A 57,671-nucleotide genomic window follows, 5' to 3' on the forward strand; every position below is an offset into this window, starting at 1 on the left:
ACTGGGGCGTGCGCAGGTGAACATCCTGGCGATTGCGCAGGGCTCGTCCGAGCGCAACATCTCGGTCGCCGTGGATAGTGCCGATGCCACCCGTGCGTTGCGCGCGGCGCATGCAGGCTTCTGGCTGTCGCCGCAGACCTTCGCGGTCGGTGTGATCGGGCCCGGCAACGTTGGCGCCGCACTGCTGGACCAGTTGCTGGCCGCGCGCCCGCAGCTGCTGGCCAAGGCCAATGTGGATCTTCGCCTGCGTGCGCTGGCCTCGCGTTCGCGCATGCGCCTGGAAGTGGACGGCCTGCATGCGGACTGGCGTGAGGCCCTGCGGGACGCGGGTGAATCCAGCGACCTTGATCGTTTCACCGAGCACCTGCTGGCTGCGCACCTGCCGCATGCGGTGGTGATTGACTGCAGTGGCAGTGCCGAGGTGGCCGAGCGCTACGAGGGCTGGCTGGCGGCGGGCATCCATGTGGTCACCCCGAACAAACAGGCGGGTGCCGGGCCGTTGCCGCGCTACCAGCGCATCCGCGCCGCCGCAGCGGCCAGTGGTGCGCGCTTCCGCTACGAGGCCACGGTGGGCGCGGGCCTGCCGGTGATCACCACGCTGCGCGATCTGGTCGATACCGGTGACGAGGTGCTGGCCATTGAGGGCATCTTCTCCGGCACGCTGGCCTGGCTGTTCAACCGCTTCGATGGCAGCCAGCCGTTCTCGCAGCTGGTCGCGCAGGCGCGGTCGATGGGATATACCGAGCCGGATCCGCGCGATGATCTGTCCGGTGTGGACGTGGCACGCAAGCTGGTAATCCTTGCACGCGAGGCCGGCCACGCGCTCAGCCTGGAACAGGTACAGGTGGAAAGCCTGGTGCCGGCACTGCTGCGCGACGGCAGCGTGGATGACTTCATGGCACGGCTGGGCGAGTCCGACGCCAGCCTGCTGCAGCGCCTGCAGGATGCACGGGCGCGTGGCGCGGTGCTGCGCTACGTGGCACGGCTGGGCACCGACGGCGCCTCGGTGGGCCTGCAGGAACTGCCGGCCGACCATGCCTTCGCCAACCTGCGACTGACCGACAACGTGGTGCAGTTCCGTACCCGCCGCTACTGCGACAACCCGCTGGTGGTGCAGGGACCGGGCGCTGGACCGGAAGTGACGGCGGCGGGCGTGTTCGCCGACCTGCTGCGGGTAGCCGCTGGCGAGGGAGCACGCCTGTGATCGCACGTGCATTTGCGCCCGCTTCGGTGGCCAATGTGGCGGTGGGCTTCGACATTCTGGGGCATGCCATTGCAGGCGTTGGCGATACGGTGAGCGTGCGGCGTATCGATGAGCCGGTGGTGCGCATCGAGGCGATCCGTGGCAGTGCGGTCGAACTGCCGCTGGAGGCGGCCGGAAACACGGCAGGTGCGGCGTTGATGTCGCTGCGCGCAGGGCTGGGCCTGCACTTCGGCTTCGCGGTGGAGATCGACAAGGGCATTCCATTCGGCTCCGGCATGGGGGGCTCGGCAGCCTCGTGCGTCGCTGCGCTGGTTGCTGCCAATGCATTGCTGGATGCGCCGCTCTCGCGCGATGCGCTGTACCCGTTTGCCCTGGATGGCGAGGCCGTGGCCAGTGGGGGCCGCCATGGTGACAACGTGGGGCCGCTGCTGCTCGGCGGGCTGGCGTTGTGCACGGCCGACCGCCTGCTGCCGATCCCTGTGCCAGCCAGTTGGCACAGCCTGCTGGTGCACCCGCACGCGGTGCTGGAAACCCGTCTGGCACGCCAGGCGCTGCAAGGCAGCTATGCGCTGGGTGAATTCGTGGCGCAGAGTGCGAATCTTGCGCTGGTGCTCAGCGGCTGCCATCGCAGCGACGCGGCGCTGGTCCGCGCTGGCCTGCGCGATGTGCTGGTGGAGCCGCGACGGGCGGGACTGATCGGCGGCTTCGAGGCGGCTCGTGATGCGGCGTTGTCAGCCCGAGCAATGGGCGCGGGCATCTCCGGTGCCGGCCCAAGCGTGTTCGCCTGGTTCGAAGATGCCGACCAGGCCCACGCTGCCGCGGCGCCGGTGCAGGGGGCATTCGCTGCTGCCGGCTTCGACAGCGATGCCTGGGTATCGCCGCTGGATGCGCCCGGAGCCCGGCTGTGCTGAATCCTTCTCCCTCTTTGGATACTGAACCCATGCAATTCGTTTCGACCCGCGGCCGGTCCCCGGCCGTTGGCCTCAGTGCGGCCATCGCTGCAGGCTTGGCGCCCGATGGTGGCCTGTACGTGCCCCAGGTACTGCCGGCGCCACGTGAGCTGGAAGCCGGTGCGACCCTGGCCGATACCGCTGCAGACCTGCTGGCACCGTTCTTCGCCGGAGATGCGCTGGAGGCCGGATTACCGTCGATCTGCCGCGAGGCGTTCGACTTCCCGGTGCCGCTGCGTGCGCTCGGCGACGGTGACCACGTGCTGGAACTGTTCCATGGGCCGACGGCGGCGTTCAAGGACATTGGTGCGCGTTTCCTGGCCGGTACGCTGTCGCGGCTGCAGGCCGGCAAGGACCGTGACCTGACCATCGTCGTCGCCACCTCCGGCGATACCGGCGCGGCCGTTGCCGCGGCCTTCCATCGCCAGCCAGGCGTACGCGTGGTGGTGCTGTATCCGGATGGTCGCGTGTCACCGCGCCAGGCGCACCAGCTCGGCTGCTTTGGTGACAACATCCTGGCGCTGCGCGTGGCCGGTGCCTTCGATGACTGCCAGGCCATGGTCAAGCAGGCGCTGGCCGACCGCGAACTGCAGGCACAGGTGCCGCTGAGCTCGGCCAACAGCATCAGCCTCGGTCGCCTGCTGCCGCAGATGAGTTACTACGCACATGCGGCACTGAGCCACTACGCGTTGCATCGTCGCCGGCTCAACCTGGTGGTGCCGACCGGCAACCTTGGCAACGCGATGGCCGCGGTGCTGGCGCGCGCACTGGGAGTGCCGATCGGGCAGATCGTGCTGGCCACCAATGCCAATGCCGTGCTGCCCGCGTACTTCAGTGGCGGCGACTACCAGCCGCAGGCCAGTGTGGCCACCGTGGCCAATGCAATGGACGTGGGTGCGCCAAGCAACTTCGAACGCCTGCGCTGGCTTTACCGCGGAGATGATGCGGAGCTGCGCGCTGCACTGCGTGCGTTCGCGGTGGATGATGTGACCATCCGCGCGACGATTGCGGCGGCCCATGCCAGCAGTGGCGAGCTGTTCTGCCCGCATACGGCTACGGCGGTGAAGGTGCTGCAGGACCTGCGCGCACGTGGTGCCAAGGGCGACTGGGCGGTGGTGGCCACCGCACATCCGGCCAAGTTCGAGGCCGTTGTCGAGCCGTTGATCGGCGAACCTTTGGCCGTGCCGCCGGCATTGGATGCGTTGTTGCAACGGGCGGCGCACGCCGAACCGTTGGCCGCCGATTACTCGGCGTTGCGCGAGGTGTTGTTGCGTTGATCGGAGATGGATGTGGTTGCCGGCCGCTGGCCGGCAATCCCATCAACCGCAGTGCGGTCAGATCAACCCTTCACCGGCCAGTGTGCGCAGCCCGTCCTCGTCGAGGATCTCCACTACGTTCAGGTGGGGCAGGGCAATCAGCCCTTGCTGGCGCAGCTTGGTGAAGGTGCGGCTGACCGTTTCCATGGTCAGACCCAGATGGTCGGCGATGTCGCCTCGGCCCATCGGCAGCGACACGCGCAGGCCGTCGCCGCCCAGCTTGGCCTCGCGCGCGGCCAGGCGCAGCAGGAAATCGGCCAGCTTCTCGGCCGGCTGCAGGCGTGCCAGCGCCAGTGCAGCGTCCTGCGCGGCATCCAGTTCCTGGCAGGCACGCTGCAGCAGCTTGCGCTCCAGGTGCGGGAAGCGGCTGCGGAGCGCCTTCATCTGTGGCAGCGCGACGCGGCAGACACGGCTGTCGGCGATGGCTTCGATGTCGTAGCGGTGATGGTCGCTGCCGCTCAGGCCCAGGTAGTCGCCGGGCAGCACGAAGCCGTTGATCTGGCGGCGGCCGTCGGCCAGGGTGCGTACCAGGCGCAGTGCGCCGGCAGTCAATGTATAGACATGGTCGCGTTCTTCACCCGTGCGGGCCAGCGTGCTGCCCATGCTGACCTGCTGCGAAACGGTGACCTGTTCCAGCGCCTGCACTTCATCGGGCGACAGCGCCGAGCACACCGCAAGGTGGCGAACCGAGCAGTGCAGGCAGTCCAGCGTGGTGCAGGACGGCGAGGCGGGATCGTTGGTGGCGGGCGGAGCGCCGGAAGGCCGTGACATGTTGCGGGGGCGTATCGCGGGCGGGGGAGGGCCTTATGATACTTCAAGCGGCCGTTCGACCCTGCCCGAGGCGGGGGCGCTAGAATGTCGCCCCCTCCCACGTCCCGTTCCAGCAGGAGTTCCGCCCGTGATCAAGCCCCGTACCCCGCCCGGCACCCTTGAACTGCTGCCGCGCGAGCAGATTGCGTTCCAGCGCATGCTGGACGTGATCCGCCGCAACTACGAGCGCTTCGGGTTCCTGCCGGTGGAGACGCCGGTGTTCGAGCTGTCCGACGTGCTGCTGACCAAGTCCGGCGGCGAGACCGAGCGCCAGGTGTACTTCGTGCAATCCACCGGTGCGCTGGCCAATGCGGCCGAATCGGGCGACCGTTCGCTGCCGGAGATGGCGCTGCGCTTCGACCTGACCGTGCCGCTGGCACGCTACGTGGCCGAGCACGAACACGAACTCACCTTCCCGTTCCGTCGCTACCAGATGCAGCGCGTGTACCGCGGCGAGCGTGCCCAGCGCGGCCGTTTCCGCGAGTTCTACCAGTGCGACATCGACGTGATCGGCAAGGACAGCCTGAGCGTTCGCTATGATGCCGAAGTTCTGGCGGTCATCCACGCCGTGTTCTCGGAACTGCGCATCGGTGACTTCAGCATCCAGCTGAACAACCGCAAGCTCATGCGCGGCTTCTTCGAGAGCCTGGGCGTGGCCGAAGGCGAGCGCCAGCTGGCGGTGCTGCGCGAAGTGGACAAGCTGGACAAGCGCGGCGCCGATTACGTGCGCGAGACGCTGGTGGGCGAGGGCTTCAACATCCCGGGCGAGCAGGTCGAGAAGATCCTGGCATTCGTGGCCGTGCGTTCGCAGGGCCATGCCGATGCGCTGGCGCAGCTGGCAACGCTTGAAGCCGACGCCGGTTCTTCGGAGATCCTGCGTACCGGCGTGGCCGAACTGCGCGAAGTACTGCAGCTGGTGCAGGCGCTGGGCGTGCCGGAAACCGCGTACTGCCTGAACTTCTCCATTGCGCGCGGCCTGGACTACTACACCGGCACCGTCTACGAAACCACGCTGACCGACCACCCGCAGATCGGCTCGATCTGCTCGGGCGGCCGCTACGAAGACCTGGCCAGCCACTACAGCAAGTCCAAGTTGCCGGGCGTGGGCATCTCCATCGGCCTGTCGCGCCTGTTCTGGCAGCTGCGCGAGGCCGGCCTGATCGATGGCATCGAGGCCAGCAGCGTGCAGGCGCTGGTGGCGCTGATGGACGAGCAGGGCATGCCGCAGTCGCTGGACATCGCGCGCCGCCTGCGCGCCGGTGGCATCAATACCGAAGTGCAGATGGAGCCGAAGAAGATCGGCAAGCAGTTCCAGTACGCGGCCAAGGCGGGCATCCGCTTCGTGGTGCTGGCCGGTGAAGACGAGCTGGCGCGCGGCGTGGTGGCGGTGAAGGACCTGCTGCGCGAGCAGCAGTTCGAAGTGTCGCGCGATGAGCTGGCCAGCACCCTGCAGGTCGAGCTGGAGCAGTCGAAGGTGATGTAACGGCCGGTTGGCCGCACGCCGACACGCCACGAAACGCCCACCACCCGGTGGGCGTTTTCGTTTCCGGGCCGCGTTCCGGGGTCAGAGCCGTTTTCCTTCAGAAAACGGATCCGACCCCTTGCTGTTCCAACAGCTCGCAGGAAACTGTCGACGGCGGGGTGGGTCCGGAGGCAGGGGTGTCCGCGGCATGGATGCCGCGGCCAAGCCCCCATGGACGGGTTTACGGCGTCCCCTGCCACCGGACCCACCCCGCCAACCCTCAGCCATCCAGCATTTGACGTCGCTTCGGCATCTAGCGGGTGCAGGGCGCAGCCCTGCCCACAAATCCCCCCAGATTTGACGCACTGCGCAAGAGTGCGCTAATGTACTAACGCGCTATTACATTGATGCATGGAAACGACCCCGTGAAAGCCCGCCCCGAAATTGCCGCCAAAGACCCTAAGGCCGACCTTGAAGCCTTGGCCCGGGCCTTTGCCGCCCTGCGCGAGCCGGAACAGGTCGAGGCCTTCCTGCGCGATCTGTGCACACCGGCCGAGCTGGAAGCCATGGCCGACCGCTGGAAGGTGGTGCCGCTGCTGCAGCAGGGCGTGCCGTATCGCGAGATCCACGAGCGCACCGGGGTCAGCGTGACCACCACCGGACGGGTGGCGCGAACGCTCGAGCATGGCCATCGAGGCTATGCCGCCGCCATCGACCGCCTTGCTTCGCGCTGATCCGCGCCCCGTTCCGAACTTCGAGACCTCCCCCATGAGTGCAACCCAGGCAGCGCCGGCACGAGACCGGCTGCGTATCGCCATCCAGAAGAGTGGCCGGCTGGCCGAGCCCGCCCGCAACCTGCTCAGTGCCTGTGGCCTGAGCTGGCGCGAGAGCCGCGACAAGCTGTTCTGCTACGGCGAATCGCTGCCGGTGGACCTGCTGCTGGTGCGTGACGACGACATCCCGGGCCTGATCGCCGACGGCGTCTGCGACCTCGGCATCGTCGGCCGCAACGAGCTGGACGAACAGGCCGCGGCACGCCGCCAGGTCGGCCTGCCGGACGCCTATCAGGCGCTGCGCGGGCTGGGCTTCGGCCAGTGCCGGCTGATGCTGGCGGTGCCGGAGGAATGGCAGTGGCAGGGTCCGGCGCAACTGGCCGGCACCCGCATCGCCACCAGCTACCCGGCCATCCTCACGCAGTGGCTGGCCGAGCAGGGGGTGGACGCACAGGTGGTCGAGCTGTCCGGTTCGGTGGAAATCGCCCCGCGCCTGGGCACCGCCGACCTGATCTGCGATCTGGTGTCCAGCGGCGCCACCCTGCGCGCCAATCAGCTGACCCCGGTGCACAACCTGCTCGACAGCGAGGCGGTGCTGGCCGGTGCAGTACGGGTGCCCGATGATGCACGTGCATCGCTGCGCGCGATGCTGCTGCGCCGCCTCGATGGCGTGGTGCAGCGCCAGGACCGCAAGCTGCTGATGTTCCGCGCCAGCGAGGATCGCGTCGACGCGCTGGCGCAGTTGCTGGCCGATGCCGAGCCGCTGGTGCGGTTGCCGGCCGATGGCGGTTCGCTGCGCCTGCAGACCATGTGCCCCGGCCCGCTGAGCTGGCAGCGCATGGAAGAACTCGAGCGCGCGGGTGCGCAGGGCCTCATGGTACTGAGCGTGGAGCGGTCGCTGGCATGAACCGTCTGATCTGGTCCCAACTTGATGAGGCCGCGCGCAGCGCGGCATTGACCCGCCCGGTGCAGACCGTGGCGCAGCAGACCCGCGACGCGGTGGCGACGCTGATCGCACAGGTGCGCGCGCAGGGCGACGACGCGCTGCGTGCGATCACCGCACGCTTCGATGGTGTCGAACTGTCGTCCTTTGAAGTGAGCGAAGCCGAGTTCGCGGCGGCCGAAGCCGCTGTCCCCGCCGAACTGCGCCAGGCGATGGTGGACGCCGCCGAGCGCATCGCGCGCTTCCACGCCGCCGGCATGGGTAAAGGCTATGCAGTTGAAACCGCGCCGGGCGTGGTCTGCGAACGCATGCTGCGCCCGATCGGCCGGGTGGGCCTGTACGTACCTGCTGGCAGCGCGCCATTGCCGTCCACCGCGTTGATGCTGGGCGTTCCGGCGCAGTTGGCCGGTTGCCCGCAGGTGGTGCTGTGCACGCCGCCGCGCGCCGACGGCAGCGCCGATCCGGCAGTGCTGGTAGCCGCGCGCCTGACCGGCGTGCAGCGCGTGTTCAAGTTGGGCGGCGCGCAGGCGATCGCCGCGATGGCCTATGGCACCGCCAGCGTTCCGGCCTGCGACAAGCTGTTCGGGCCCGGCAACAGCTTCGTCACCGAAGCCAAGCAGCAGGTCGCGCAGGATGGCGCCGCCGCCATCGATATGCCGGCCGGTCCCTCCGAAGTGCTGGTGATTGCCGATGCTGGCGCCAATCCGGCGTTCGTCGCCGCCGACCTGCTGTCGCAGGCCGAGCACGGCCCGGATTCGCAGGTGCTGCTGTTGACCGACGATGCCGCGATGCTGGCCGCGGTCGAGGCGGAGGTCGAGCGCCAGGTGGCCCTGCTGCCGCGCCAGCAGATTGCGCGGCAGGCGCTGTCAGCGTCGCGCCTGATCCAGGTTGATTCGTTGGACGAGGCCTTCGCGATCAGCAACCGCTATGCGCCCGAACACCTGATCCTGGCGCTGCGTGAACCGCGCGATTGGCTGGACAAGGTGCAGGCGGCCGGCTCGGTGTTCCTCGGCGACTACACCCCCGAAGCACTGGGTGACTACTGCAGCGGCACCAACCACGTACTGCCCACCGCCGGTGCCGCACGTGCTTACAGCGGCGTGAGCGTTGCCAGCTTCCAGAACCTGATCAGCGTGCAGAGCGCCAGTGCCGCCGGCCTGGCCGCGATCGGCGGCTGCGCGCGCATCATCGCCAGCGCCGAAGGCCTGGATGCCCACGAGCGTGCGGTTGCATTGCGCATGGAGGCCGCCGCATGAGCGCCGCCATTGATGACGTGCTGGCACTGGTGCGCCCGGATCTGCAGGCCTTCGCCGGCTACAGCTCGGCGCGCAGTGCGGTGGTGCAGGGCGAGGTCTGGTTGAATGCCAACGAGTCGGCCTGGGCCAATCCGGCCGATGCGGCTGGCAGCAGCCGGCGCTATCCGGAGCCGCAACCGTTGGCGTTGCGCGAAGGCTTGGCGGCGCTGTACGGCGTGACGCCGCAGCAGCTGCTGGTCGGCCGCGGCAGCGACGAGGCCATTGATCTGCTGGTACGCGCGCTGTGCGTGCCGGGTCGCGATGGCGTGCTGGTCACGCCGCCGGTGTTCGGCATGTACGCCGTCTGCGCACGCCTGCAGGGCGCCGCATTGATTGAAGTGCCGCTGGTGGACAGCGAAGATGGCCTGCGTGCCGATCTGGATGCGGTGATCGACGCGGCCAAGGCGCAAGGTGCCAAGCTGGTGTTCCTGTGCGCCCCGTCGAACCCGGCCGGCAGTGACATCGCCCTGGACGAAGTCGAGCGGGTGGTGGTGGCGCTGCGCGGGCAAGCACTGGTGGTGGTGGATGAGGCCTATGTCGAGTACGCGCAGCGTCCGTCGGCGACCACGCTGCTGGCCGCGAACCCGAATCTGGCGGTGCTGCGCACGCTGTCGAAGGCGCACGCTCTTGCCGCCGCCCGCGTTGGCACCCTGATCGCCGCCCCGGAGCTGATTGCCGTGCTGCGCCGCTGCCAGGCGCCGTACCCGGTGCCGACGCCATGCGCGGAACTGGCGGTGCAGGCGCTGCAACCCGCCGCGCTGACCATCACCGCCGAGCGGGTAGCCACGGTGATTGCCGAGCGCGAACGCCTGCGCGAAGCGCTGCCGGGCCTGCCCGGCGTGCGTCGCGTCTACCGCTCATCCGGCAATTACCTGCTGGTCCGCTTCGCCGATGCCCAGGCCGCGTTCGATACGCTGCTGGCTGCGGGCGTGGTGGTGCGTGACCAGCGCGCCGCGCCGCAGTTGGGTGATGCACTGCGCATCAGTATCGGCAGTCCCGAAGAGAACGACCGCGTGCTTGCGGCCCTGTCGGCGCGGAGGGCCGCAGCATGACCCCGATCCTGTTCATCGACCGCGACGGTACCCTCATCGAGGAGCCGTCCGACTTCCAGATCGACGCCTACGAGAAGCTGCGCTTCGTGCCGCAGGTGATCCCGGCGCTGCTGAAGCTGCGTGATGCCGGCTACCAGTTCGTGATCGTCACCAACCAGGATGGCCTGGGCAGCGACAGCTACCCTCGCGCCAGCTTCGATGGCCCTAACGACCTGATGCTGCAGATCTTCGAGAGCCAGGGCATCACCTTCCGTGACGTGCTGATCGACTGCAGTTGGCCGCAGGACAACGCGCCCACGCGCAAGCCGGGCATCGGCCTGATGACCGCCTACCTGCAGGACCGCAGCATCGACTGGGCGCGTTCGGGCATGGTGGGGGACCGTATCACCGACCTGCAGTTCGCCGACAACCTCAACATCCGTGGCTTCCAGCTGCGCACCGAACAGTTCGGTGGCGAGTGGAACTGGCCGGGCATCGCCCATGCGCTGGCCGACGCGCCGCGTACTGCCGTGGTCCAGCGCATCACCAAGGAGACGAAGATCCGCGTTGAACTCGATCTGGACCGTGCCGGTGATGCGCGCATCGCCACCGGACTGCCCTTCTTCGACCACATGCTGGAACAGATCGGCAAGCACGGCGGGTTCGCGCTGGACATCCAGGCCGAGGGCGACCTGCACATCGACGAGCACCACACCATCGAGGACACCGGGCTGGCGCTGGGTCAGGCCCTGCGCGAGGCACTGGGCGACAAGCGCGGCATCGGCCGCTACGGCTTCACCCTGCCGATGGACGAGACCCTGGCCAGCGCTGCGCTGGACTTCAGCGGCCGCCCGTACTTCGTGTTCGAGGGCGAGTTCAAGCGCGAGCGGGTGGGCGACATGCCGACCGAGCTGGTGCCGCACTTCTTCCGTTCGCTGTGCGATGCCAGTGGCCTGAACCTCAACCTGCAGGTACGCGGCGACAACGATCACCACAAGGTGGAGGCCTGCTTCAAGGCGCTGGCGCGCGCACTGCGCCCGGCGCTGGCCCGGCAGGGCACGGCACTGCCGAGCACCAAGGGGGCATTGTGAGCGACGTCGCGCTGATCGATGCCGGAGGTGCCAACCTGGGCTCGGTGCGCTACGCACTGGAGCGCCTGGGCGCGACGGTGCGGCTGGTGCGCGATGCGGACGAACTGGTGGGTGCGCAGCGGGTGATCCTGCCCGGTGTCGGCGCCGCCGGTCCCGGCATGCAGCGTCTGCGCGCGCAGGGCCTGGTGGAACCGCTGCAGCGATTGCAGGTGCCGCTGATGGGCATCTGCCTTGGCATGCAGTTGCTGTTCGAACGCTCCGAGGAAGCGGGCGTAGAAACACTGGGACTGATTCCGGGCGTGGTGCGCAAGCTGGTGCCGGCCTGTGGCATCCGGGTGCCGCACATGGGCTGGAACCGGCTGCTGCCGCTACGGGAGTCGCTGCTGTTGCAGGGTGTGCCGGAGCGCGCCAGCGCCTATTTCGTGCACAGCTATGCGGCGCCGCTGAATGCCCACACCGTCGCGGCGTGCGACCACGGTGGGCTGTTCACCGCCGTGGTGGAGCAGGGGCGCTACTACGGCGCTCAGTTCCATCCCGAGCGCTCCGGCGAGACCGGCTCGCTGATGCTGCGCAACTTCCTTGAGGGCACTGCTGCATGAGTTTCATCGTCTACCCCGCGCTGGATATCCGCGATGACCGCGTGGTGCGGCTGCGCCAGGGCGACTACGCGCAGGAAACCTCCTACGGCGACGATCCGCTGCCGCGCGCGCAGGCCTTCGCCGCACAGGGCGCGCAGTGGATGCATCTGGTCGACCTGGATGCTGCACGCGCAGGTGGCTATACGCTGGCACCGCTTCTGGCGGCGATCCGCGCGCAGACGCCGCTGCAGGTGCAGACCGGTGGTGGCGTGCGTGGCCGCGACGATGTGGCGCGCATGCTTGATGCTGGCGCCGGCCGCGTGGTGGTCGGTTCGCTGGCGGTGCGTCGTCCCGATGAAGTGGTCGGCTGGCTGGAGGAATTTGGCGCCGAGCGCATCACGATTGCGCTGGACGCGCGCCAGGACGCACAGGGGCAGTGGCAGCTGCCGGTGCACGGCTGGACCGAGAACGCCGGGGTGACCCTGGATGACCTGGCCCAGCGCTATGCGCGCGCCGGCATGCGCCACCTCTTGTGCACCGACATCGCCCGCGACGGCATGCTGGCCGGGCCCAATATCGGCCTCTACCAGCACCTGTCGGCCTTGCTGCCGGGGGTGGCGGTGCAGGCGTCCGGCGGCATCCGTGACGTGGCCGATGTGGCCGAGGCGCGTGCCGCTGGCTGCGGTGGTGCGATTCTCGGCAAGGCACTGCTGGAGCAGCGCATGGACCTGGCGGAGGCGTTGGTATGTTGAGCCGCCGCATCATTCCCTGCCTTGACGTGCGCGATGGCCGCGTGGTGAAGGGCGTGCGCTTCCGCGATCACGTCGACATGGGCGACATCGCTGAGTTGGCGCAGCGCTATCGCGACCAAGGGGCGGACGAGCTGGTGTTCTATGACATCGGCGCCAGCCCCGAGGCGCGTTCGGTGGACGTGGCGTGGATCGAGCGCATCGCGCGCCTGATCGACATTCCGTTCTGCGTGGCCGGTGGCATCGACAGCGTGGAAACCGCGCGTCGCGTGTTGTTCGCCGGTGCCGACAAGGTGTCGATCAACTCCCCCGCGCTGGGCCGCCCGGAACTGATCACTGAACTGGCCGACGAGTTCGGCGTGCAATGCGTGGTGGTCGGTGTCGATTCGGTGCGCGAAGCGGATGGCCAATGGCGGGTGCGCCGCTTCAGCGGAGACCCGGACAAGACCCAGGCGGTGCCGCTGCGTACCCTGGACTGGATCGTCGAAGCTCAACGGCGTGGCGCTGGCGAGATCGTGCTGAACTGCATGGACAGCGACGGTGTGCGCCGTGGCTACGATGTCGTGCAGCTGCAGCAGGCGCGGGCCCTGTGCCAGGTGCCGCTGATCGCCTCCGGTGGCGCCGGTGCGATGGAACACTTCGCCGAAGCCTTTGACCAGGCCGACGTCGATGGTGCGCTGGCGGCGAGCGTGTTCCACAGCGGCGCCATCGCCATTCCGGAATTGAAGCGCTACCTGCGCGGACAGCAGATCGAGGTGCGGGATGTCTATTGAAGTCAGGCCTTCGTTGGACGCATTGCAGGCACTGGACTGGGGCAAGGGTGACGGCCTGCTGCCGGCCGTGGTGCAGGATGCCGATACCCTGCAGGTGCTGATGCTGGGCTATGTCAGCGCCGAATCGCTGGCCGCCACGCTGGCCATCGGCCACATGACCTTCTTCAGCCGCAGCAAGCAGCGGTTGTGGACCAAGGGCGAGCAGTCCGGCAACGTCCTGGCGGTGCAGTCGATCAGCGTCGACTGCGATGCCGACACGCTGCTGGTGATGGCACGCCCGGCGGGGCCAACCTGCCACACGGGTGCGGAGAGCTGTTTCGACCAGGCGCCGAAGGACTTCCTGGGCGGGCTGGACCAGTTGGTCGCGATGCGTGAGGCGCAGCGCCCGCCGGGCAGCTATACGACCAGCCTGTTCGAGGGCGGCATCCGCCGCATCGCACAGAAGGTGGGTGAGGAGGGGGTGGAGACCGCTCTGGCTGCGGTTGCGCAGGATGACGAGGCGCTGCTCGGTGAGGCTTCGGACCTGCTGTACCACCTGCTGGTACTGCTGCGCGCGCGCGGTCTGTCGCTGGACGATGCGCGGGCGGTGCTGGAAAAACGCCATCGTTGAAGCGTGGTAGTGCCGGCCGCTGGCCGGCAACCTCCTGATCGTCGGACATCCAAGGGTTGCCGGCCAGCGGCCGGCACTACCCGCCGGCAATGCAGCCGAGCGTGGCTCGGCTCTACAATACCGCGTCTCTTTCTGCCGGATGCCTCCCATGAAACTGCCTGCCGCCTGGCTGTGCTGCCTGTTGCTGACCTCGCCGGCCTGGGCTGCGGACACCGTGGTCACCGGCAAGGTCTATCTGGAGCGTGACGGCAAGCCGGGCCGCGGTGCGACCGATCCGGGCCTGGCCGGGGTGCAGGTCTCCAACGGCGAGACGATCGTCAAGACCGCCGCCGATGGCAGCTACAGCCTTCCGGTGCGTGACGGCCAGACCGTGTTCGTGATCAAGCCCGATGCGTATTCGTTCCCGAAGGCGACAGACGGCCTGCCTTCGTTCTGGCGCCACTTCCGCCCGAACGGCTCGCCGGCGCTGAAGTACGGCGGCATCGCCGCCACCAGCGATGTCACCCGCAACTGGGATTTCGCGCTGCAGTCGGATCGCCATGACAGCCGTCGCGGCTTCCAGATGCTGGTCTTCACCGACTCCCAGACCGCCAGCCTGAAGGACATCGGCTACTACCAGCAGTCGATCGTGTCGCCGCTGGTCGGCCAGACCAAGGCGCGCATGGGCACCACCCTGGGTGACATCGTCAACGACGATCTGACCCTGTATCCGGCAATCAACAAGGTCACCACGTCGCTGGGCGTGCCGTGGTTCCATGTGCCGGGCAATCACGACCTCGATTTCGATGCAGCCAGCGACGAGCATTCGCTGGACAGCTGGCGCAACATCTACGGCCCGGACACCTACGCGGTGGAAGAGGGCGGTGCCAGTTTCGTGTTCCTCGACGACGTGGTGTATGACCCCAACGCAAGGCCGAAGTATGTCGGTGGCCTGCGCGAAGGCCAGTTCGCTTTCCTTGCCAGCTACCTGAAAGGCCTGCACAAGGACCGCCTGCTGGTGCTGGGCATGCACATCCCGCTGTTCGACGCCGCGCCGGGGCGCGAGACCTTCCGTCGTGCTGACCGCCAGCGCCTGTTCGATCTGCTGAAGGACTTCCGCAACGTGCTGGTGCTCAGCGGGCACAGCCACACCCAGCAGCACGTCTACCACGGCAAGACCGACGGCTGGAACGGTGACAAGCCGCTGCACGAATACAACGTCGGTGCCAACTGCGGCGCATTCTGGTCCGGGGTGAAGGATGCCGCCGGCGTGCCGGACAGCGCCATGAGTGATGGCACGCCGAAGGGCTACGCGTTGCTGGACGTCGCCGGCAATGGCAGCTACAAACTGCAGTACCGCGTGGCCGGCAAGCCGGCCAGCGAGCAGATCGGCCTGCATGCACCGAAGGTGCTGCGCCAGGGGGCCTATCCGGCGTGGGGTGTCTACGCCAACGTCTACATGGGCGAGGACGCCAGCGTGGTCGAGTACCGCGTCGATGGCGGTGCCTGGCAGCCGATGAAGCAGGTCAGTCAGCCCGATCCGCGCCTGATGGTGGAGAACGTGGCTGACGATCTGGCTGACAGCCTGCGCGGCTACGACCGTTCGCCGGAGGCCACCGCGTCGCCGCACCTGTGGCGTGGCGCGCTGCCGACCGACCTGGCAGTGGGCAGTCACAAGGTCGAAGTACGCTCTACCCAGCCTGATGGTGCAGTATTCACCGCCACCACCCGCTACAGCCTGCAGACGGCACAGCCCTGATCCCCCGCATCTCCGCTCCAGCGAAAGGACCCCGCATGGATATCCGCTTCATGGCCGGCACCACGCCAGTCACCCTCAGCCGCCACTGGTTCACCGGCGCGATGCTGCTGCAGAGCGCCACCGAGAAGGTCTGGGTGCAGCATCCGCTGCATCCAGGCACCCACTTCTCGTTCTCGCTGGTACAGTCGTGGCTGCGCCACATCGCCGGCCATGAGGTGCTGGTCGAGCGCACCCGGCCGCTGTTGTTCGCCGGCTTCCGCCCGCAGCGCCTGCGCGTGCTGGTGGATGGTGTGCAGGTGGCCGAACAGGAAGGCATGTAGTCCAACCTGAACCGCCGGCGCGCTAGGCAAAGCCGCCCCGATGCCTGAGAATCGGGGCGATTCAATCGATCCAAGCAGGCCAGCGTGACCATCGCAGCAGCGTCCCCGGTTTCCACCGACTCCGCCCGCGGCGGTCTTCCGCGCAGTCTCGTTGTCGCCGATGTCGGCGGCACCTTCGCCCGTTTGGCGCTGGCTGAAACGCAACCCGGCCAGGCACCACTGCTGGGCAGCCATCGCACCTATGCCTGCGCCGAGCATCCGAGCCTGTCAGCGATCCTTGCTGATTTCACCGCAGGCCTCGGCCAGCCGGTAGAGGCCGCCGTGGTCGCCATCGCCGGCCTGCTCGATGGCGATGTGCTGATCAATTCCAACCTGCCATGGACGGTCTCGCTGTCGGCCACGCGGGTGCAGTCCGGGCTGCATGAGCTGCAGCTGATCAATGATTTTGAAGCGGTGGCGTTGGCCATTCCTTACCTGCAGCCTGACACCCTGGTGCCGCTCAATGGCGATGCTGACCCGGCGCAGGCGTTCCCGGCGCTGGTGCTGGGCGCCGGTACCGGCCTGGGTGCAGCATTGCGCTTTGCCGACGGCGAGCGTCCGGTGCTGGCCAGCGAGATAGGCCATGCCGCGCTCGGCGCCGGCAACGCGCTGGAACTGCAGGTGCTGGGCAAGCTGCTGCAGCGCTGGACGCACGTGGACAACGAGCGCGTGCTGTCCGGCAGTGGCCTGATGAACCTGTATCCGTGCCTGTGCGAACTGCGCGGTGTCACCCCGGTGTGGGGCAGCACCGAGGCACTGATCGGCGCCGCGCGCAGCGGCGAGGATGCGCTGGCCGTGGAAACGCTGCAGGTGTTCTGTGCCTGGCTGGGCAGCCTGGCCGGCGACGCAGCGATCGCGGTGGGTGCGCGTTCGGTGTACCTGGCCGGGGGCATTTCCGCGCATGTGCAGGATTTCCTGGCCGATGGCCGCTTCCGTGAGCGCTTCCTCAACAAGGGCGTGCTGACCGAGGTACTGCGCCAGGTGCCGGTATGGCGCGTGGAGCATGGCCAGCTGGGCGTTCTCGGCGCAGCGGTCTGGTACGCCGCACGGCAGCCCACGCAAGACTGATCGGCGTGGCCGGCATCGGGCCGGCCGTGCATTGCAGACTGGGAGGGGAAGATGGTGGATCGCAGGCAGTTCCTGCAGGCCGGCGCACTGGCTGCAGGCATGGTGGCCTTGCCGGGCGTGCAGGCGCGCACGCAGGGTGGGGCCAAGGTGGTTTCGACCTGGGACTTCGGCGTGCCGGCCAACCAGGCCGCATGGGAGGTGCTGGCGCAGGGTGGCAGCGCACTGGATGCAGTTGAAGCCGGTGCACGCTGGGCCGAGAGCGAGCTGTGCAACCCCACCGTCGGCCATTGCGGTAACCCGGATCGCGACGGCGTGCTGAGCCTGGACGCGAGCATCATGGATGGTGATGGCCGTTGTGGCGCAGTGGCCGCGCTGGTGGACATCCTGCATCCGGTGTCGGTGGCCCGCAAAGTGATGGAAAACAGCCCGCACGTGCTGCTGGTGGGCGAGGGCGCGCAGCAGTTCGCGGTGCAGCAGGGTTTTGAACGCAGGCACCTGCTGACGCCGCAGGCCGAAGCGGCCTGGCGCGAGTGGCTGAAGACCGAGAAGTACCAGCCGCAGATCAATGCCGAGCGTCGTAGTATTCCTGGCAACAGCGACAACCACGACACCATCGGCATGCTGGCGCTGGATGCCCGCGGTAACCTGGCCGGCGCCTGCACCACCAGCGGCATGGCCTGGAAGCTGCACGGCCGGGTCGGCGACAGCCCGATCATCGGTGCCGGCCTGTATGTCGACAACGAAGTGGGCGCGGCCACTGCCTCGGGCGTGGGCGAGGAGATGATCCGCAATGCGGCCTCGTTCCTGGTGGTCGAGCTGATGCGCCAGGGCCGCTCGCCGGTGCAGGCCTGCCGTGAAGCGATCGATCGCGTGGTGCGCAAGCGCCCCGAAGCGAGCAAGACGCTGCAGGTGTGCTTCCTGGCCATGAACAAGCAGGGCGAGGTGGGCGCTTACGCGCTGCATCGCGGCTTCGTCTACGCGGTGTGCGATGCACAGCGCCAGGATGACCTGCGTGATTCGCCGTCGATCTACACGAGCACCCAGGCGTGAGCACACGGCTGACCCTGGAGATCGCCAGCAACTCGCTGGCCTCGGCGCTGGCCGCCCAGGCCGGCGGCGCCGATCGCATCGAACTGTTCGACAACCTGGCCGAGGGCGGCACCACGCCGTCGTTCGCCAGCATCGCGATCGCCCGCGAACGCCTGTCCATTCCGCTGTTCGTACTGGTGCGCCCGCGCCCGGGCGACTTCCACTACGACGCACTGGAAACCGAACTGATGCTGCGTGACATCGCGCAGTGCCGCGCGCTCGGCTGCGATGGCGTGGTGATCGGTGCGCTGGATGTGCAGGGCGGGATCGATCTGGCGCTGTGCCGTGAACTGGTGCAAGCCGCCGGGCCGCTGCAGGTGACCTTCCATCGCGCCTTCGATGCTGCCCGCGATCTGCCTGCGGCACTTGAGCAGGTGGTTGAGCTGGGTTGCCAGCGCGTGCTGACCTCGGGCGGCCAGGTCAGCGCCGAGGCCGGCGCGGATGTGCTGGCGGGTCTGGTCACCCAGGCGGCCGGACGTATCACGGTGATGGCCGGCGCCGGGCTGGGACCGGCCAACATCGCGGCCGTTGCGCGACGGAGCGGCTGCACCGAACTGCACGCCTCGGCCAAGGGCCTGCGGCGCTCGGCCATGCAGTTCCAGAACCCGGCGCTGCGCGGCCTGGACCCGGACTGGAGCCAGACCGCCACCGCCACCGTGGCCGCACTGCGGCAGGCGCTGGACGGCGCAAGGTAACCCGCTTCTCCTGTAGAGCCGAGCCAACGCTCGGCTGCGCTTTGCGGCAAACGACGTCAGCCGAGCACGGGCTCGGCTCTACAGTCGCACGCGACGACGCGGACAAAACCGTTCCGCGCGCGGTTGTCGCGATCGTGTCATTGAAGTGTGCGCTGTTCTCTCAGCGATGTTGCGCAACCCTTTGATTGTTCTGGATACCGGCAGCCGATAGCGGCATTCCGCCAGCGGTTGCTGCATCGCCGCATGCCCGGCGCGGTTCAGCTGTGCTTTAGTTTGGATCGATCCACAGGGGAGGGGCTGGGACGGTCGTGAACCGATCCCGGTACCCGGATCAGCCGTCGTGCTACGCCACCACCGTCCGTGCGTCCACACTTTCCAAGAGCAACCACCCATGGCTCAGTCCGTTCGCAAGCGTCGTCACCTGCTGTCCCAGGCCCTGGTCCTGGTCCTGTTTCCCCTGGCCGCTGGTGCACAGGAAGCGGCCAGTTCGTCCACCAAGGACTTGGACGCGGTCACCGTTACCGGTTCGCGCATCAAGCGCGCCGCGGTCGAAGGTCCGGCCCCGGTCAACGTGATCACCGCGCAGCAGATCCAGAAAGAGGGCTTCGTCAGCGTGTACGACGCGCTGAAGACGCTCACCGAAGCGACCGGTACCGTCGAAGCCGCCTCGCAGTGGGGTTCGCACACGCCAAATGCCAGCGGGCTGAACTTGCGCGGGATGGGCCCGAACCGCTCGCTGCTGTTGGTCAACGGCCGTCGCGTGGCCGATTACCCGCTGCCGTATGGCGGTGAAACCAATTTCTCCAACTACGGCAACATTCCGGCCGCAGCGGTGGAACGCATCGAAGTACTGACCGGCGGCGCCTCGGCCATCTATGGTTCGGACGCGATCGCCGGCGTGGTCAACGTCATCCTCAAAACCAACTACGACGGCGACGAAGTGCGCGTGCGCGGCGGCACCTCCACCGAAGGCGGGCGCGACACCTGGGACCTGTCATGGGCCGGCGGCAAAACGGGTGACAACTGGAGCGTGACCTATGCGTTGCAGTACACCAAGCGCGATCCGTTGTTCGGCCGCGACCGCCCGCAGATGGACGATGCCGATGATGCGCCGTATGCGTCCTGGAACATGGAGCAGCGCAAGGTCGGCTTCCGTCCCACGGCCGGGCTGGCGCTGATCGATCCGACGACGGGCCAGCGCCTGGCGCCGCCCACCGGTACCTGCGAGAAGTTCGACGGTGAGTACTACACGGCCGATCGACTGGTCTACAACTACGCTGCCAACCGCATCACCAACACCGGCCGCCTGTGCGGCATGAGCGCCGACTACGCCAACTGGCTGCTGACCGGTGGTGCCGAGAACGTGTCCGGCAACCTGAATGCCACCTTCGATTTCAGCAGCGACCTGCAGGCCTGGACCAACCTGGCGGTGTACCACTCCGAAGCGATCTGGGGCACCAACCCGCCCAGCGTCTCGCTGATCGACGACGACAACGGCTATTACTGGGATGCCAATCGCAACCGTCCGATCCTGGGCGTGCGCCAGTTCACTCCGAACGAAGTCGGTGGCCTGGATACCCTGCGCAACACCAACCGCGAGCTGTCCTGGGACTGGAGCGCAGGCCTGCGTGGACGTCTTGCCGAACGCTTTGACTGGAGCGCCACGGTGGGGCGTTCCTATTACCGCGTGGAAGAGCGGCAGAACGTTGTCGACGAGCAGAAATCGTACGACTACTTCCTCGGCCCGCGCCTGGGTACCACCGCCGATGGCGAGGCGATCTACGCGCTGAACGAGTCGCGCTGGTGGAACCCGCTGACGCCGGACCAGTACTGGCAGATGGGTACGGTGGCGAGGAACCGCGCGTCATCGTGGGTCAACCAGGCCTCGGCGGACATCACCGGTGAGCTGTTCCAGGGCTGGGCGGGCCCGATCTCGTTCGCCGCCGTGGCCGAAGTGGCGCAGCAGGGCTATCACCTCAGCCCGGACCCGCGCGCCGGCATCGACTTCGATCTGCAGAACGTCGATCGCGGTGGCGGCGAGCGCACCCGCTACTCGGCCGGCGTCGAGTTCAAGATCCCGCTGCTGGAGAGCGTGACGGCCACCGCGGCCGCCCGCTACGACCGCTATGGCAACTACAAGGCCGATGACAGCAGTGAAACGCTGGATATCGGCAGCCAGAAGGAGACCACCTGGAACGTCGGCCTGGAATGGCGCCCGGTCGAATCGCTGCTGGTGCGTGGCTCGTACGCCACCAGTTTCCACGCGCCGGACATGCACTATCTGCTGGGCCAGCCGAGCAGTTCCGAAGTGCAGACCTATGACCGCCTGCGCTGCATCCAGAGCGGTGCCTACCTGGTCAACAACTGTGGCGTGGGCAACACCGATGTCTGGTACACCTTCGACGTGAACCGGCGTGGCACGCCGCTGCTGCGTTCGGAAACCGGCGATTCGTGGACGGTCGGCTTCGTCTGGGACGTGATGCCGAACCTGTCGGTCAGCGCCGACTACTGGGCGATCAAGCTGGAAGACATGATCGTCGACGTCGGCGCCGACGAGGTGCTGGCCAGCGAGGCCGGCTGCCTGACCGGCAAGAACATCGATGGCACGCCGTGGGCCAATCCGGCCGGTGGCGATTATTGCGCCGGCATCCTGGCCCGCGTGAACCGTGACAGCAGCGGCCGGCTGGTGTCGATCGAGCGCGGCCCGTTCAACCTGGCCAGCCGGGAAGTGCGCGGTATCGACCTGACTGCACGCTATCGCCTGGAAACCGCGCAATGGGGCAGCTTCCAGCTGGGCCTGAACTACACCAACCAGATCTCGACCAAGGAACAGCGCTACGCCAACGACCCGAACCCGGAACGGCGCGACCGAGACCTGCGCAGCAAGCTGCGCGCGAGCCTGGCCTGGCAGCGCGGCAACTGGAACGCCAACGTCTATGCCGACCGCGTGGGTTCGGTGCCGGGCGTGCGCTATCACTGGGGCACCGATCGCCTGGACAATCCCGGCGGTTGCCTGCCGTTCGCCGACGGCTACGTGCCCAGTGACAGTCCGTCGCTGAACTGCCTGGAACCGGCACAGCTGCCGGATGGCTCGGTGAACCCGAACCCCAACGCGGGCCAGCAGACCTCGCGCTACTTCGGCCGGGTCGGGCCGTTCATCACCTGGAACGTCAACGTGGGTTACCAGGTGACCGAGCACGCCAAGGTCAATGTCTACGTCAACAACGTGTTCAATTCGGCCAGCTGGAACCACAAGGACCCGTACAAGCTGGACTATGACTTCGCCCCGACCCGGTTGCTGAGCGCGGTCGGCCGCGAGTTCGCATTGGAGTATGTGTTCACCTTCTGAGGAGACCGGCCTCCGCCGGTAGATCCACGCCATGCGTGGATGCGGAAACGGAACACCGGGGGCGGCGCCCCCTTCAGGCATGCGGACAGGCTGGATTTGACCTTCCCACGATGGCAAGGTTTAGCCTGTCCGCATCCAGAAGGAAACCCGGGAATCCGATCATGAGCACGCCGCGCGCCGCTGCCGCCCCCGCCAGCCCCTCCACCATCAGCCTGCCCATCGAGGGCATGACCTGCGCCAGCTGCGTAGGCCGGGTCGAGGCAGCACTGTCCAAGGTCGAGGGCGTGGGCAGTGTCTCGGTGAACCTGGCCACCGAGCGGGCGGACATTCGTCCGTCGGGCCCGGTGGATCGCGCGGCGCTTGTCCAGGCAGTGGAGCGGGTGGGCTATGACGTGCCCGCAGCGACCACCGAACTGGCGGTCGAAGGCATGACCTGCGCTTCCTGCGTGGGCCGTGTCGAACGCGCGCTGTTGGCCGTGCCCGGCGTCAGCCAGGCCAGCGTCAACCTGGCCACCGAGCGCGCCACAGTGCGTGGCATGGCGGACGTGGCTGCGCTGGTCGCCGCGATCGACAAGGCCGGCTATGACGCACGTGTGATCGAGGCGGGTGCGCAGTCCGATGACCAGGCTGCGGAAAAGAAGGATGCCGAGCGCGCCGAACTGAAGCGCGACCTGATCGTGGCGGCCACGCTGGCACTGCCGGTGTTCGTACTGGAAATGGGTTCGCACCTGATCCCCGGCATGCACGCATGGGTGATGTCCACCCTCGGCATGCAGGCCAGCTGGTACCTGCAGTTCGTGCTGACCGCGCTGGTGCTGGCCATTCCGGGCCGCCGTTTCTACCAGAAGGGGTTCCCGGCGCTGCTGCGTTTGGCGCCGGACATGAATTCGCTGGTGGCGGTGGGCACCGCCGCGGCGTTCGGCTATTCGGTGGTAGCGACCTTTGCACCGCGGCTGCTGCCGCCGGGCACGGTGAACGTCTACTACGAAGCGGCGGCGGTGATCGTCGCGCTGATCCTGCTCGGCCGCTTCCTGGAGGCCCGGGCCAAGGGCCGCACCTCTGAAGCGATCAAGCGCCTGGTCAACCTGCAGGCCAAGGTGGCCCATGTGATCCGTGACGGCCGCGCGGTCGACATCCCGATCAATGAAGTGCAGAGCGGCGACCTGGTGGAAGTGCGCCCGGGCGAGCGCGTGCCGGTGGATGGCGAGGTGGTTGAAGGCCGCAGCTACATCGATGAATCGATGATCAGCGGCGAGCCGATTCCGGTCGAGAAGCTGCCGGGCAGCAGCGTAGTGGGTGGCACGGTCAACCAGAAGGGCGCACTGACGGTGCGGGCCACGGCCGTGGGCGCGCAGACCCTGCTGGCGCAGATCATCCGCATGGTCGAACAGGCGCAGGGCTCGAAGCTGCCGATCCAGGCGGTGGTCGACAAGGTCACGTTGTGGTTCGTGCCGGCGGTGATGCTGGCCGCGCTGGCGACCTTCGCGGTCTGGTTGATCTTCGGTCCATCGCCGGCACTGAGCTTTGCACTGGTCAATGCGGTGGCGGTGCTGATCATTGCCTGCCCGTGCGCGATGGGCCTGGCCACGCCGACCTCGATCATGGTCGGAACCGGTCGTGGCGCCGAAATGGGCGTGCTGTTCCGCAAGGGCGAAGCACTGCAGCTGCTGAAGGACGCGCAGGTGGTGGCGGTGGACAAGACCGGCACGCTCACCGAAGGCCGCCCGCGCCTGACCGACCTGGAGATTGCTGCCGGCTTCGATCGCAACAGGGTTCTGGCGGCAGTGGCCGCGGTGGAGTCGCGCTCGGAGCATCCCATCGCCCGCGCGATTGTTGATGCCGCGACCGGGCAGGGCATCGCGTTGCCGGGCATGGTCGACTTCGAATCGGTCACCGGCATGGGCGTGCGGGCCAGTGTCGAGGGTGCACGCGTGGAGGTCGGTGCCGATCGCTTCATGCGCGACCTGGGCGTGGACATCACTGCATTCGCAGCATTGGCGGCGGAACTCGGCACGCAGGGCAGGTCGCCGCTGTATGCCGCCATCGACGGTCGCCTGGCCGCGATCATCGCGGTATCCGATCCGATCAAGCCGAGCACCCCGGCAGCGATCGCGGCACTGCATCGGTTGGGCCTGAAGGTGGCGATGATCACCGGCGACAACGCCGGGACCGCGCAGGCGATCGCGCGCCAGCTCGGCATCGATGAAGTGGTGGCCGAGGTGCTGCCGGAAGGCAAGGTCGAGGCAGTGCGCCGGCTGAAGGCCACGCACGGCCACGTCGCCTTCGTTGGTGACGGCATCAACGATGCGCCAGCACTGGCCGAGGCCGATGTCGGCCTGGCCATCGGCACCGGCACCGATATCGCGGTGGAATCGGCCGACGTGGTGCTGATGTCGGGCAACCTGCAGGGCGTACCGAACGCCATTGCGCTATCGAAGGCGACGTTGGGCAACATCCGGCAGAACCTGTTCTGGGCCTTCGCCTACAACACCGCGTTGATTCCGGTGGCCGCCGGCGTGCTGTACCCGGCCTGGGGCGTGCTGCTGTCGCCGGTGTTCGCGGCCGGTGCGATGGCGCTGTCCAGTGTGTTCGTGCTGGGCAACGCACTGCGCCTGCGCCGCTTCCAGCCGCCGATGGCGGATGCCGCCGTTGCGACCCACTGAAGGAGAATCGCATGAATATCGGTGACGCCGCCAAGGCCTCCAGCGTGTCGGCGAAAATGATCCGCTACTACGAACAGATCGGCCTGATTCCTGCGGCGGATAGAACGGAGTCGGGCTATCGGGCGTATTCGCAGGCCGACATCCATCGCCTGCGCTTCATCCGCCGCGCGCGCGATCTCGGCTTCCAGGTGGCCGAGATCGGCGACCTGCTGGGCCTGTGGAACGACACGTCGCGCCACAGTGCCGACGTCAAGCAGCTGGCCGAGCAGCACATCGCCGACCTGGAACAGCGCATCGAGCACATGCGGCAGATGGCCGACACGCTGAAATCGCTGATCCGCTGCTGTGCCGGCGATGAGCGCCCGGAATGCCCGATCCTGCAGCGGCTGGGTGAGGACGATGAGGCTCCGCTGCCGGTGGAAGCGGCCAAGACCGGCGCGGTGCGCCGCCGCGCACGCAAGCACTGAGTTTTCATGTTCGCATGCACTGAAAAGCCCGCCCAGTGACAGTGCAGGGGGCGGGCTCCGCTGTGGCAGAAAGCAGGGGATCAAGCAGTGCGCGGCGGGAACCCCGCATCCTTCAGCGCGGCGAACACCTGCTCCTGTGATGCGGTGGTCTGCACCTTGACCAGGCCGGTCGGCGGATCGGCCACCACACTGGCGCTGGGATCGATCTGCTGGATCGCGCGGGTCACGCTGCGCGCGCAGCCGCCGCAGGTCATGCCGTCAACATGGAATTCCATCTGTAGCTCCTTCGGTGCTCGTGAGGTGAAACCAGTGTGCACCTTCCAACGATGGCAGGGTCAAGCAGGTGGCTGAACGGTGGTGCAGGCAAATGAAAACGGCAGCCGCCTGTACCAGCGCGGCTGCCGTGGAGGACCATTCCCGACGGGGCGGGCAAGACTGCGCCGGGCCAGGCCCGGCGCTGCCTCAGAACTTCCAGTTCACGCCGAAATACAGCTGGCGCCCGGCGTACAGATTGGACAGCAGGCGGGCCTGGCTGTCGTTGCCGATGTAGCTGCGCAGCTCGGACTTGGTGGCGTTCAGTACGGCGGCGGTCACCGCCCAGTCCGGGGTGAGGTTGTAGGCCACGTTCAGGTCAAGCTGGCTGTAAGGCTTGGTGTAGGTGGTCATGCCATTGTTCAGGCCGCCGACCACTTCACCTCGACGGTTGTACGAGGCGCGCGCCAGGAACTTGTCGTTCTCGTAGAACACCGTAACGTTGGCCTGGTTCTTGGCACTGCCGACCAGCGGCGAGGAGCCGATTTCCTCGCCATCCAGCACGATCGAGGCCAGGTTGGTGTCGTTGTAGGTGTAGTTGGCCTGCACGCCCAGTCCGAAGTCGAACGTGTACTGGCCATACAGTTCCACGCCCTGCGACACGCCATCGCGGCCATTGGCCTGGGTCTCGTACTTCTGCACGGTGACCGACTGCCCGCCGACGTTCATCTGCTGGTCGCGCACCACCGGCACGGTGAAGTTGTCCACGTTCTTGCGGAACAGCGAAACACCTGCGACCGCGCCCGGCTTGAAGTACCACTCCAGGCCCAGGTCGAACTGGACCGCCTTGAACGGTTCCAGCGCCTTGTTGCTGCCCGAGCCGTACCAGCCGGGCGTGTCGGTGCCGCCGGTGACGCGGCGGTCGTTGGCGTACTCTTCGCTGATGTAGCGCAGGCCACCGGGATAGGCGATGCTGGTGTAGCTCGGGCGCGCGACCACCTTCGACGCCGCGCCACGCAGCACCAGGTTGTCGGTGATGTCCCAGGCAATGTTGAAGCTGGGCAGCACGTCGGTATAGGTCTTTTCCAGCGACGACAGGGCATACACCTTGTCGCGCACCTGCGGGTCGGGCAGGCGGACGAAGCCACCCTGGCAGCGCAGGTTCGGGTCGGCGGCCGGATCATCGCAGCTCATCGGCGCGCCGCTGGCGTTGTCGACGAAATAGTCGTTGAAGCGCTCGACCGAATCGCTGGACTGGGCGAACTGCTTGGTCCGCACCACGCGCACGCCGATGTTGCCGCGTACCCGCTCAGTGCGGAAGTTGGCCTGGAAGTAGCCGGAATAAATCTTCTCGTTGACGTCGTAGACGAAGTCTTCTTCGGTGCGGTTGTGCGAGCCACCGTAGGTCTTGTTCAGGTAGTCGATGTAGGCCGGGTAGTTGATGCCCGGGAACACGTTGGCGTTGAACGCGCCGGTGATGTTGCTGATCGGGTTGGACAGGAAGAAGCCCGGCTGCGCATCGCCTGCGGTCGGATCGCAACCGGCCTGGTAGCGGTTGTTGTCATAGTCGGACGGATCCAGGCCCGGGCACACCCAATAGGTGTTGCCGGTGTTGCGGTGGACCTTGCCATCGCGGTACTTGGCGCCGAACTGGATCGAATCCAGCCAGCCGGCCTCGAACAGCTTGGTGACGTCGGCCTGGAAGTAGTTCTGCTTGACCTCGGTCTGCATCCACGACGAATCGGTCGAGCCGGTATCGACTTCGGCCACGCCCGCCATCAACTGCTGCTGCAGGTCCGGCGAGAACTGCACCGACGGCGTGCCGGTCAGGTCCCAGGCGGTGTACTGGTTGCCGGACTGCCACTGGTTGCCAACCTTGCGGCGCGGCTTGGCCGACATGCGGAAATTCATCGACGGACCACCTTCGGACCAGGTGCGGCCGCCAGTGAACGAGGCCTTCCACAGCGGGCTGATATCCCAGTCGATGGTCAGGTCGGCGGTCTGCGACAGTGCCTTTTCCTTGCTGTATCCACCGGTGAACTGCGGAGTGGGGATGGTGCAGTCGTCCGGGCCCCAGCCACCGGGTTCCAGGCCGGCTGCCGCTGCTTCTTCCTCACTGCAGTAATAGGTCTTTCCGGCCAGCTTCTGGTACTGCGCACCCGTGACGATGCTGCCACTCGGGTCGAAATCCAGGCCGTTGAGCAGGCGGCCGCCGGCCCAGTTGCCGTCCTGGTTGTAGCGGGCCAGGTTCCACTCCGGCACCTTCAGCATGTTCTGGGTGTAGTCACCCTGCAGCTCGAAGCGGAAGTAGTTCGCGGTCATCGTGACGTTGTCGACCGGCTTGAACTGGAAGGTCAGCTGGCCGCCCTTGCGCTCGCGCTTTTCTTCCTTCACCGCGAAGTTCACCGAGGTCGGCATGAAGAATTCGCTGTAGTTCTTGCCAGCCTGGTTGTTGAAGCCGGACTGGCCCCACCAGTAGTGGATGCCATCCTGCTCCAGCAGGTTGCCGTTGGCATCGCGGGCCGTGGTGCCATTGCCGTACCACTGGTAGTCCTCGGTGCTGGCTTCCATGGTGCGGGTGGTGCGCTTCTGCTGGGTCACGCCGACGAGGACGCCGAAGCGCTCATCCTTGCTGTGCCACGAGTACAGCGCGGACGCCTGCGGATCGACATCGTGGCTGGTATCGGAGGTGGTGCCCTCCAGGTTCACGTAGCCGGAGTTGGATTCCATGTCCAGCGGGCGGCGGGTATGCAGGATGACCGTGCCGCCGATGCCGCCTTCGTCGATGCGTGCTTCCGGCGACTTGAACAGCTCCGCGCTGGACAACATGTTCGATGGCAGCAGGGTGTAGTTGAAGGAGCGCGTCGCTTCGTTGTTGGTCTCCGACGAGGCGACGAAGTTGCCGTTCAACTGGGTCAGGGTCAGGTCCGGCGCGAGGCCGCGCACACTGACACTCTTGCCTTCGCCACCGCTGCGGGTGATGACCACGCCGGGCACGCGCTGCAGTGCGTCGGCCACGTTCTTGTCGGGGAACTTGCCGACGTCCTCGGCGGTGATCACCTCGACCACCGCGTTGGCGTCTCGCTTCTGCTCGAGGCTCTTTTCAATGGCGTAGCGGTAGCCGGTGACCTGGACGCTGTCCAGGGTGGTGGCGTCCTGCGAGCCGGTGGAAGCGGCCTGTTGCGCGGCGGCGCCACCCGGAATGACGGCGGCGGCCAAGGCCAGCGCGATGGCCAACGACAATGCGTCCTGGCCATGCGTACGTGTTGAATGCTTCATTCCCATCTCTCCCTCTCTCATGGATTGATCCGGTGACGTGGCACGGACAACTTGAATCGATCTAATTTGAAGTGACTTTGTCGCTGTCGCCAAGCAACTGCCAGTGGCGCCGCGCGCGTGGCCTGGTACGTCCTGTTGCTGCTCCCCCAACTCCCGGCCATCGCAGCGTCGTCTTGGATCGATCTAAGCGATGGGCGGGCGATTTTTAGCACGGGTAGCCCGCAGGCGCATGCTGCTGCGCAATATGGTACTGGCGTGGCGAAGGGATGACGGTTTGCTGAAATCAGTGAAATCGTTTTCGTGCGCAGGGGAGGGTGGGTCGGCAGGGCTGCGCCCTGCACCTGCTTGAAGCGAAAGCCAAAGCCAAAGCGGCTCTGGGTTGGCTGTGGTTTGGCGGGGCGGTGTCGGATTGCGGGGACGCCGTAAACCCGTCCCTGGGGGCTTGGCCGCGGCATCCATGCCGCGGACACCCCGCAATCCGACACCGCCCCGCCTTCGACAGTTTCCCGGTGACGGTTGGATGGGTCCTGGGGACGGCATGGGGTAACGGCATGGGGTCAGATCCGTTTTCCTATGGAAAACGGATCTGACCCCGGATCGATTTCGTTATCCGTCAGAGATTCGTTGCAGATCGCGGGAATCTGTCGAAGGCGGGGTGGGTCCGGGTGCGGGGGCGTGAGCCGCATGGATGCGGCGACCGAGCTTACATGGACGTACTTGCTCTTGGCGTCCGCTGACGGGGGGCCAGATCAGTGAGCCGCATGGATGCGGCGACCGAGCTTACATGGACGTACTTGCAGCGTCCCCCGCAACCGGACCCACCCCGACTCCCCGCAGGAAACTGGCTTCTGCTGTTGCTGTTGCTGTTGCTGTTGCTGTTGCTGTTGCTCCAGCTCGTAGCAGGTGCAGGGCGCAGCCCTGCCGAACACCCCATCTCATGCTGCGCCGCAGAATGCATTCGGCTGAACCTGCATGCTCTACTTGAATCGATCTAAATTCACGGTCTGGTAGGTCGGGCGTCATTCCAGGGGGAGCTCTCTGCAGGTCAGGGCAGGGCTCAGCGGAACGGTGCTGGACGGCCCCGGCCGTCTGCCTCCGCGTCATCGACTACAGGAACCCGACATGCGTCCAGTGCCGTCTGCTCCCGCCGTCCCATTGTCCTCGCGCCCGCTGGTGCGCCTGGCCTGCCTGCTCGCGCTGTCGTCAGTGCCGGTGCTGCTGCAGGCCGCACCGGTCGCGCTGGAACGCGAGGTCAATACCTTCATCGGCAGCAAGGACGACGGCAATACGTTCCCGGGCGCGTCGGCGCCGTTCGGCCTGATCCAGGTCAGCCCGATCGGCAGCCACTATTCGGGCTGGCGCTACGACGACGAGAAGATCCGTGGCTTCGGTCATTCGTTCATTTCCGGCGCCGGCTGCTGGGAGCAGGGTGGCCAGGTGTCGGTGCTGCCGGTGACCGGTTCGATCGGTCCTGGCGGCGATTTCGATACCGGCAATGCCAAGCAGTTCGACCACAAGGCCTACGCATCGACCTACACCCACGATGGCGAGGTCGGCCAGGCCGGCTACTACAAGGTGCGCCTGACCAGCTACGGCGGCATCGATGCGGAAGCCACCGCGCGCACCCGTGCCGCCGCCGAGCGCTACACCTTCAGCCAGCGCAGCGGCGATGGCCACGTGCTCGTCAATGTCGGCCAGGCCAACGAGCGCCATTCGGTGATCGGCAGCGTGGTCGATGTGGTCGGCGATCGTGTGGTGGAAGGCAAACTGGTCACCAAGAGCTTCTGTGGCGGCCACCAGTACACCACCTGGTTCCGCATCGAGTTTGACCGTCCGTTCAAGGCGCATGGCACCTGGGGTGAGGGCGGTGGCCTGCCGGGCGCGCGCCACAGCATGGAAGGCGAGCAGAAGCCGAACGGCGCCTGGCTCAGCTTCGACCTGGCCAAGGGCCAGTCGGTGACGGCGGTCAGCGCGATCTCGCACGTGGATGCCGAAGGCGCGCGCACCAACCTGCGCGCAGAAGGCATGCAGAATGGGGTGCTGCTCGGCTTCGACCGCATGCGTGCGCTGTCCCAGCAGTCCTGGCGCGAGCAGCTGGGCCGGGTGCGTGTTCAGGGCGGCACTGCCGACGACCGCGCGGTGTTCTACAGCGCGGTCTATCACGCACTGCTGCAGCCGATGACCGGCAACGACGCCGACGGCCGCTACCGCGGTTATGACGACGGTATCCACCGCGCCGATGGCTGGACCTATTACGAGTACTTCTCGCTGTGGGATACCTACCGCGCGCAGAACCAGTGGCTGGCGCTGACCCGCCCGGACGTGGCGCGCGACATCGGCCGTACCCTGCTGGCGATCGACGAACAGGTCGGTTGGCTGCCGCGCTGGGGTTATGCCAACTTCGAGACCAACATCATGACCGGCGATCCGGTCACGCCGTTCATGGTCGACCTGTGGCGCTTCGGCGCGCTCAAGGGCCGTGAATCGCAGGCCTGGGATGCACTGCGCCGCAATGCCTTCGGCACGCCGCCACTGAACTCGCGCATGGCCGGACGCTCCGGCAACCCGACCTACCTGGACAAGGGCTATGTGGCCTACGACCGCGCGTTCCCGTCCAAGGGCATGGATGTCGATCCACACCATGGTGGTTCGGCCACGCTGGAATATGCGCTGGCCGACTGCGCGCTCTCGCAGATGGCCGATGGCCTGGGCCATGCGCAGGATGCGGCGACGCTGCGTGAGCGTGGCCGCAACTGGCGCAAGGTGTGGGACCCGCAGGTGCGGGATGCCGAGACGGGTTTCACCGGCTTCCCGCGCCCGCGCACCGAGGATGGCCAGTGGTACACGCCGGCCGATGGCCACTACAGCCCGCGTTCGCACCACGGTTTCCATGAGGGCACGGCGTGGCAGTACCAGTGGCTGGCGCAGCAGGACGTGCCGGGCCTGGTCGAAGCGATGGACGGCCGCGAACAGGCCGGTCGCCGCCTGGATGCGTTCTTCGCGATGGACGCGCTGCAGGCCGATCCGCTCAATGCCGCCCGCAAGGCGTGGGTGGTGGGGCCGTACAGCTACTACAACCAGTTCCGCTACAACCCGAACAACGAGCCGGACCTGCACTCGCCGTGGCTGTACACGCTGATCGGCCAGCCGTGGAAGACCGCCGCCGTGGTGCGTGCCGCGCAGCAGTTGTTCACCAATGCCCCTAATGGCGTGACCGGCAACGATGACCTCGGCACGATGTCGGCCTGGTACCTGTTCAGCGCCATCGGCGTGTACCCGGCGGTGCCGGGCAGCGGCCAGTTCCTGCTGCACACGCCGCGCTTCAGCAAGGTCGAAGTGGATATGGGCAATGGCCGAACCCTGCGCATCGACGCGCCGGGAGCCGATGGCCGCCGCCTGCAATACGTGCAGGGTGTGCGGGTCGACGGCCAGGCGCATGCACCGGTGTGGTTGGACTGGGACCGCCTGCAGCAGGGCCCGCGCCTGCAGTTCGCGCTCGACGCGAAGGCGCCGGAGCAGGGCTGGGGCACCGCGGTGAAGGACCTGCCGGTGTCCTGGTGCGCGGCACCGGGCAGCCAGCTGCGCTGAGCCGGACTGTGCCGTTCGCGCTGACCCAGCGAACGGCACGGCACGACACGGCCCTGATCCATTAGGCTTGAGCCTCCAGCGGAGTCCGGGAAGACGATGAACGACAACGGCAACAGTCCCAGCAAGCGCGCCGGCAAGGCGGTGACGGTGACCGACATCGCGCGCGCGATCGGCGTGTCACGGGCAACCGTGTCGCTGGTGCTGCGTGGCAGCCCGCTGGTCAACGTCGATACCCGCGCCAAGGTCGAGGCCGAACTGCGCCGCCAGCGTTACGTCTACAACCGCGCGGCGGCCAACCTGCGCCGTCGTACCTCGTCGAGCATCGCGCTGGTGATCAACGATCTCTCCAACCCGTTCTTCGCCGAGTTCGCATCGGGTGTGGACGAGGCGTTGGGCGGGCGTGGCTACGTGACCCTGCTCGGCAGCACGGGTGAATCGCCGGAGCGGCAGCAGGCGGTGCTGTCCACGCTGATGGAGCACACCCCGGCCGGCCTGATCCTGTCGCCGGCCGAGGGCAGCGATACCGCACAGCTGCGGCAGGCACTGGGTGCCAATGCCAACGTGCTGCTGTTCAACCGCGAACTGGCCGGGGCCGACTGGGACTTCCTGACCCTGGACAACCAGCACGGCGCCTATCTGGCCACGCGCCACCTGATCGAGCGCGGGCACCGCCAGATCGCGTTCTTCGGGGGCCACGCCGCATCCAGTTCCTGCCACCAGCGCCGCGCGGGTTTCCAGCAGGCGCTGGCTGAGGCCGGTCTTTCGCTGCCGCCGGGCTGGATGATCGAGTCGGCCCCGAACCGCCTGGAAGCGGCAGCGCGCACCGATGAACTCTTCGCCGACGGTCATCGGCCGAGTGCGGCGGTCTGCTACAACGACACCGTCGCGCTGGGCCTGATGCTGGGCTTGAACTCGCGCGGCATCCGTCCGGGCGGCGATTTCGCCGTCACCGGCTTCGATGATATTTCCGAGGCGGCGGTGGCCGTACCGCCGTTGACCACGCTCACCGCCGACCCGCGCGAGCGTGGCCGCCAGGCTGCGGCGCTGCTGCTGCAGCGGCTGGACGAACCCGACGCGCCGCCTCGGCGCACGGTCGCGCCGGTGCAGTTGCGCATCCGCGAAAGCAGTGCCGCACGACCGAACTGATTCCTTCCGCATACCCCTTCCACGCAACAACGACCTTCCGCGCATCGAGGCGCGTACCGCATGCCGATCTCCGCAACGCCCCGTCCATCGGGTTCTTCGGGCAACGCACCCGCCGTCACCAACGGCAAGGCGTTGGCTGTCGTGACCACGATCTTCTTCATGTGGGGCTTCCTGACCTGTCTCAATGACATCCTGATCCCGCACCTGAAGGCGGTGTTCGAACTGAACTACGCCAAGGCGATGCTGGTGCAGTTCACCTTCTTCGGTACTTACTTCCTGATGTCGCTGCCGGCGGGCCGCCTGGTGGCGGCGCTGGGCTACAAGAAGGGCATCGTGGCTGGACTGGTGATCGCCGGCATTGGCGCGCTGGGCTTCTGGCCGGCGGCCGAACTGCGCGTGTACGGCGCCTTCCTCGGTGCGTTGTTCGTACTGGCCACGGGCATTACCGTGCTGCAGGTCGCCGCCAACCCGTACGTCGCGCTGCTGGGCCCGGAACAGACCAGTTCCAGCCGCCTGACCCTGGCGCAGGCGCTGAACTCGCTGGGCACGGCCATCGCGCCGATCTTCGGCGGCATGCTGATCCTGTCCAACACGGTCAAGAGCGCTGACGACATCGCGGCGCTGCCGGCCGCCGAGCAGCTGGCCTACCGTGCCGCCGAGGCGCAGGCCGTGCAGGGACCGTACGTGGGCCTGGCCGTGGCGCTGGTGCTGCTGGCGCTGTTCGTGTTCCTGTTCCGCCTGCCGGCGCTGAGCGACGCCACCGAGCAGGCCGACCAGGGCCACCACCACAGCTACCTGGATGCGCTGCGCAAGCGCCACCTGCTGCTGGGCGTGCTGGGCATCTTCTTCTACGTCGGCGCTGAGGTGTCGATCGGCAGCTTCCTGGTCAACTACCTGTCGATGCCCAACATCGGTGGCTTCAGCGAACAGGAAGCCACACACTACGTGTCGGCCTACTGGACGATGGCGATGATCGGCCGCTTCGCGGGCTCAGCGCTGCTGGCGCGCTTCTCGCCCAGCCGCCTGCTGGCGATCTTCGCGCTGGTCAACGTGGCGCTGCTGGTCACGACCATGCTGAGCTCCGGCAACATCGCGCTGTACTCGGTGGTGGCGATCGGCCTGTTCAACTCGATCATGTTCCCGACCATCTTCGCGCTGAGCATCGAGCGCCTGGGGCCGCTGACCAACAAGGGCTCCAGCCTGCTGATCATGGCCATCGTCGGCGGTGCCGTGGTGCCGTACCTGCAGGGCGTCCTGGCCGACCACATCGGTGTGCAGGCCAGCTTCATCCTGCCGCTGCTGTGCTACGGCTACATCATTTTCTACGGACTGGTCGGCGCGCGTACGCCGGCCTCCGCAACGCAGGGAGGCTGAGTCCGGAATGGGTGCCATCGTTTGCTTCGGCGAAATTTTGATCGATCTACTAGCGCAGCCGCCGGCCTCGGCCGACACGCCGCGCGCCTTCCTGCAGTACGCCGGTGGTGCACCGGCCAACGTTGCCGTTGCGGCCGCACGGTTGGGTGCGAAGACGCAGTTCGTCGGCACGCTGGGCCGCGACATGTTCGGCGACTTCCTGGCCGACAGCCTGGTCGAGCACGGCGTGGGCACGGATTACATCGTGCGTACCGATGCGGCCAAGACCGCACTGGCCTTCGTCGCACTGGATGCCAGCGGCGAGCGCAGCTTCAGCTTCTATCGCCCGCCGGCAGCCGACCTGCTGTTCCGTGACAGCGACTTCCAGGCGGCGTGCTTCGACAGCGCACAGTGCTTCCATGTCTGTTCCAACAGCCTGACCGAAGCGGCCATCGCCGAGGCGACCTTCGCCGGCATGGATCGTGCGCGCGCGGCTGGTGCGGTGGTCAGCCTCGACCTCAATCTGCGTCCGGCGCTGTGGCCGGCGAACGAGGACCCGACACCGCGCCTGTGGCAGGCGCTGGAACGCGCCGACCTGGTCAAGCTGTCGCGCGAGGAGCTGGACTACCTGGCCGCGCCGCTGGGTGCCGATGGCGAGGCAGCGGTACTGCGGCGCCTGCTCGCTGCGCGCGGGCGCTGGGTGATCGTCACCGACGGTGCGGCCACGCTGCACTGGTACACGCGCGACAACCACGGCACGGTCACAAGCTTCCGCGTGGCTACCGTCGACACCACGGCGGCTGGCGATGCTTTCGTCGGTGGCGTGCTGGTTGGGCTGCTGGAGCGCGGCGGCGCCGGTGCCGGTTTTGCCGCCTTCTGCCAGGACCCGGAGGCGATCACCGCCACGCTGCGCTTCGGCGCCGCGGTCGGCGCGCTGGCTGTTACCCGCAAGGGCGCGTTCGCCGCGATGCCCTCGCTCGATGAAGTGCAGCAGCTGCTGCAGGCCCAGGACATTACCGCATGAGCACCTCCCCCGACTTCCGTTCGCCCGCGTTCCTGCGCGCGCATATCGCCGACACGATGGCGTTCTACCACCCGCGCTGCATCGACCCGAACGGTGGCTTCTTCCACTACTTCCGTGACGACGGCAGCATCTACGACGCCAACCATCGCCATCTGGTGAGCAGCACGCGTTTCGTCTTCAACTACGCGATGGCCTACCGCGAATTCGGCAACGCCGAATACCGTGAGGCGGTCGAGCACGGCGTGCGCTACCTGCGCGAGGTGCACCGCAACCCGGCCACCGGCGGTTACGCCTGGACCCTGCGCGACGGCAAGGTCGAGGATGACATGAACCACTGCTACGGCGTGGCGTTCGTGCTGTTGGCCTACAGCTGCGCACTGAAGGCCGGTCTCGAACAGGCCCGCGCATGGATGGACGAGACCTGGCAGCTGCTGGAAGCGCGCTTCTGGGAGCCCCAGCACGGCCTCTACAAGGACGAAGCCGATGGGCAGTGGAACTTCACCGGCTACCGTGGCCAGAACGCCAACATGCACATGTGCGAGGCGATGCTGGCCGCCTTCGAGGCCAGCGGCGAACAGCGCTATGTGGAGCGCGCGCTGCAGCTGGCCGACAACATGACCCGCCGCCAGGCCGCCAAGGCCTGTGGCCTGGTGTGGGAGCACTACGATTCCAACTGGGAGATCGACTGGGACTACAACCTGGACGACCCCAAGCACCTGTTCCGCCCGTGGGGCTTCCAGCCGGGCCACCAGACCGAATGGGCCAAGCTGTTGTTGATCCTGGACCGCCATGTGCAGGTCGACTGGCTGGTGCCGACCGCGCAGCACCTGTTCGACGTGGCCGTGGCGCGCAGCTGGGACGAGGCGCGGGGTGGCCTGTACTACGGTTTCGCGCCGGAGTCGCGCCGGCAGCCGGGCATGGATGGCGCCCCGATCGGTGGCGACAGTTTCGTCTGCGACGACGACAAGTATTTCTGGGTGCAGGCGGAGACGCTTGCGACCGCCGCACTGATGGCCAAGCGTACCGGCGATGACCGCTATTGGCAGTGGTACGAGCGTATCTGGGCGTATTCGTGGGAACACTTCGTCGATCACCGGTACGGCGCCTGGTTCCGCATCCTCGATGCCGACAATCGCAAGTACAGCGACGAGAAGAGCCCGGCCGGCAAGGTGGATTACCACACCATGGGTGCGTGTTACGAAGTGTTGAACGTGGTGCGTTGAGGTTGGTGCGCCGGGCATGGCCCGGTGCTGCCGTGAGCTGGACTTGCAGGTAGCGCCGGACCATGCCCGGCGGAAAGACAGGAGCATCCCATGCATCGCCTTCCCCTCGTTGTCCGCCTGCTCCTGCTGCTGATCGCGGCGTCCGCCTTCCCGGTCGCTGCCACGCCGCTGCAGGCACAGTGGGAGTTCCGTATGCTGCCCGGCGACGCGCAGGGCGCCGCTCATCCAGGTCTGCAGCAATGGCGGGCGGCGACGGTGCCGGGCAGCGTGCACACCGACCTGCTGGCTCACGAACTGATCCGTGATCCGTATATCGGCGCACCAGAGGCCGAACTGCAATGGATTGGCCTGGCCGCCTGGGAGTACCGCGCCCGCTTCGACGTGGATGCGGCGACGCTGGCCAAGCCCAATGCCGAGCTGCGCTTCGACGGTCTGGATACCTACGCCGACGTCAGCCTCAACGGCAAGCCGCTGCTGCGCGCGGACAACGCGCACCGGACCTGGCGCGCGCGCGTGAATGGGCGCCTGCGGGCCAGGGACAATGAACTGCAGATCGTGTTCCGTTCGCCTATCCGCACCCTGCTGCCGGGCGTGCAGGCAATGCCGCACAAGATCGCTGGCAACTACCCGTCGCCGTATGGCGATGAGCCGAAGGACGCGATGGTCGGCAACTTCGTGCGCAAGCCGGCCTACCACTTTGGCTGGGACTGGGGGCCTCGCTATGTCACCGCCGGCGTCTGGCGCGGGGTTGACCTGCAGGCCTGGGAGGCTCACCGCCTGACCGATCTTGCGGTGCGTACAGATGCATTGAGCGCGGAGCAGGCGAAGCTGGCCGTGCTGCTGCAAGTGGAGCAGGGCGCGGCGGCGGGCTCGGCCGTGGTGAATGTGGATGTGCGCGATCCGCAGGGCCGCAACGTGGCCCAGGTGCAGCGCACGGTGCTGCTGAAGCCCGGCCAGAACAGCATCGAGGTTCCGGTTGAACTGGCCGATCCGCGGCGCTGGTGGCCAGTCGGCCACGGCGCGCAGGACCGCTACACGGTGCAGGCCCGCCTGGACCAAGGTGGCACGCCGGAGCTGGCGCGCGAGCAGCGCATCGGGCTGCGCACGGTCGAACTGCGCCGCGAGGAAGACCGCAAGGGCGGGCAGAGCTTTGCCTTCGTCATCAACGGCGTGGAGATCTTCGCCAAGGGCGCCAACGTCATTCCGTTCGATGCCTTTCCCGCTCGCGTCGATGCCGCACGCCTGCGCCAAGTGCTGACGGCCGCGCGCGACGCCAACATGAACATGCTGCGCAACTGGGGCGGCGGCTACTACGAGGACGACGCGTTCTTCGACATCGCCGACGAACTGGGCCTGCTGGTCTGGCAGGACTTCATGTTCGGCGGCGGCATGCAGCCGGGCTACGATCCGGCGTTTCGTGCCAACGTGGTGGCCGAAGCACGCGACAACGTGCGCCGTCTGCGCCATCACCCCAGCATCGTGCTGTGGTGTGGCAACAACGAGGAAGAAACCGCATGGAAGGACTGGGGCCACGGCCGCGACCTGAAGGCGGCCAACCCGGCATTTGCGGCGAAGGTCTGGCAGGGCTACGTCGACCTGTTCGGCAACGACCTGCGCCAGGTAGTGGGCGAGGAGGGGCTGGGCGTGCCGTACTGGTCCAGCTCACCGAGCAACGACCTTGACGAGAAGGCCAACGATTCAACGCGTGGCGACAAGCACTACTGGCAGGTCTGGGGGAATCCGGCGTTGCCGGTGCAGGCCTACCTGCGCGAGACGCCGCGCTTCATGTCCGAGTACGGGCTGCAGGCGTGGCCGTCGGTGGCGACAGTGGACCAGATCGCCACCCGTGCCGAACAGCGCATCGACAGCCCGGTGATCCGCGCGCACCAGAAATTCATGGCCGGCGAGGGCAACAGCCGCCTGCTGCACTACATCGAACTGGGTTACGGCACGCCGAAGGACTTCGAGGACTTCGTCTATCTCAGCCAAGTGATGCAGGCCGATGGCATCGCACTGGCGGCGCTGCATCATCGCGCCTCGCGGCCATACACGATGGGTTCGCTGTACTGGCAGCTCAACGATGTCTGGCCCGGCGCCTCGTGGTCCAGCGTGGACTATTTCGGCCGCTGGAAGGCGCTGCACTTCGCCGCGCGGCGTTTCTTCGCGCCAGTGACGGTGGCAGCGCTGCGCGACGAGGGCAGCACGCGGGTGCGCCTGATCAATGATGGCGCCTCACTGGAAGCGCGCTGGCGTCTGCGGGTGATGGACGTGGAGGGAAAGGTGCTGCGTCGTCGCGAGGAAACGGTGACGTTGGTGGCGGCGGGTGTCACCTCGATGGGCGATTTCAGCGATGCAGAGCTGCTGGCCGGTGCCGACCCGACGCGTACGGTGGCGGTGTTCGAGTTGCTGCAGCAAGGCGACGTGAGCGCGCGGCAGGTGGTCGGTTTCGTTGAGGCCAAGGACCAGCTGTTGCCGCGGCAGAAACTCAAGGCCACGTTGTCCATCGAAGGGGACCACTATCGTCTGCGGCTGGAAAGCGCGGCGTACGTGCGCGCGGCGTGGATCGACTTCGGCGCGCTGGATGTGCAGGTCGAAGACAACCTGCTGGACCTGCTGCCGGGCGAAACACGTGATATCGCGGTGCGCGGCCCGGTGGATCTGGTTACCCTGCGCGAAGCGCTGAAGGTGAAGACCCTCAACGACCGTTGAGGGGTTTCCCGCTTTGGTAGGTGCCAACCTTGGTTGGCACACCAGCAGCATGCCAACCAAGGTTGGCACCTACCATTTTGCTTACAGCTGGATCTGCTGGAAATTCTCGACCCGTTCGTGGCCGTTTGCGGCCTGGCCGGTACGCGGCATCGGGTAATCATCCAGGCGATCGATCAGGCGGGTCTGCAACCCGGCTTCGCGGGCGGCATCCAGTTCTTCCACCACATCGGACAGGAACAGGATCTCGCCGGCCGGTACGCCGATGGCCTGCACGATGCGGCGGTAGCTGTCGGCCTCGCGCTTGCCGCCGACTTCGGTATCGAACCAGCCCGACACCAGCGGGCTGAGGTCGCCGGCGTCGCTGAACCCGAAGAACAGCTTCTGCGCCGGCACCGAACCGGAGGAGTACACGTACAGCGGCAGGCCGGAAGCGTGCCAGCCCTTCAGCACCGGCGCCACTTCCGGGTAGAAGTGCGCGGTGTAGTCGCCACGGCGGTATCCTTCGTCCCAGATCAGCCCCTGCAGCGCCTTCAGGGCGGTGTGCTTGCGGTCCTGGTCGATCCAGCCCTGCAGCGTCTCGGCCACCAGATTGTCCTGGCAGGCACCGCCGATCTCGGTAGCCACCGCGTCCAGCCAGCGGCGGACTTCAGGCTGCTGGCCATGCTCGGCGACAAACGCGGGCAACGCCTTGCGCGCATAGGGGAACAGCACGTTCTTGACGAACGAGATGCTGCTGGTGGTGCCTTCGATGTCGGTCAGGATGACGCGGGCTTGCATGGATCAGGACGCCTGGGTGGGTACGTAACGAGGGAACTTCTGCGCGATGTCGGTGCCGGTGAAATGGCCGACCCAGCCGTCCGGCTCGGTGAAGAAGCGGATCGCCACGAAGCTGGGTTCCTCGCCCATGTCGAACCAGTGGGTGGTGCCATCGGGCACGGCGATCAGGTCGTCCTTCACGCACTCGATCTCATAGACCTTGTCACCCACGTGCAGGGTGAACAGGCCGGAGCCGGCGACGAAAAAGCGCACCTCGTCTTCCTTGTGGAAGTGCTCGTCGAGGAACTTTTTCCGAAGCTCGGCGCGGTTCGGGTTGTCCGGGGCGATCGAGGCCACGTCCACGCTCTTGAAACCGCGCTCGGCCACCAGGCGGTCGATGTCGGCGCGGTACGCGGCGAACACTTCCTCCTGGCTGGCGCCCGGTGCGACCGGCGCGGTGGCCTGCCAGCGCTCGAAGGTGACGCCGATCTTCTGCAGCTCGGCAGCGATGACCGCGCCGTCCTGGGTGTCCAGCAGCGGCGATTCGGGGCGGATGTCGTCGTAGATGCGCAGTCGGCTCATGGCGGCAGCTTGAACGTCTCGGGGGGAGGACAGGGTAGCAGGGTGGGCGCAGGATGCAGATTCCGGATCGGCATCTGCACCTGTGCGCCGGTTCAGCCGCGCAGCCTGCGCAGTTCCAGTTCGCAGTGGAACAGGAATTCGAAGGCTTCGAGGTGACGGCGCGCCTCGGCCATGTCGCGGCCCCAGGCGTACAGGCCGTGGCCATCGATCAGATAGCCCCACAGGTTCTGCCGGTCGAGCAGGTCATCGACCTGCTTCGACAGCACGTTCATGTCCTGGGTGTTGGCGAATACCGGCACATCGATGGCCATCTCATGGGTACTGTTGCCGGCGAAGGCCTTCAACAGCTCGTAGCCTTCCAGGCGGACATGACCCTGCGGCGCGTACAGGCGCGAGGCGATGGTCTGCACCGGCGAGTGCGTATGCAGCACGCAGCCGACGTCCGGGAAGCGGCGGTACAACTGGGTGTGCAGCAGGGTCTCGGCGGACGGGCGCAGCGGACGGCCGACGGCCTGGCCGTCGAAGTCCACCACCATGATGTCGTCCTCGATCAGGCGGCCCTTGTCCTTGCCGGACACCGTGATCGCGGCGTGGCGATCGTCCAGGCGGTGGGAGAAGTTGCTGCTGGTGGCCGGGGTCCAGCCGGCGTGGGCCAGTTCGCGGACGTTGTCGATCAGCAGCTGGGCCAGTTCGCTCAGGCGCGCGGTGTCGTAGGGGAAGGTGGGGGCGTTCATGCCGACGATTTTACTGGATTCGGCCAACGGCTGAGCCCCTCGTGGCTGGCCGTATAGAGCGGTTCATGGGCGGGGCGGGGCAGGTGGGCCGTGCAGGGGACGCTGCAAGTACGTCCCTGTAAGCTCGATGGCGCCATTCATGGCGCCAACGCCCCTACACGGCCCACCCGCCCCGCCTCTGACAGGTTCCGGTGTACGGCCGGCCACGGAGTGAAGAAGGAAAAGCGAAAAGGGGGGCGCGGCGCTGCGCTTGCTCGGAGCCGAGCATGGCTCGGCTCTACAGGGAATTCATCGACCGGAGAGAATTCATCTCTCAGACGCAATTCATCCACGCATGGCGTGGATCTACCGGACGTGCCAGGAGACTGTCGGAGGCGGGGAGGGGGGAGGTTGCGGGGGCGTGAGCCGCATGGATGCGGCGACCGAGCTTACAGGGATGTACTTGCAGCGTCCCCCGCAATCTCCCCCCTCCCCGCCAAACCCTCAGTCCAGCTGTTGCTGTTGACGTTGCGCCAGCGGGTGCAGGGCCGCAGGCCCTGCAATGCAAAAAACCCTACTTCACACGCAGGCGGCTGTGCCTGAAGCCGTAGCAGAAATAGATCACGAAACCGACGAAGGTCCAGACGCCCATCAGCATCCAGTTGTGCATCGTCATCGCCGACAGCAGGGCAAGGCAACTCAGCACGCCCAGGCTGCAGATCAGCCAGGCCATCGGCATGCGGAACGGGCGCGGCAGGTCCGGCTGGGTGCGGCGCAGGATCAGCACGCCGGCACACACCGCCGCGAACGCGATCAGCGTGCCCATCGAGGTCAGCTCGCCAAGGATGTCCAGTGGGAACAGCGCCGCCAGCAGCGCGATGCCGATGCCGGTGATCACCGTGTTGATGTGCGGGGTGCGGTACTTCGGGTGGATCCTGGTGAACACCGGCGGCAGCAGGCCGTCGCGCCCCATGATCATGAAGATGCGCGGCTGGCCGATGATCATCACCAGTACCACCGAGGACAGGCCGACCAGCGCGCCGACCTCGACCACCCAGCGCAGCCAACCCAGCTGCGGATGCGCGGCCACCGCGGTCACCACCGGTTCGTCGGTGCCCAGCAGCTGGAACGGCACCAGGCCGGTCATCACCGCGGCCATCGCGATGTAGAGCACGGTGCAGACCACCAGCGACAGCATCATGCCGATCGGCATGTCGCGCTGCGGGTTCTTGGATTCCTGCGCCGCCACCGAGACCGCCTCGAAGCCGATGTAGGCGAAGAACACCATCGCCGCGCCACGCAGCACGCCTTCCATGCCGTACTTGCCGGGGCCTTCGTTGGCGGGGATGAACGGCGTCCAGTTGCTGGTGTCCACGTACTTCCAGCCGACCACGATGACCAGCAGGATGAGGCCGGTCTTGAGCACGACCATCGCCATGTTCATTGCCGATGACTTGCTGATGCCGACGTAGCACAGCCAGGTCAGCAGCAGTACCAGCGCAGCGGCCGGCAGGTTGGCGATAGCACCGGTGGGGCGCAGCTGTGCGTCCAGTGGCGCACTGACCAGCGCCGCTGGCAGATGGATGTCGAACTGGCTGAGCAGGCTGAGGAAGTAGCCGGTCCAGCTGACCGCCACCGCCGACGCAGAGACGCCGTACTCAAGCACCAGCATCCAGCCGATGAACCAGGCCGACAGTTCGCCGAAGGTGGCGTAGGTATAGGTATAGGCGCTGCCAGAAACCGGCACCATCGAGGCGAACTCGGCGTAGGCCAGCGCGCAGAAGGCGCAGCAGATGGCGGCCAGCACGAACGACAGCATGATCGCGGGGCCGGCGTGATTGGCGGCGGCCTGGCCGGTGATGACGAAGATGCCGCCGCCGATCACGGCACCGATGCCGAGGGCGGTCAGGCCCCAGGGGCCGAGGTGGCGGCGCAGGCTCAGGCCGTTGGCGTCTTCATGGGCGGCATGCGGGTGCTTGGTGGCCCACAGTTGCTTGAACATGTGTGGTGGTCTTGTCGAAGCGCGCCGTGTCTGGCGCGCGGGGAAAACGGACGGGCCGGCACAGGGCCGGCCCGTAGGCGGATCAGGGTGACTTGGCCAGCTTGCTGTTGCGCATGCCATAGCCGAGATAGATCAGCATGCCCAGCACGGTCCAGCCGACGAACAGGTGCCAGTGCACCACGAACGCCTGCCAGAACAGGAACAGGCAGGCCGCAGCGCCAAGCGGGCAGATGATCCACACCGCCGGCACGCGGAACGGGCGGTGGATCTCCGGCTTGGTATAGCGCAGCACCAGCACGCCGATGCAGACCGTGGCGAAGGCCAACAGGGTGCCCATCGACACCAGTTCGCCCAGCACGTTCAGCGGCACCAGGCCGGCCAGTGCGGCGGCGATCACGCCGACCACGATCGTGGCCCAATAGGGGGTGCGGAAACGAGCGTGGACCTTGCCGAAGAACTTCGGCAGCAGGCCGTCGCGGGAAATGGTGTAGGCGATGCGGGTCTGGCCCATCATCATCACCAGCACCACCGAGGACAGGCCGGCGATGGCGCCGATCTCGACCAGGGTCTTCAGCCAGGACAGGGTCGGGTAGGGCTCCAGCGCGGTGGCCACCGGCTTGTCGGTGCCCAGCAGGTGGTACGGCATCATGCCGGTCAGCACCGCGCAGACGATGATGTAGACGATGGTGCACACGGCCAGCGAGCCGAGCAGGCCGATCGGCATGTTGCGCTGGGGATCCTTGGTTTCGCCGGCGGCGGTGGAAACCGCGTCGAAGCCGATGTAGGCGAAGAACACGATAGTGGCCGCGCGGAAGATGCCGCTCCAGCCGAACTCACCCGGCACGCCGGTGTTTTCCGGAATGAAGGGCTGCCAGTTGGCCGGATCGATGTGGGCCGCGCCGATGCCGATGAACAGGCAGATGACGGTGACCTTGATCGCCACGATGATGGCGTTGACGAACGCCGACTGGGTCACGCCCACGTACAGCAGGCCGGACACCGCCGCCACGATCAGCACCGCCGGCAGGTTGAACAGCTTGCCGGAAGAGACGAACTCGCTGCCGGTCCAGGCGATGGGCGCGGCGCTGAGCAGGTCCGGGAAGGGCATGTGCAGCGTGGTGGTGATGAAGCTGATCAGGTAGGCCGACCAACCCACCGCGACCGACGCCGAGGCGAACAGGTACTCCAGCACCAGGCACCAGCCGATGAACCAGGCCATGCCCTCGCCGAGGGTGGCGTAGGAGTAGGAGTAGGCACTGCCGGAGACCGGCATCATCGCCGCGAACTCGGCGTAGCACAGGCCCGCCAGGGCACAGGCGAAACCGGCCAGCACGAAGGACAGCATCACCGCCGGGCCGGCGTGGTTGGCCGCGGCCTGGCCGGTCAGCACGAAGATACCAGCGCCGATCACCGCACCCACGCCCAGCAGGATGAGGTGTTTAGCCGTGAGGGTCCGTTTCAACGTGGCTTCGCCGTCCAGGCTGCCTTCGATGGGTTCGCCGGCATCGACGTGCCCGGCCGGCTGGACCGGCTTGACCCTCAACAGAGCTTTCAGCATGCAGTACTTCCTAATGATCGGATGGGGTGGGCCGCCGATACGTTGCCGGCAACCTTGAATGGTGAAGGCCGTGCGAACGGCCCGCTGTACCTTAGCCAAAGCTGAAGCCAACGCACAAGCGCAATCGCAACAATGAACGGCGATAATGAGCAGTATTTTTCCGAACCGCCCCCATTCATGCGCCAGACCGCCGAAACCCTTGCCGTGCTTGACGATCGCCTGCGCGGCCTGTTGCGGGACTATGCCCGCCGCGAGCCCGCCCACGACGCACTGGCTGCCGAATTCGGCACATTGCTGGACGATCCAGAAGATCCGTTCCGTCGCGAACGGCTGGCCGGGCATTTCACCGCCAGCTGCTGGCTGGTCAGTGCCGACGGCCAGCGCCTGCTGCTCACCCATCACCGAAAGCTGCAGCGCTGGCTGCAGCTGGGCGGTCACGCCGACGGCGACCGTGATCTGGCGCAGGTGGCGCTGAAGGAAGCCGAGGAGGAGTCCGGGCTGAGCGGCCTGGTACTGGAAGACCCGGCCATCTTCGATCTGGACAAGCATTGGATTCCCGAGCGCAAGGACGTGCCGGGGCACTGGCACTACGACGTGCGTTTCGTGATCCGGGCGCTGGGTGGCGAGGCCTTCGTGCTCAGCGAGGAATCGCTGGACCTGGCCTGGCGGCCGGTGACCGAAGTCGCGGCCGACCCGGAGTCGGATGAATCCATGCAGCGCATGGCGCGCCGCTGGCTGGCACGTTGAAAAAAGGGGACGGAGGGGATTAAGTCGTTAATGCATAAACGACTTAATCCCCTCCGTCCCCTTTTTACCTAGTACAGGATGCGCGTCCGCAGCGTGCCCGGAATCGCGGCCAGCTCGTCGCGCACGGCGGCGGCCTGTGCCTCGCTGGCGGTGATGTCGATCACCACGTAGCCCACCTTCGGGTCGGTACGCAGGAACTGGCCGTCGATGTTGACGTTGTGGCGCGAGAAGATCTCGTTGACCCTGGACAGCACGCCCGGCACGTTCTGGTGGATGTGCAGCAGGCGCAGGCTGTCTTCGTGTTCGGGCAGGGTCACTTCCGGGAAGTTGACCGCCGACAGGGTGCTGCCGTTGTCGCTGTAGCGCACCAGCTTGGCTGCCACTTCCACGCCGATGTTGTCCTGCGCTTCCAGCGTGCTGCCGCCCACGTGCGGGGTCAGGATCACGTTGTCGTGGCGGGTCAGCGGCGACTCGAAGATATCGCCGTTGCCCTTCGGTTCGACCGGGAACACGTCCAGCGCGGCACCGCCGACGTGGCCGCAGGCCAGCGCAGCATCCAGCGCATCGATGTCGACCACGGTGCCGCGCGCGGCGTTGATCAGGTGCGCACCCTTGCGCATCTTCGCCAGCTCCGTGCTGCCGATCATCCACTGCGTGGCCGGCGTCTCCGGCACGTGCAGGGTGACGATGTCGGCGCGCGCCAGCAGGTCGTCCAGGCTGGCCGCGGCACGCGCATTGCCCAGCGCCAGCTTGGTTTCCACGTCGTGGAAGATCACCTGCATGCCCAGCGATTCGGCCAGCACGCCGACCTGGGTGCCGATGTGGCCATAACCGATGATGCCCAGCGTCTTGCCACGCACTTCATGGCTGCCGCTGGCCGACTTCGACCAGCCGCCGCGATGGCATTCGGCGTTCTTCTGCGGGATGCCGCGGGTCAGCATGATCGCCTCGGCGATCACCAGCTCGGCCACGCTGCGGGTATTGGAATAGGGCGCATTGAACACCGGGATGCCGGCCAGTTCGGCCGCATCCAGGTCGACCTGGTTGGTGCCGATGCAGAAGCAGCCCACCGCGATCAGGCGCTTCGCCTCGGCCAGCACCTCGGCGCTGAGCTGGGTGCGCGAACGGATGCCGACAATATGTGCCTCGGCGATGCGCGCCTTCAATTCGTCCTCGGGCAGCGCCTTGGTGTGTGCCTCGATCTGGCTGTAGCCGGCGGCGCTGAACACCTCCACGGCGGTCTGGCTGACCCCCTCCAGCAACAGCACGCGGATATCCTGCTTCGGGAACGAGGTCTTCTTCGGCGACATGGGGCAACACGGCCAGTGGGACAGGGGCCAACCACTATGCCAGATCACGGCGCTCATGGTGCAGTGCGCAATTGGTTGCATCCGTAGCTATCTGCCTGTCTGCAGGGCTGGACGCTGGCGCGTGCCGCTGGCACGCTTGCCCGTTCTTCACGCCCCGCGCTGGACCGTCATGACCGATTCCCGCATTGCCTCGCTGCAGCAGGCCTGTCCCGGCCTGAAGCTGAAGACCGACCCGGCCGACCTGGAGCATTACGGGCGCGACTGGACCCGGCGCTGGACGCCGGCGCCGCTGGCGATCGCACTGCCGGCCACGGTCGAGGAGGTACAGGCGGTGATGCGCTGGAGTGCCGCCGAGGGCGTGGCGGTGGTGCCGTCGGGCGGCCGCACCGGCCTCTCGGGTGGCGCGGTGGCGGCCAACGGCGAGCTGGTGCTCAGCCTGGAGAGGATGAACAGGGCGCTGGACTACGACGCGGTCGATCGCACACTGGTGGTGCAGGCCGGCATGCCGCTGGAGGCCGTGCACAACGCCGCGCTGGACCACGGCCTGATCTACCCGGTGGATTTCGCCGCGCGCGGCTCGTGCACGATCGGCGGCAACATTGCCACCAATGCCGGCGGCATCCGAGTGATCCGCTACGGCAACACCCGCGAGTGGATCGCCGGGCTGAAGGTGGTCACCGCCAGTGGCGAACTGCTCGAGCTCAACAAGGGCCTGATCAAGAACTCCAGCGGCTATGACTTCCGCCAGCTGCTGATTGGTTCGGAAGGTACGTTGGGGGTGATCGTCGAGGCGACGGTGAAGCTGACCGATCCGCCGCCGGCCAGCAACGTGATGCTGCTGGCCGTACCCAGCTTCGAAGTGCTGATGCAGGTGTTCGCCGCGTTCCGCGCGCGCCTGCAGCTGCAGGCCTTCGAGTTCTTCACCGACCGCGCGCTGGAGCATGTGCTGGCGCACGGCGCGCAGGCGCCGTTCGACGAGGTGCACCCGTACTACGTGGTCACCGAGTTCGCCGCCAACGACGAAGCGCAGGAAGCGGCGGCGATGGCGGCCTTCGAGGACTGCATGGGCAACGGCTGGGTCAGCGACGGGGTGATCAGTGCCAGCGACGCCCAGGCCGCCCAGCTGTGGCGCCTGCGCGAAGGCATCACCGAATCGCTGGCGCGCTACAAACCCTACAAGAACGACGTCTCGGTACGGATCTCGGCGATGCCGGCGTTCCTGGCAGAGACCCAGGCACTGATCGGGCAAGCCTACCCGCACTTCGACGTGGTCTGGTTCGGCCACATCGGCGACGGCAACCTGCACATCAACGTGCTCAAGCCCGACGACACCAGTGACGCCGATTTCGTGGCGCAGTGCGAGCACGTCACCAAGCTGCTGGCGCAGGTGCTGGCGCGTTTCGATGGCAGCATCTCGGCCGAGCATGGCATCGGCCTGGTCAAGAAGGGCTACCTGGACAGCACCCGCGGCCCGGCCGAAATCGCGCTGATGAAGGCGGTCAAACGCGCGTTCGATCCTCAAGCGCGGCTGAATCCCGGCAAGCTGTTCGACGCCTGAGCCGGGCAAATCCTTCACGCACCCGTTACGCTCCACGCATCCTCACAACCGGCTTCGAACCGATGACCCGTAAGCTTCTGCTGCTCGCCCTGCTGTCCCTGCCGCTGGCCGGCTTCGCTTCCAGCTTCGCCGGCACCTCGGCCGGTTCGGCCACCGGCGCTTCCTCCGGCTCCTCGGGCAGCAGCTCGGGTGATGACAAGGTGGTGCTGGCCGCGCGCGACGATGCCGCTGCGTTCGTTGCCAGCGACGGCCAGATCCGTGGCGCCCGCCTGCAGGCCGCGCTGGTCCACCTGCGTGAGCAGAGCGCCACCGCACAGCTGCAGAGCGACCTGGAACTGGCCCGCGCGCTGCTGGCCCGTTGATCCGGCCTTCGGGTAGTGCCGGCCGCTGGCCGGCAACTGCATGACATCTGCACGGAACGCCGCCACGCTTGGCGTGGCTCTACTGCTGACCGCCCACGTCGCGCCTGCAGCTGAACGCCTGCAGCTTGATCCGTCCGGTCTTGATCCGGCACAGCAGCGGCTCGCCAGCCAGACCCTGGCCGACGTGCAGTCACTATTGCCGGACGGCCTGCTGGCTGCGTTGCCGGCGCAGGTGCGGGTGCGCTGGACGGATGACCTGCCGGCCGATGTGCATGGCCGCACCTTCGCTGGCCGTATCGCGCTGCGCCGGAGTCTGCTGGGCGACAGTGCGCCGGGCGCCCGGCGCGCACGCCGCAGCGCGCTGGTACACGAACTGACGCACGTCGCCGACCGTGGCGGTGCGAACTGGTCGCAGAGCATGCGATGGCGTGACCTCGCGGGTTGGCAGCGCAAGCCCTGGCATCTCGGCCGTGGCGACAACGACTTCCGTGACCGCAGCCCCGATGCGTATGAACTGAAGGACCCGGCCGAGTACCTGGCAGTGAACGCCGAGCATTTCGTGCTCGACAGCGAGTTCGCCTGCCGGCGCCCGGCACTGGCGCGGTGGTACCAGGCCCATTTCGGAACTCCGCCATCGCTGCCGCAGTCGCACTGCGCGACCGCGTTGCCATTGCTGCAGGCCGAATCGGAAGAGGGGGCGGCATCGCTGCTGCAGCTCGACCCCGCGCGTGTCTACGCCGTGGAGTACCTGTTCGCCGAAGGCAGCGCGCAGCCGATGAGCCGCTGGGGCCACAGCATGCTGCGATTGGTGATCTGCAGGCCCGGGCGCGCACCGGGGCCGGACTGCAGGCTGGATCTCGAACACCACCGCGTGCTGTCCTTCCGCGCGTTCGTGGGCGACGTGCAGATATCCAACTGGCGCGGCTTGACCGGCGGCTACCCGTCGCGGCTGTTCGTGCTGCCGCTGCAGCAGGTGGTGGACGAGTACACCAAGGTCGAACTGCGCGGCCTGCAGTCGCTGCCATTGCGGCTGCAGCGCGATGAGATCGCCAGCCTGCTCGAGCGCACCGCCCAGGTGCACTGGAGCTATGACGGGCGCTATTACTTCGTCAGCAACAACTGTGCGGTGGAGACCGCCAAGCTGCTGCAGGCCGGAGTGCCGCGGCTGGGCGAGGCCGGGCTGGCCCAGCTGAGTCCGCGCGGTCTCAAGCGCCGGCTGGCGCGGCTGGGCATGCTCGACGAGCGGGTACTCACGGACCGCAACACCGCGCAGGCACAGGGCTATTACTTCGCTTCCGCGCGCGACCACTACCAGCAGTTGTTCACAGTGGCGGCGACCCAGCTGAGCCTGCCCGCCCGCGATGTGCGCGGCTGGTTGAAGCTGCCGGCGGAACAACGGGCACCGTGGCTGCTGAAGGGCGACCTGCGCGCCAGTGCCGGCCTGCTGTTGCTGGAACAGGCCGCACAGCGGCGTGCCGAGCTGCGGGCACGCGATGTGCTCAAGCGGCAGCTGCTTGCTGCTGCGGACAGCGCGGAAACCCGCAGCCTGCGCGGCCTGCTGGCGCAGAGTGGGCAGTGGTTGCGCCCAGGGACGCTGCTGCAGGACGGCGGCTATGGGTTGCCTCTGGGCGACGAGCAGGTACTGCTGTCTGCGGCCGTGACCACTGCCAGTGCGCAGGCGGTACCGGCATGGCAGGCATTGCGTGTGCAGCTTCGCCAGCAGTTGCCGGCGCGGCAGCGTGAGGAAATGGATGCGATCGACGCCAATCTGGCCGCGCTGGGGGCACACCTGCGCACGCAGGCCGCTGGTCCGGCTACTGGCGCGGCAGTTCGATGACGAAACGGCTGCCGCCGCAGCTGCCGGGCGTGCAGTAGGCATGGCCGCCATGTGCATCGGCGATGGCCTTGACCACCGCCAGGCCGAGCCCGCTGCCACCGCCCTGGCGCGAACGTGAGCCGTCGGCGCGCATGAACGGAGTGAAGATATCGGCATGCAGTCCCGGATCAATGCCCGGGCCTTCATCCTCGATGGCCACCTGCACATGGCCCGGCGTGTCATGGACAGCGATCCGCACCTTGCCTGGGCTGGCATAGCGACGGGCGTTTTCCAGCAGCGCCAGCAGCGCCTGGCGCAGGCGCGTGGGATCACAGTGCGCGTTGTGTTCCTCGCGGCTGGTTTCCAGCTCCAGCACGAAGCCCGCAGCGCGGAACTGCGGGTCGACCAGCGTCATCACCGAATGCACCTCGGCCACCACGTCGGTGCGTGCGCGACGCACGTCCAGCCGTGCGTTGTCGGACAGGCTCAGTACGCGCAGATCTTCAATCAGGCGGGACAGCCCTTCGACCTGGGCGAGCAGGCTGCGGAACTGCGACTCGTCCGGATGGAACACGCCCTCGGCCAGTCCCTGCAGGCGGCCGCGCAGGATCGTCACCGGAGTACGCAGCTCATGTGCGATGGCCGCATGCCACATCGCGCGCTCGCTCTCCATGTGCTGCAGGCGGCGCGCCATCGCATTGAAGTCTTCAACCAGGGTCGCCACTTCGCCCGGCGAATTCTCCTCGACGCTGGCGCGGGCCCCGAGGTCACCGCTGGCGAGGGCACGCACGCTGTCCACCAGCGAATTCAACGGCGACAGGATGCGGTGGGCGAGGCGGAACGAGGCGGCGATGGCCAGCGCCAGGCCGGTCAGGATCACGCCCACCATCCATGCAAGCTCCGGCCCGGTCGGCAACCAGCTTTCCGGCTCTTCGGTACTGCCGGGGAAGAACTCGACCAGCACCGCGTACAGCAGCCACGACGACAAGATCATCATCACGATGACGCCGATCACCATCAGCGACATCGAGACGATGATGTGGCGGCTGAGCCCGGAACGGCGCAGTCGGGCCATCAGCGGTCAGCCATCAACCGGTAGCCGACGCCGCGCACACTGGCCGGAACATTGACCATGCCCACTTCGTCCAGCTTGCGGCGCAGCTTGCTGACATGGCTGTCGACAGTGCGCTCCAGCGCTTCGCTTTCCGGCAGGCATTCGTGCATCAGCTCGCTGCGGCTGAAGATGCGGGTCGGTGCCAGCGCCATGCAGTGCAGCAGCTTGAACTCGGTGAGCGTGAGCAGCACTTCGTGACTGTAGCCTTCGCCCTCCACGTGCACGGCGTGGGTGGCCGAGTCGATCAGCAGCGGGCCGACGCGCAGCGCAGTGGGCGCGTCCACGCGCGAGGCGCGCAGCGTACGCCGCAGCACCGCGCGCACACGCGCCGCTACCTCGGCCGGGTTGAACGGCTTGACCACGTAGTCGTCGGCACCCATGCGCAGCGCGGTCAGCTTGTCGAGGTCCTGGTCCAGCGCGGTCAGCATGATCACCGGCGTCTCACCACGCTGGCGCAACTGGGTCAGCACGCTCCAGCCATCCAGGCGTGGCAGCTGTACATCGAGCAGGACCAGGTCGGGGCGGGCGCTGCGATGCAGGTCCAGTGCGCTGTGGCCATCGGCCGCGCGCAGCGTACGCAGTCCTTCGCGTTCCAGGTAGGCGCTGAGAATATCGGCGATCTCGGCCTCATCCTCGACGATCAGGACGAGAGCGGCGAGGGCGGGGGAGGCATGCATGCAGGGGCGGGGCCGTAAGGTGCTTGCCTCCATCGTATCTCCACAGTTCCTCCATCGAAACCCCATCATTGCCACGCACACTGCGCGCTTCAGAACCTATCCGCCGCCTGCGCGGCATTGTGCACAGCAATGAGAACCTTCAGGACTCCGGTCGCGTTGATCGCGGCCCTCGCCCTGGCCATGACGGCCTGCTCCACCCCCGAAGCCACTCCCGAAGCCGCACCGCGTGTCAGCGTGATCACCGTCGGCCCACAGGTGGTGCAGCGTGACGACGAACTGCCCGGCCGCGTGGCCGCCGTGCGCACCGCGCAGATCCGTGCGCAGGTGGGCGGCATCGTGCAGCGCCGGCTGTTCGACCAGGGGGCCGAAGTGAGCGCCGGCCAGGCCTTGTTCCAGATCGACCCGGCCGCGTTCCGGGCCGACGTCGATTCGGCACTGGCTGCCCTGCAGCGCAGTGAGGCCGCGCTGGGCCGCAGCCGCGTGCAATCGCAGCGCCTGCATGCGCTGGCCGCCGCACAGGCGGTCAGCCAACAGCATCGCGACGATGCCAGCGCCGAATACGAGCAGGCCCGTGCCGCAGTGAACGAAGCGCGCGCGATCCTGTCCCGTCGCCAGCTCGATCTGCGTTACGCGACGGTCAGTGCACCCATTGCCGGCCGTATCGACCAGGCGCTGGTGACCGAAGGTGCGCTGGTCGGCGTGGCTGATGCCGAGCCGATGGCGGTGGTGCAGCAGATCGACCAGGTCTACGTCGATGTGCGCCAACCGGCGGCGCAGCTGGAGTCGCTGCAGCGCAGTGCCGCCGGTGGCGGCGAGCTGCCGGTGACGATCATCGGTGCCAGCGGCAAGCCACTGCCCGAACGCGGCCAGCTGCTGTTCTCCGGCATCAATGTCGATGCGCGAACCGGTGATGTCATCCTGCGCATCCTGGTCGACAACCCTCAGCGGCAGCTGCTGCCCGGCATGTACGTGCGCGCGAGGGTGCCACGTGGCGCGCCCGCCAGTGCATTGACCGTGCCACAGCAGGCGGTGCTGCGCAGCGCCGGTGGCCAGGCCTATGCCTGGGTGATCGGCGGCGACGGCAAGGCGGTGATCCGCACGCTGGAAGTGGACGGCAGTGTCGATCGCCAGTGGCTGGTGCGCACGGGCCTGAAGGCCGGCGAGAAAGTGGTGGTCGAGGGCCAGGAGCGCCTGCAGGAAGGCGTGGTGGTCGATGCGCGCGACTGGCAGATGCCGGTTGCCAGCGCCGGTGCAGTACAGGCCGGCAGCAAGGGCTGAGCCTGTTCCGGGCCGGTCCCTCCAGGAAAATCCAACATGGCACGTTTCTTCATCGATCGCCCGGTGTTCGCCTGGGTGCTGGCGATCTTCATCATCCTGGCCGGCGTGCTGGCGATCCCGCGGCTGGCGGTGGAGCGCTATCCAGCAGTCGCCCCGCCCAGCGTCAGCATCTATGCCAGCTACCCGGGTGCCAGCCCGCAGACGCTGAATGATGCCGTGGTTGGCCTGATCGAGCGCGAGCTGTCCAGCGTCAAGCACCTGCTGTACTTCGAGTCGTCGGTGGACACGTCCGGCGAAGCGTCGATCACTGCCACCTTCAAGCCCGGCACCAATCCGGAGCTGGCGCAGGTGGACGTGCAGAACCGGATCAAGGCGATCGAACCACGGCTGCCGCGCAGCGTGCGCCAGAACGGCCTGTTCGTGGAGGCCGTTGATTCCGGCTTCCTGATGCTGGTCGGCCTGCGTTCGCCCGATGCCAGCGTCAGCGAGGCCGCGCTGGGCGATTTCATGGCGCGCAACATCATCGAAGAGCTGCGCCGTATCGATGGCGTCGGCCGCGTGCAGTTGTTCGGTGCCGAGCAGGCGATGCGCGTGTGGCTGGACCCGACCCGGTTGACCGGCTACGGCCTGACCATGGGCGATGTGGCAACCGCGATCGAGCAGCAGAATCTGGAGATTTCGCCAGGACGCATTGGTGACTCGCCGGGTGTTCCAGGCCAGCGCATCACCGTGCCGCTCAGTGCCGACGGCCAGTTGTCCACGCCCGAACAGTTCGCGGCGATCGTACTGCGTGCCGGCGCCGACGGTTCACGGGTGGTGCTGGGTGATGTCGCCCGCGTCGAGCTTGGCGCGCAGAGCTATGCCTGGGGCACCCGCGAGGACGGCCATCCAGCCACCGCCGCCGGCGTGCAGCTGCGCCCGGGCGCGAACGCGGTGCGTACCGCTGCGGCGGTGCGTGAGCGCATGGCTGAGCTGGCGCCCCTGCTGCCGCGCGGGGTGGAAGCGAGCATCCCGTTCGACACCGCGCCGTTCGTGAAGATCTCGATCCAGAAGGTGGTGCAGACCCTGCTGGAGGCGATGCTGCTGGTGTTCGCGGTGATGTACCTGTTCCTGCAGAACTGGCGTTACACGCTGATCCCGGCGTTGGTCGCACCGATCGCGCTGCTGGGTACGTTCGCGGTGATGCTGGCGCTGGGCTTCTCGATCAACGTACTGACCATGTTCGGCATGGTGCTGGCCATCGGCATCATCGTCGACGACGCGATCGTGGTGGTCGAGGGCGTGGAACGGATCATGGCCGAGGAGGGCCTGCCGCCGCGCGAGGCCACCATCAAGGCGATGCGTGAACTGACCGGCGCAGTGATCGGCATTACCCTGGTGCTGACTGCGGTGTTCATCCCGATGGCGCTGGCCAGCGGTTCGGTGGGCGCGATCTACCGCCAGTTCACCGTGGCGATGGCGGTGTCGATCCTGTTCTCTGCGCTGCTGGCCCTGAGCCTGACGCCGGCGCTGTGCGCGACCCTGCTGCGCCAGGCCACCCACGGCCATCACGGTCGCGGCGGGCTGTTCGGCGCCTTCAACCGGGGCTTCGAGCGGATGACCGGGCGTTACCAGCGTGGTGTGGCGTCGGTGCTGCAGCGGAGCGGGCGGGTGATGGGCGTGTTCGCCGCGCTGGTGGCGGCGTTGCTGCTGGGCCTGCACTGGCTGCCGGGTGCATTCCTGCCGGAAGAAGACCAGGGCTATTTCATGACCTCGATCCAGCTGCCGGCCGAGGCGACGGCCGAGCGTACGCTGGCCGTGGTCGAAGCCTACGAACGGCACGTGGCCTCGCGTCCGGGCATCGGCTCCAACCAGTCGATCCTCGGCTACAGCTTTTCCGGTTCCGGCCCGAGTGCGGCGCTGACCTACACCATGCTGAAGGACTGGGGTGAGCGCGCAGGCGCAACCGCGGCCGGTGAGGTGGAGGCCGCGCAGCAGGCGATGGCCACGGTTGCCGAGGGTGAGGTGATGAGCGTGATGCCGCCGGCCATCGACAGCCTGGGTCGTTCCTCCGGCTTCTCACTGGCCCTGCAGGCGCGTACCGGGCAGGGCCAGGCCGAACTGCGCGCAGCCCTGCAGCAGCTGCTGAAGCTGGCCGAAGCCAGCCCGTTGCTGTCGGAGGTGCATGCCGATGGCCTGCCAGCCGGCACCAGCGTGCGGCTGGAGATCGACCGCGCCAAGGCCGAGGCGATGGGCGTGGGCTTCGAGCACATCAGCAGCACGCTGTCGGCGGCCATGGGCTCGCAGTACGTCAACGACTTCCCCAACAAGGGACGGCTGCAGCAGGTGATCCTGCAGGCCGATGCGCCGCACCGGATGGAGCTGGAAGACGTGCTGAAGCTGTACGTGCGCAACAGCGAGGGCGGCATGGTGGCGTTGTCCGAGCTGGTCACCCCGCACTGGACCGAGGCGCCGTTGCAGCTGCAACGCTATCTTGGTTTCCCGGCGCTGAACCTGTCCGGCGCCCCGGCCTCTGGCGTGTCGACCGGCCAGGCCATGGCGGAGATGGAGCGGTTGGCCGAAAAGCTGCCGTCCGGCTTCGCCCTGCAATGGACCAGCCAGTCGCTGCAGGAGCGTGAGTCGGGGGCGCAGGCGCCGTGGCTGCTGCTGTTGTCGATGCTGGTGGTGTTCCTGGTGCTTGCCGCGCTGTACGAGAGCTGGTCGATTCCGTTGGCGGTGCTGCTGGTGGTGCCCCTGGGCCTGCTTGGCGCGGTCGCCGCGGTGTTGTTGCGCGGCATGCCCAACGACGTGTTCTTCAAGGTCGGCATGATCACCGTGATCGGGCTGTCGGCGAAGAACGCGATCCTCATCGTCGAATTCGCGCGGCAGCTGCAGCAGCAGGGGCGCGGCCTGGTTGAAGCAGCGCTGGAGGCGGCGCGGCTGCGCCTGCGTCCGATCGTGATGACCTCGCTGGCGTTCGCGCTGGGCGTGGTGCCACTGATGCTGGCGCAGGGCGCGTCGAAGGAAACCCAGCAGGCAATTGGAACCGGCGTGTTCGGCGGCATGGTCAGTGCGACCGTGCTGGCGGTGTTCTTCGTGCCGGTCTTCTATGTAGTGGTGCAGGGCGCGCGGCAGTGGATCGCACAGCGCCTGCGCAGGCGCCGGCCGATGCCGGGAGGAACCGTGGATGGAACGGAACATCGTTGAAGATCTGCATGAGCAGCAGTTGATGGCGCTGGAGCAGCGCCTGTGCGCAGCGCTGCTGGATAACAATCACGATGCGTTGAACGCGCTGGTATCGCCGGCCCTGTTCCTGATGGACGGCCACGGTGGCCGCATGCTCGATCTGCCGTGGCTGGGTGATTGGTTGGCCGGTGACCTGCAGGTACGAAGCCTGCAGCTGCACGCGGTGGAAACGCTGCTGTGTGGCCGTCTGGCGTTGCTGTCCAGCGACGTGCGGATGTCGGTGTGGCGGCAGGGCCGGGAGCGTGAACTGAAGCTGCGCCTGTTGCGGGTCTGGACCTGCAGTTCCGGCGGCAGTGGCGCGCAGCTGCTGTCGATGGCGGTGCTGGCCGCATGAGTGCGGTCAGGCCGTTTTCAGGCCCTGCTCACCGCGAGGTGGTAGGGTCGAG

45 protein-coding genes (1 of these 45 running past the window's edge) are annotated in these 57,671 nt (G+C 67.2%); 34 read left to right on the plus strand and 11 right to left on the minus strand.

The features are described 5' to 3' along the window. The 3 genes in view from thrA to thrC are tightly spaced (at most 29 nt apart) and all read left to right on the plus strand, a layout consistent with a single transcriptional unit that may run on beyond the window. Positions 1-1,204, plus strand: the 3' end of a protein-coding gene (gene thrA / locus PEM_RS07205) for a bifunctional aspartate kinase/homoserine dehydrogenase I (protein ID WP_111129010.1). The gene continues 1,301 nt to the left of window position 1, outside the view; 1,204 of the gene's 2,505 nt are visible here — the last part of the coding sequence; the start codon falls outside the window, past its left edge; its stop codon occupies positions 1,202-1,204. Further along, positions 1,201-2,115: a homoserine kinase gene (locus PEM_RS07210; protein ID WP_111129008.1), complete on the plus strand. Its 915-nt coding sequence runs from the start codon at positions 1,201-1,203 to the stop codon at positions 2,113-2,115. Before thrA ends, PEM_RS07210 begins: the two co-directional genes overlap by 4 nt. Positions 2,116-2,144: 29 nt before the next feature. Then, entirely contained in the window at positions 2,145-3,431 is a 1,287-nt protein-coding gene (gene thrC, locus PEM_RS07215; RefSeq protein WP_111129007.1) for a threonine synthase, read from the plus strand. A 57-nt stretch (positions 3,432-3,488) separates the two neighbouring features. Here the strand turns inward: thrC and PEM_RS07220 are convergent, their stop codons facing one another. Further along, positions 3,489-4,241, minus strand: coding sequence for a helix-turn-helix domain-containing protein (locus PEM_RS07220; protein WP_010482595.1), 753 nt, complete (start codon positions 4,239-4,241; stop codon positions 3,489-3,491). A gap of 127 nt (positions 4,242-4,368) precedes the next feature. Between PEM_RS07220 and hisS the strand changes: the two genes are divergently transcribed. From hisS to cueR, 18 genes are all read left to right on the plus strand, one after another. Then, on the plus strand, positions 4,369-5,763 hold the full coding sequence (gene hisS, locus PEM_RS07225) for a histidine--tRNA ligase (protein ID WP_065177574.1): 1,395 nt from the start codon (positions 4,369-4,371) through the stop codon (positions 5,761-5,763). Positions 5,764-6,167: 404 nt separating this feature from the next. Continuing rightward, the gene (locus tag PEM_RS07230) at positions 6,168-6,476 is read left to right on the plus strand and encodes a YerC/YecD family TrpR-related protein (RefSeq protein WP_005416326.1); all 309 of its coding nucleotides are present in this window, start codon (positions 6,168-6,170) and stop codon (positions 6,474-6,476) included. Positions 6,477-6,510: 34 nt separating this feature from the next. Beyond that, entirely contained in the window at positions 6,511-7,422 is a 912-nt protein-coding gene (gene hisG, locus PEM_RS07235; RefSeq protein WP_111129005.1) for an ATP phosphoribosyltransferase, read from the plus strand. Beyond that, on the plus strand, positions 7,419-8,714 hold the full coding sequence (hisD, locus tag PEM_RS07240; protein ID WP_111129003.1) for a histidinol dehydrogenase: 1,296 nt from the start codon (positions 7,419-7,421) through the stop codon (positions 8,712-8,714). Before hisG ends, hisD begins: the two co-directional genes overlap by 4 nt. Next, complete coding sequence (gene hisC, locus PEM_RS07245) at positions 8,711-9,805, plus strand: histidinol-phosphate transaminase (protein WP_111129001.1); 1,095 nt, start codon at positions 8,711-8,713, stop codon at positions 9,803-9,805. Before hisD ends, hisC begins: the two co-directional genes overlap by 4 nt. Next, a complete protein-coding gene (gene hisB / locus PEM_RS07250) occupies positions 9,802-10,875 on the plus strand; it encodes a bifunctional histidinol-phosphatase/imidazoleglycerol-phosphate dehydratase HisB (protein WP_111128999.1) in 1,074 nt (357 codons plus the stop codon). Before hisC ends, hisB begins: the two co-directional genes overlap by 4 nt. Further along, positions 10,872-11,474, plus strand: coding sequence for an imidazole glycerol phosphate synthase subunit HisH (gene hisH / locus PEM_RS07255; protein WP_111128997.1), 603 nt, complete (start codon positions 10,872-10,874; stop codon positions 11,472-11,474). Before hisB ends, hisH begins: the two co-directional genes overlap by 4 nt. Further along, the gene (gene hisA, locus PEM_RS07260; protein ID WP_111128995.1) at positions 11,471-12,205 is read left to right on the plus strand and encodes a 1-(5-phosphoribosyl)-5-[(5-phosphoribosylamino)methylideneamino]imidazole-4-carboxamide isomerase; all 735 of its coding nucleotides are present in this window, start codon (positions 11,471-11,473) and stop codon (positions 12,203-12,205) included. The genes hisH and hisA overlap by 4 nt, the downstream gene beginning before the upstream one ends. Further along, positions 12,199-12,975: an imidazole glycerol phosphate synthase subunit HisF gene (gene hisF, locus PEM_RS07265; protein ID WP_005409431.1), complete on the plus strand. Its 777-nt coding sequence runs from the start codon at positions 12,199-12,201 to the stop codon at positions 12,973-12,975. The genes hisA and hisF overlap by 7 nt, the downstream gene beginning before the upstream one ends. Next, positions 12,965-13,585, plus strand: a complete 621-nt coding sequence (hisIE, locus tag PEM_RS07270; protein WP_053499873.1) for a bifunctional phosphoribosyl-AMP cyclohydrolase/phosphoribosyl-ATP diphosphatase HisIE — start codon at positions 12,965-12,967, stop codon at positions 13,583-13,585. The genes hisF and hisIE overlap by 11 nt, the downstream gene beginning before the upstream one ends. A 148-nt stretch (positions 13,586-13,733) precedes the next feature. After that, a complete protein-coding gene (locus PEM_RS07275) occupies positions 13,734-15,323 on the plus strand; it encodes a calcineurin-like phosphoesterase family protein (RefSeq protein ID WP_111127655.1) in 1,590 nt (529 codons plus the stop codon). Between the two features lie 35 nt (positions 15,324-15,358). Then, the gene (locus tag PEM_RS07280; protein ID WP_005409434.1) at positions 15,359-15,643 is read left to right on the plus strand and encodes a hypothetical protein; all 285 of its coding nucleotides are present in this window, start codon (positions 15,359-15,361) and stop codon (positions 15,641-15,643) included. An 84-nt stretch (positions 15,644-15,727) separates the two neighbouring features. After that, entirely contained in the window at positions 15,728-16,750 is a 1,023-nt protein-coding gene (locus PEM_RS07285) for a glucokinase (protein WP_053500447.1), read from the plus strand. Positions 16,751-16,801: 51 nt separating this feature from the next. Continuing rightward, entirely contained in the window at positions 16,802-17,800 is a 999-nt protein-coding gene (locus PEM_RS07290) for a N(4)-(beta-N-acetylglucosaminyl)-L-asparaginase (RefSeq protein WP_111127657.1), read from the plus strand. After that, entirely contained in the window at positions 17,797-18,534 is a 738-nt protein-coding gene (locus PEM_RS07295) for a copper homeostasis protein CutC (protein WP_005416338.1), read from the plus strand. The genes PEM_RS07290 and PEM_RS07295 overlap by 4 nt, the downstream gene beginning before the upstream one ends. Before the next feature lie 391 nt (positions 18,535-18,925). Then, positions 18,926-21,883, plus strand: coding sequence for a TonB-dependent receptor (locus tag PEM_RS07300; protein ID WP_111127659.1), 2,958 nt, complete (start codon positions 18,926-18,928; stop codon positions 21,881-21,883). A 161-nt stretch (positions 21,884-22,044) separates the two neighbouring features. Continuing rightward, complete coding sequence (locus tag PEM_RS07305) at positions 22,045-24,546, plus strand: heavy metal translocating P-type ATPase (RefSeq protein ID WP_111127661.1); 2,502 nt, start codon at positions 22,045-22,047, stop codon at positions 24,544-24,546. Between the two features lie 11 nt (positions 24,547-24,557). Beyond that, positions 24,558-25,013: a Cu(I)-responsive transcriptional regulator gene (gene cueR, locus PEM_RS07310; protein WP_065177589.1), complete on the plus strand. Its 456-nt coding sequence runs from the start codon at positions 24,558-24,560 to the stop codon at positions 25,011-25,013. 80 nt (positions 25,014-25,093) lie between these two features. Here the strand turns inward: cueR and PEM_RS07315 are convergent, their stop codons facing one another. Then, on the minus strand, positions 25,094-25,288 hold the full coding sequence (locus tag PEM_RS07315; protein ID WP_065184972.1) for a heavy-metal-associated domain-containing protein: 195 nt from the start codon (positions 25,286-25,288) through the stop codon (positions 25,094-25,096). A gap of 187 nt (positions 25,289-25,475) precedes the next feature. Next, entirely contained in the window at positions 25,476-28,550 is a 3,075-nt protein-coding gene (locus PEM_RS07320; RefSeq protein WP_111127663.1) for a TonB-dependent receptor, read from the minus strand. A 1,116-nt stretch (positions 28,551-29,666) separates the two neighbouring features. Here PEM_RS07320 and PEM_RS07325 point away from each other — a divergent pair. The 6 genes from PEM_RS07325 to PEM_RS07350 all read left to right on the plus strand — a co-directional run bounded on the left by PEM_RS07325 (position 29,667) and on the right by PEM_RS07350 (position 39,587). Next, positions 29,667-32,132, plus strand: coding sequence for a GH92 family glycosyl hydrolase (locus PEM_RS07325; protein ID WP_111128436.1), 2,466 nt, complete (start codon positions 29,667-29,669; stop codon positions 32,130-32,132). A 96-nt stretch (positions 32,133-32,228) separates the two neighbouring features. Continuing rightward, positions 32,229-33,278, plus strand: a complete 1,050-nt coding sequence (locus tag PEM_RS07330) for a LacI family DNA-binding transcriptional regulator (protein WP_005416345.1) — start codon at positions 32,229-32,231, stop codon at positions 33,276-33,278. Positions 33,279-33,338: 60 nt separating this feature from the next. Further along, entirely contained in the window at positions 33,339-34,652 is a 1,314-nt protein-coding gene (fucP, locus tag PEM_RS07335) for an L-fucose:H+ symporter permease (RefSeq protein ID WP_005416346.1), read from the plus strand. A gap of 7 nt (positions 34,653-34,659) precedes the next feature. Then, the gene (locus PEM_RS07340) at positions 34,660-35,655 is read left to right on the plus strand and encodes a carbohydrate kinase (protein ID WP_111128437.1); all 996 of its coding nucleotides are present in this window, start codon (positions 34,660-34,662) and stop codon (positions 35,653-35,655) included. Next, entirely contained in the window at positions 35,652-36,878 is a 1,227-nt protein-coding gene (locus PEM_RS07345) for an AGE family epimerase/isomerase (protein ID WP_111128439.1), read from the plus strand. Before PEM_RS07340 ends, PEM_RS07345 begins: the two co-directional genes overlap by 4 nt. Before the next feature lie 90 nt (positions 36,879-36,968). Further along, positions 36,969-39,587 (plus strand): glycoside hydrolase family 2 protein, encoded by a 2,619-nt coding sequence (locus tag PEM_RS07350; protein WP_111128441.1) that lies wholly within the window; start codon positions 36,969-36,971, stop codon positions 39,585-39,587. Between the two features lie 81 nt (positions 39,588-39,668). On the opposite strand, the gene mtnC is transcribed toward PEM_RS07350, so the two are convergent. From mtnC to PEM_RS07375, 5 genes are all read right to left on the minus strand, one after another. Beyond that, positions 39,669-40,364: an acireductone synthase gene (gene mtnC, locus PEM_RS07355; protein ID WP_005416350.1), complete on the minus strand. Its 696-nt coding sequence runs from the start codon at positions 40,362-40,364 to the stop codon at positions 39,669-39,671. A 3-nt stretch (positions 40,365-40,367) separates the two neighbouring features. Continuing rightward, positions 40,368-40,925 carry an acireductone dioxygenase gene (locus PEM_RS07360; protein WP_049402829.1) on the minus strand — a complete coding sequence of 186 codons (558 nt, stop codon included), beginning with the start codon at positions 40,923-40,925 and terminating at the stop codon, positions 40,368-40,370. 92 nt (positions 40,926-41,017) lie between these two features. After that, positions 41,018-41,659, minus strand: a complete 642-nt coding sequence (locus PEM_RS07365) for a methylthioribulose 1-phosphate dehydratase (protein WP_005416352.1) — start codon at positions 41,657-41,659, stop codon at positions 41,018-41,020. Positions 41,660-42,212: 553 nt separating this feature from the next. Continuing rightward, positions 42,213-43,640 (minus strand): amino acid permease, encoded by a 1,428-nt coding sequence (locus tag PEM_RS07370; protein ID WP_065184963.1) that lies wholly within the window; start codon positions 43,638-43,640, stop codon positions 42,213-42,215. 82 nt (positions 43,641-43,722) lie between these two features. Beyond that, positions 43,723-45,198, minus strand: a complete 1,476-nt coding sequence (locus tag PEM_RS07375; protein WP_005416354.1) for an amino acid permease — start codon at positions 45,196-45,198, stop codon at positions 43,723-43,725. A 132-nt stretch (positions 45,199-45,330) separates the two neighbouring features. Between PEM_RS07375 and PEM_RS07380 the strand changes: the two genes are divergently transcribed. Beyond that, the gene (locus PEM_RS07380) at positions 45,331-45,945 is read left to right on the plus strand and encodes an NUDIX hydrolase (RefSeq protein WP_005416355.1); all 615 of its coding nucleotides are present in this window, start codon (positions 45,331-45,333) and stop codon (positions 45,943-45,945) included. A 68-nt stretch (positions 45,946-46,013) separates the two neighbouring features. Here the strand turns inward: PEM_RS07380 and serA are convergent, their stop codons facing one another. Further along, complete coding sequence (gene serA / locus PEM_RS07385) at positions 46,014-47,255, minus strand: phosphoglycerate dehydrogenase (RefSeq protein ID WP_111129404.1); 1,242 nt, start codon at positions 47,253-47,255, stop codon at positions 46,014-46,016. Between the two features lie 169 nt (positions 47,256-47,424). Here serA and PEM_RS07390 point away from each other — a divergent pair, with 169 nt between their 5' ends. From PEM_RS07390 to PEM_RS07400, 3 genes are all read left to right on the plus strand, one after another. After that, positions 47,425-48,813 (plus strand): FAD-binding oxidoreductase, encoded by a 1,389-nt coding sequence (locus PEM_RS07390; RefSeq protein ID WP_005416357.1) that lies wholly within the window; start codon positions 47,425-47,427, stop codon positions 48,811-48,813. 62 nt (positions 48,814-48,875) lie between these two features. Further along, positions 48,876-49,175 carry a DUF2388 domain-containing protein gene (locus tag PEM_RS07395; RefSeq protein WP_005416358.1) on the plus strand — a complete coding sequence of 100 codons (300 nt, stop codon included), beginning with the start codon at positions 48,876-48,878 and terminating at the stop codon, positions 49,173-49,175. Between the two features lie 40 nt (positions 49,176-49,215). Beyond that, positions 49,216-51,012, plus strand: coding sequence for a DUF4105 domain-containing protein (locus PEM_RS07400; protein ID WP_111129402.1), 1,797 nt, complete (start codon positions 49,216-49,218; stop codon positions 51,010-51,012). On the opposite strand, the gene PEM_RS07405 is transcribed toward PEM_RS07400, so the two are convergent. Together PEM_RS07405 and PEM_RS07410 are read right to left on the minus strand one after the other, a co-directional pair. Beyond that, positions 50,990-52,066 (minus strand): ATP-binding protein, encoded by a 1,077-nt coding sequence (locus PEM_RS07405; protein ID WP_005416360.1) that lies wholly within the window; start codon positions 52,064-52,066, stop codon positions 50,990-50,992. The genes PEM_RS07400 and PEM_RS07405 overlap by 23 nt on opposite strands. After that, a complete protein-coding gene (locus tag PEM_RS07410) occupies positions 52,066-52,782 on the minus strand; it encodes a response regulator (RefSeq protein ID WP_005416361.1) in 717 nt (238 codons plus the stop codon). Before PEM_RS07410 ends, PEM_RS07405 begins: the two co-directional genes overlap by 1 nt. Before the next feature lie 129 nt (positions 52,783-52,911). On the opposite strand from PEM_RS07410, the gene PEM_RS07415 reads away from it, so the two are divergent. Genes PEM_RS07415 through PEM_RS07425 form a run of 3 tightly spaced genes read left to right on the plus strand, consistent with a single transcriptional unit; the run spans position 52,912 to position 57,619 of the window. Continuing rightward, positions 52,912-54,060, plus strand: coding sequence for an efflux RND transporter periplasmic adaptor subunit (locus PEM_RS07415; protein ID WP_111129400.1), 1,149 nt, complete (start codon positions 52,912-52,914; stop codon positions 54,058-54,060). Between the two features lie 36 nt (positions 54,061-54,096). Beyond that, the gene (locus tag PEM_RS07420) at positions 54,097-57,246 is read left to right on the plus strand and encodes a multidrug efflux RND transporter permease subunit (RefSeq protein WP_111129399.1); all 3,150 of its coding nucleotides are present in this window, start codon (positions 54,097-54,099) and stop codon (positions 57,244-57,246) included. Beyond that, on the plus strand, positions 57,227-57,619 hold the full coding sequence (locus PEM_RS07425) for a nuclear transport factor 2 family protein (RefSeq protein ID WP_095378816.1): 393 nt from the start codon (positions 57,227-57,229) through the stop codon (positions 57,617-57,619). The genes PEM_RS07420 and PEM_RS07425 overlap by 20 nt, the downstream gene beginning before the upstream one ends. Positions 57,620-57,671: the final 52 nt, after the last annotated feature.

Source organism: Stenotrophomonas sp. Pemsol, assembly GCF_003586545.1.
In the GTDB taxonomy this organism is placed as follows: Bacteria; Pseudomonadota; Gammaproteobacteria; order Xanthomonadales; family Xanthomonadaceae; genus Stenotrophomonas; species Stenotrophomonas sepilia.

What these genes read in the sequence shown, in the direction of transcription:
- thrC (WP_111129007.1), top strand. Translation starts at nt 2,145, where the DNA reads ATGCAATTCGTTTCGACCCGCGGCCGGTCCCCGGCCGTTGGCCTCAGT.
- PEM_RS07220 (WP_010482595.1), bottom strand. Translation starts at nt 4,241, where the DNA reads ATGTCACGGCCTTCCGGCGCTCCGCCCGCCACCAACGATCCCGCCTCG.
- hisG (WP_111129005.1), top strand. Translation starts at nt 6,511, where the DNA reads ATGAGTGCAACCCAGGCAGCGCCGGCACGAGACCGGCTGCGTATCGCC.
- hisD (WP_111129003.1), top strand. Translation starts at nt 7,419, where the DNA reads ATGAACCGTCTGATCTGGTCCCAACTTGATGAGGCCGCGCGCAGCGCG.
- hisC (WP_111129001.1), top strand. Translation starts at nt 8,711, where the DNA reads ATGAGCGCCGCCATTGATGACGTGCTGGCACTGGTGCGCCCGGATCTG.
- hisB (WP_111128999.1), top strand. Translation starts at nt 9,802, where the DNA reads ATGACCCCGATCCTGTTCATCGACCGCGACGGTACCCTCATCGAGGAG.
- hisA (WP_111128995.1), top strand. Translation starts at nt 11,471, where the DNA reads ATGAGTTTCATCGTCTACCCCGCGCTGGATATCCGCGATGACCGCGTG.
- hisF (WP_005409431.1), top strand. Translation starts at nt 12,199, where the DNA reads ATGTTGAGCCGCCGCATCATTCCCTGCCTTGACGTGCGCGATGGCCGC.
- hisIE (WP_053499873.1), top strand. Translation starts at nt 12,965, where the DNA reads ATGTCTATTGAAGTCAGGCCTTCGTTGGACGCATTGCAGGCACTGGAC.
- PEM_RS07275 (WP_111127655.1), top strand. Translation starts at nt 13,734, where the DNA reads ATGAAACTGCCTGCCGCCTGGCTGTGCTGCCTGTTGCTGACCTCGCCG.
- PEM_RS07280 (WP_005409434.1), top strand. Translation starts at nt 15,359, where the DNA reads ATGGATATCCGCTTCATGGCCGGCACCACGCCAGTCACCCTCAGCCGC.
- PEM_RS07290 (WP_111127657.1), top strand. Translation starts at nt 16,802, where the DNA reads ATGGTGGATCGCAGGCAGTTCCTGCAGGCCGGCGCACTGGCTGCAGGC.
- PEM_RS07300 (WP_111127659.1), top strand. Translation starts at nt 18,926, where the DNA reads ATGGCTCAGTCCGTTCGCAAGCGTCGTCACCTGCTGTCCCAGGCCCTG.
- PEM_RS07305 (WP_111127661.1), top strand. Translation starts at nt 22,045, where the DNA reads ATGAGCACGCCGCGCGCCGCTGCCGCCCCCGCCAGCCCCTCCACCATC.
- cueR (WP_065177589.1), top strand. Translation starts at nt 24,558, where the DNA reads ATGAATATCGGTGACGCCGCCAAGGCCTCCAGCGTGTCGGCGAAAATG.
- PEM_RS07315 (WP_065184972.1), bottom strand. Translation starts at nt 25,288, where the DNA reads ATGGAATTCCATGTTGACGGCATGACCTGCGGCGGCTGCGCGCGCAGC.
- PEM_RS07320 (WP_111127663.1), bottom strand. Translation starts at nt 28,550, where the DNA reads ATGGGAATGAAGCATTCAACACGTACGCATGGCCAGGACGCATTGTCG.
- PEM_RS07325 (WP_111128436.1), top strand. Translation starts at nt 29,667, where the DNA reads ATGCGTCCAGTGCCGTCTGCTCCCGCCGTCCCATTGTCCTCGCGCCCG.
- PEM_RS07330 (WP_005416345.1), top strand. Translation starts at nt 32,229, where the DNA reads ATGAACGACAACGGCAACAGTCCCAGCAAGCGCGCCGGCAAGGCGGTG.
- fucP (WP_005416346.1), top strand. Translation starts at nt 33,339, where the DNA reads ATGCCGATCTCCGCAACGCCCCGTCCATCGGGTTCTTCGGGCAACGCA.
- PEM_RS07340 (WP_111128437.1), top strand. Translation starts at nt 34,660, where the DNA reads ATGGGTGCCATCGTTTGCTTCGGCGAAATTTTGATCGATCTACTAGCG.
- PEM_RS07345 (WP_111128439.1), top strand. Translation starts at nt 35,652, where the DNA reads ATGAGCACCTCCCCCGACTTCCGTTCGCCCGCGTTCCTGCGCGCGCAT.
- PEM_RS07350 (WP_111128441.1), top strand. Translation starts at nt 36,969, where the DNA reads ATGCATCGCCTTCCCCTCGTTGTCCGCCTGCTCCTGCTGCTGATCGCG.
- mtnC (WP_005416350.1), bottom strand. Translation starts at nt 40,364, where the DNA reads ATGCAAGCCCGCGTCATCCTGACCGACATCGAAGGCACCACCAGCAGC.
- PEM_RS07360 (WP_049402829.1), bottom strand. Translation starts at nt 40,925, where the DNA reads ATGAGCCGACTGCGCATCTACGACGACATCCGCCCCGAATCGCCGCTG.
- PEM_RS07365 (WP_005416352.1), bottom strand. Translation starts at nt 41,659, where the DNA reads ATGAACGCCCCCACCTTCCCCTACGACACCGCGCGCCTGAGCGAACTG.
- PEM_RS07370 (WP_065184963.1), bottom strand. Translation starts at nt 43,640, where the DNA reads ATGTTCAAGCAACTGTGGGCCACCAAGCACCCGCATGCCGCCCATGAA.
- PEM_RS07375 (WP_005416354.1), bottom strand. Translation starts at nt 45,198, where the DNA reads ATGCTGAAAGCTCTGTTGAGGGTCAAGCCGGTCCAGCCGGCCGGGCAC.
- PEM_RS07380 (WP_005416355.1), top strand. Translation starts at nt 45,331, where the DNA reads ATGAACGGCGATAATGAGCAGTATTTTTCCGAACCGCCCCCATTCATG.
- serA (WP_111129404.1), bottom strand. Translation starts at nt 47,255, where the DNA reads ATGTCGCCGAAGAAGACCTCGTTCCCGAAGCAGGATATCCGCGTGCTG.
- PEM_RS07390 (WP_005416357.1), top strand. Translation starts at nt 47,425, where the DNA reads ATGACCGATTCCCGCATTGCCTCGCTGCAGCAGGCCTGTCCCGGCCTG.
- PEM_RS07395 (WP_005416358.1), top strand. Translation starts at nt 48,876, where the DNA reads ATGACCCGTAAGCTTCTGCTGCTCGCCCTGCTGTCCCTGCCGCTGGCC.
- PEM_RS07400 (WP_111129402.1), top strand. Translation starts at nt 49,216, where the DNA reads ATGACATCTGCACGGAACGCCGCCACGCTTGGCGTGGCTCTACTGCTG.
- PEM_RS07405 (WP_005416360.1), bottom strand. Translation starts at nt 52,066, where the DNA reads ATGGCCCGACTGCGCCGTTCCGGGCTCAGCCGCCACATCATCGTCTCG.
- PEM_RS07410 (WP_005416361.1), bottom strand. Translation starts at nt 52,782, where the DNA reads ATGCATGCCTCCCCCGCCCTCGCCGCTCTCGTCCTGATCGTCGAGGAT.
- PEM_RS07415 (WP_111129400.1), top strand. Translation starts at nt 52,912, where the DNA reads ATGAGAACCTTCAGGACTCCGGTCGCGTTGATCGCGGCCCTCGCCCTG.
- PEM_RS07420 (WP_111129399.1), top strand. Translation starts at nt 54,097, where the DNA reads ATGGCACGTTTCTTCATCGATCGCCCGGTGTTCGCCTGGGTGCTGGCG.
- PEM_RS07425 (WP_095378816.1), top strand. Translation starts at nt 57,227, where the DNA reads ATGGAACGGAACATCGTTGAAGATCTGCATGAGCAGCAGTTGATGGCG.